Here is a 57,671-nt window from a genome sequence, read left to right as displayed (position 1 = left end):
GAATGCGAGGGGAGAAGCTATGGCCCAACGTACGGCCAAGTAAACCAAATTTCATAGGACCTCCTAGGTCAATATACATAGAATGGCTAATAGGCTGGTACCTATTAGCCATTCGAATTTTATAACTATATTCATTGTACTATATATGACCTTATCGGCACTAGTACGGATAAATATATTAGTTTTCTGGATAATTACCGAGCAAGCGGAACTTATCTTGAGATGTATGAAGCTCTGCTAGTACAGACAATACCTTTGGATCTGCTAGGGATGCTTCTAAGTCGAGGTAGAACAAGAACTCAAAGTTATGGCCTACGATAGGGCGAGACTCAAGTTTTGTAAGGTTGACACCGATGTTAGCAAACTTGGTAAGTAATGTACCAAGACCACCTGGAGCGTGGCTTGCTGTGGTTACCACAGAGATTTTATTAGCCCCTGGGTATACATGGAAGTCCTTGCTGATGCAGATAAAGCGGGTATAGTTGTTATCGCTGTTTTGGATGTTGCGCATCAACGGAGACAAGTTGTACAAGTCTGCACATTGAGGTGCGGCGATAGCGGCTACACCTGGATCGTCACTAGCCGCTACGAGCTGTGCTGCACGAGCCGTGTTATCGAAGGAGCGCAATTCTACACCTTCTAATTTTTCTAGGAAGTGGCTGCATTGGCCCAACGCTTGAGGATGGGAGATGATAGTGTGAATATCTTCTAGTTTTGTGCCTTTTTTCACGAGTAAATCGTGAGAAATCCATAGGCGAGTACCGCGTACGATATAGCATTTACGATCTTCTAGAAGGTCATACACTTCTTTTACAGAACCATTGGAGCTGTTTTCGATAGGTAATACGCCGAATTGACATTCTCCAGACTCAACAGCGTCGAATACGGCACGGAAGCCTGTTACATAGTGAATTTGGCTGAGTGGTAATAATTTATCGCACGCCACTTGCGCATTGCTACCAAAGACGCCAGCACAAGCTACGCTGCCACGTTGTGGAGGTAATGTAGGGGACTGCTCAATGGCCTTTTTCATTTTAACAGTGAACTCATTATCTTGGAATAATTGTTCAGACTGATACGTACGGCTCAAGCTGAATAATGCTTCAAAGAAACGGCGTGCGTATAGGTCGAGGTCTGGACCTGCATCTCGAGTTACTTTGTCGAGGATATCGCGTTCCCGTTTGGCATCGTAAATGGCCTTATTCATTTCTTTCTTTGCCGCTGCAACGTCTTTGGAGAGTTCCATGCGCTCTTTGAATAATTCGAGCATCTGATCGTTTATGTCGTTAATTTTAACGCGTACTTCATCTAAGTTCATGGTCAATATCTCCTAAGAAATCAAGAATAACGAGGGCTGTTACGGCTTCGATAACCGGTACTGCACGAAGCGCTACACATGGGTCATGACGACCTTGAATGGTGAGCAATGTGTCCTCTTTTTGTGAAAGTGATACAGAATGTTGTTCTTTATAAATGGATGGTGTTGGCTTGATGCCCACTTGCATAACGAGTGGTAAACCATTGGTAATACCACCTTGGATACCACCGCTATTATTCGTTGTCGTTGTAATCTTGTCACCGTCCATGGTGAAAGCATCATTCACTTCGGAACCAAGCTTAGCACACATATCAAAGCCACCGCCAAAGGATACGCCTTTAATGGCGGGTACCCCAAAGATTACGCGAGTTAAGCGGTTTTCAATACCGTCAAAGTTTGGGTTGCCAAGGCCAATTGGTAGACCGGTAGCAACGACTTCAACGATACCACCTGTAGAGTCCCCATCTTTTTTGAGGTTTATAACTAGGTTTTCTACTTCGTTACGTTTTTGTGGATCAATCATAGCAATTGGCTCTGTAGCAATGCTAGCTAATGCTTTCATATCTGGGTGAACCATGTTGATAGGAGCATCTTGGATTGTTCCCACTTGTTTTAAATGGCCGTGAATTTCGATGCCTTTTTCGCGTAATAGTTGGATAGCAATGCCACCGGCTACGCATAGAGGTGCTGTAAGGCGTGCTGAGAAGTGACCACCTCCGCGCATATCTACCTTGTCGCCGTAGCGCATACGGGCTGTAAAATCCGCATGAGAGGGGCGAGGGATATCGCGTAAGTTATTATAATCGCTAGAGTGTTGAGATGTGTTGCGGATCATAAATGCCAATGGAGAACCACTGAGCATGCCGTCTACCATACCTGCTAAAAATTCAGGTGTATCGGCTTCCTTACGTTGTGTTGTTAATTGATTTTGCCCAGGCGCACGGCGCTTTAAAAAGGCTTTTAACTCATCGATATCGATGGTATGTCCACAAGGTAGACCCTCTACAATACCGCCGATGGCGTACCCATGAGAGGCGCCAAAGGTAGATACCTGTATGGTTTTACCGAAATTAGATGCCATTATATTAACTCCTACTATATAGTACGTACTATTTCTATTATCTATTAGATTACACTAGATACAATTAGAAATCTAAACTGGTTGTGCATTACCGCCTAGTAAATTCCAGTCCTCAAAGAAGTGTGGATAGGATTTTGTGATAGCTTCGCTATCTTTTAAGGTAACAGGGGTTTCACTGATGAGAGCCATCAATGTGCCAGCCATAACGAGGCGATGGTCATTTACACAATCACCTTGTCCACCTTTAAGTATACCACTACCGATGATGTATAGGTCATCGCCTTCTTCGCGAACGGTACCGCCTAGATCTCTTACGAGATTGGCAACAGCTACAAGGCGATCAGATTCTTTTAAGCGTAGGCGAGCACCCTTAATAAAGGAACTTTCACCAGCAATAGAGCAAGCGAGGGCTGCCATAACAGGCAACATATCTGGCATTTGCTCTAGATCTGCATGGATCGGCTTGGAAGCGCGACCTGTGACCGTCACATTCATACCATCCCATACTACATCACAACCAGCATCAATCATAACTTGCATGATGCGACGGTCAGCTTGTACAGAGTTTTTGTTCATGCCTGTAATCGTAATTGGTTTGCCCGTCATACCAGCGGCTACCATCCAGATTGCTGCATTAGACCAGTCGCCTTCGATTTGGTAATTATCACGACCTATGAAGGACGCACCAAATGGTACTGTGAAAGCCTCATTGATGTTTGTGTCTGGTAAAGTGTGTTCTACTTCGACACCAAAATCTCGCATTGTTTCAGTAGTTAATGTTACATAATCGCTAGATTGAAGCGGTGTCGTAGACGTAATAGTAGATAAGCCAATTTGAGGGGCTGCCAACAATAAACCAGAGAAGAATTGACTACTTACATCGCCTACCATGGAGAAATTGCCCCCTTGAAGACGACCTGTCATAGTAAATGGCGGTTTATCTTGGGAGAATGTTACGCCATGCGCTTTCATTTCACCTAGCATAGGTTCGAGTGGGCGATCTGGTAAACGACCTTTGGCATCTACATCTACATCATTACAGATGGATGCTGCTACAGGTAATAAAAGGCGTAATGTTGTGCCTGATTCGTGAGGTACTACATTGCCCTTTGCAGGAGCGGGGCCAGGAGTAACGGTAACAATTTTATTTTCATATACTACGTGAGCTCCTAAGCCTCGTAAGGAGTCCATTGTTGCATCGATATCCTTAGAGGTACGGCTTAGTAGTATAGTAGATGGAGAGTTAGCAAGGGCTGCACAAATTAATGCGCGGTGTGCATGTGCCTTTGCTGGGATGGACGCAATCGTTCCTGTAGGAATGGCGTTCGTTACGGAATGCATATAAATCTCCTTTATATCTTAGTCTAAATAAGTGGCAAGCTCTTCGTGTGTTACCACCTTGAGCTCGCTATGGCCATAGCTTGTAGGAACTACGATTTTTATAGTTGCTCCTTCACTTTTTTTATCGTGCTTAGCAGCTGCAAGGATTTCTTCTTTTGTTATGGTCGTAGTAGTTGGCAAATCGTGTGCTTCGATGAGGGCCTTTAATTTGTCTAATGCCTTTCTATCTAATTCTCCATGTTTGACAGCACCTTGTGCCATAAGGACCATGCCAATGGCAACGGCGTAGCCATGGTGGACTTCAAAGTGGCTCGCTTTTTCAATACCATGACCAAAGGTATGACCGAGGTTTAAGAGGGCACGAACACCAGATTCACGTTCGTCTTGCTCTACGATATCCGCCTTTGCTTGAACGCAACGAGCGATAACGGCACTAACGCTATCACGATGCTTTATTAATGGCTTATGTTCGAGTTGGGTTAATAACCCTGGTACATCGAGGAAACCATATTTAATAATTTCTCCACATCCATTTTTCCACTCCATGTCTGGCAAGGTGTTAAGTGTTGTAGGATCACAGAGGACGAGGATAGGTTGTTTGAAAGCACCCCAAAGGTTTTTACCCGATTCGAGATTGACTGCTGTTTTACCACCTACAGAGGAGTCTACAGCAGCTAATAGGGAGGTAGGAACCTGTACATAATCTATACCACGCAAATATGTAGCTGCTGCAAAGCCTGCCATATCGCCTACAACACCACCGCCAAGGGCGATGAGAAGATCTTTACGCGTTAACGATTGGGCTGCCATGTACTCTATTAAATCGATGAGTTGGTGAGCGTTTTTGGAGCTTTCCCCAGCAGGGAATACATAATCACAAACAGTATAACCCGCACGTTCCATATTAGCTTTCACAGAATCCAAATAATGCGGTGCCACATTGCTGTCGCTAACGATGATAACACGGCAATTTGGTTTTAACGGTTTAATATAATCGGTGATGCGTTGTAAAGCGCCTTCCTCGATGACAACGTCATAAGGTGTGGACGCGTTAATATGAATGCGAGTCATAACAGTTCCTTTCATAAAAGAATAAGCTAGTACCTATTATAACGGATACTAGCTTATTTGTGTGCTATCTAAGATTATTTAGTGCATTCTACCAATGCTTGGCGCAATGCGATAATTTCTTTCATAAGGCTAGTGAATTGGTCTGGACGTAATGCTTGTGGGCCGTCGCATAATGCTTTGGATGGATCATTGTGAACTTCGATCATAAGGCCGTCTGCACCGCCGCCTATGGATGCAAGGGAAAGTGGACGAACCATACGACTCATACCTGCAGCGTGGCTAGGGTCCATGATGATTGGCAAGTGAGATAATTCGTGCATCATAGGAATTGCTGTCACGTCTAATGTATTACGAGTTTTAGTTTCGAATGTGCGGATACCACGTTCGCATAATACAACTTGTTCATTGCCTTCGGACATGATGTATTCAGCAGCCATCAACCATTCTTCGTATGTAGCAGATAAACCGCGTTTTAAAAGAACTGGTTTGTTTAATTTGCCTACTTCTTTTAAAAGTGTGAAGTTTTGCATGTTACGAGCGCCGATTTGAAGCATATCTACATTATCGAAGTATTGTAATTGGGAGATATCCATAACTTCGGAAACGATAGGTAGACCTGTTTCTTTTTTAGCAAGTTCTAATAATTCCAAACCTTCAGGACCCATGCCTTGGAAGGAGTATGGAGAAGTACGAGGTTTGAAAGCACCGCCACGAAGAATTGTAGCGCCTGCTGCTTTACAAGCTTTTGCTGTTTCTAATACTTGCTCAGGCGTTTCTACGGAGCAAGGGCCTGCCATTACTGCGAAGTGACCGCCACCGATAAGTGCACCACCTACGTTGATTACAGAATCATCTGGATGGAATTTACGGTTTGCTTTTTTGTATGGTTCTTGGATGCGAGTTACTTTATCTACGAAATCAAGGGATTCGATTTGACGAGCATCAAGAGATGCAGTATCGCCGATAAGACCTAAGATGTTGTAGCGTGCGCCTTCTACTGGATGGATAATGAAGCCTTTTTCCTCTAATTCACTGCGTAAACGAGACACCTCTGTCTCTGCTGCGTTTTGTTTTAATGTAATAATCATGATAAATCCTCCTTGTAAACTACAGTGAATAGTAGGGCTCACCATACGGGATAGCAAACAAAAAAGGGCTACCCGTAGTTTAATACGGGTAGCCCTTTTACTATTCTAAGCAACTAATAATGACTAAATCTTAATTAGCGTACCACAAATAGTTCCTTACCCGTACGTTGGATAAAGAACCAATAAAAGTATTGTTTTGTAGCTAGGCTAATTTGGTTAGTCATCTTTGGTTGCTCCTTTCTAAAAATTATGGGTATAGTATAAACCCAAATGATAAAATTATGCAACACTTAAAATTAAAATTCATGGAAGTTTTAAAAATAATTTGTTTAGTGAGTTGTTAGAAATGTAGATATAATAAGGTCTTTTGCATAAAAATGATTTTTGCTATTCATCACTAAATTGTAGTATAATGAGTTTATAAAGAGAGCCAATCAACGTGTCGGTAGCGTTAGGCTCATCTAAAATTTGGGTAAAAATGATGCGCCTAACGTGTTAGAGGTCTAGCCACCTCATTACGTTAGGCGTTTTCATTACCTTATTTAACTAAGGCAATGATAGTAACTACGGATAACAAAATTATGATAACTACATATGTAATTTCATGTTTTGTCATAGTATCACCACCTTTCGGTGATGAACCTAACTCACGTCAATTGACTCTCTTAGGTACAGTATAACAAAAATGATTTTACACAAATAGCGATATATGAATAGCTGTGGAGGAAATATGATTATTCAAATTTTAGATCATTTAACTGATGAAATAAAACAAATTCGTATTGATGTGTTCATGAAGGAACAAGGTTTTACAGACGAGTTTGATGAAATCGATGATATTGCAAAGTTTGTTCTCTTATCTATAGATGGAAAAGCAGCAGGTACGTGTCGATATTTTCCAAGTGATGTAGCTGGAGATGCGCATATTGGTCGCATGGCGGTACGCAAGCTATATCGTGGTCAACATCTAGGCACCAAGATTATGATGGCTGCAGAGAACAGCATTCGCCGCGATGGATTTAAGACTTGCTCCTTGTCAGCCCAAGTACAGGCAAAACCATTCTACGAATCCCTTGGCTATAAAGCTGATGGTGAAGAATACCTTGATGAAGGATGTCCTCACGTGATGATGCGGAAGATTTTATAAGTCGTTTAATAGCGTTATATAATAAGAATATGTAGATATGTGTATTGTACATAGTATTTTATAAGTAAACTGATATTTTTTTTAGGGTGAGAGTTTATGAAACTAGCAGAAGCATTACAAGAGCGAGCTGATTTGAATTATAAAATAAGCGATTTAGAGCTTCGTTTGACTCAAAATAGTTTAGTGCAAGAAGGGGAAGTACCGAATGAGAACCCTGAAGAGCTTTTGAAAACATTAGATCAATGTGTAACTAGACTTCAAAAATTAATTGCAGATATTAATTTAACAAATTGTAAAACTATTGTAGAAGGTCGTTCTATTACTGAAATCATTGCGGAAAAAGATAGTGCTGCGATGCGGCTTAGTGCATATCGGACATTGGCGAATAGTGCGGGTAGTATCAATTTCCGTGCAAGAGGATCTGAGATTAAACTAATACCGACTGTTAATGTTAGAGATATCCAAAAAGAAGCTGACAATATAGCAAAACAAGTTCGTTTATTAGACAATCTATTGCAGTCTGCTAACTGGACCACTGAATTGATTGAAAGCTAATATCTATATAGTTGGTAGTTTGATACAGGGGGGACACAAAACTTTTGCTTTTACCAAGCGTTTGATGAATACATTCATGGGGCGAATAAAAATCTACAGTGTAGGCCTATTTGCGCACAAATGTATTGATACAATTTACAATGTATTACCATGTGTCAACTGTAAAAACGAGGGTGGCGTTGGGGACTATTTCTAAATATAAACGATAAAAAGATACCTAATTCAAAGATCTGGATTGGGTATCTTTTTTCTTATTATTCTAATTTATGGAAATCAAATACCGCTACCTTTGATTATAGGTACGTTAGTACTACGGTATATTTAATTTTTTGATAAGCATATAAATTTTACTTTTTTACTTAGTGAATTATGTTATAATATAATTAAATAATAATCATTATTTAATTATATAGAATTTCTTAAGTAAGGAGATTTCATTATGACAGCAGAACAAAAAGCAGCTACGGCAGCAACAAGTTCTACCGCAGCTAAACCAACACCTGAACAAGGTACCGAATGGATAATTTGCCGTGTATGCGGATATATTGAGGATGCTAAGTACAGGGATCAACCTTGTCCAACATGTGGTTTTCCTCCAACAGTTTGGATGGATTACAAGCCACGTCGCATTGATACAAAACGTGAAAAATTGCTAGATCTTCATTTACATCCAATTGCGGTACATTTCCCAATCGCAGCAACAGCAGCTTCTTTCTTAGTACCTGTTATTGCATTGTTGATTCCATCTATTGCAAATGTATTATTCCCTGCCATTACATTAGTAGCAATGATATTACCACTTCTCGTTATCATTGGTGGTATTTCTGGTTATATTGGTAGTAAATTACGTTACAAAACAGGAACATCTAAAATTCCTAAAGCAAAGATTTACTTAACAGTTATCTACTTTATTCTTTCCTGTGCACAAGCCTACATCGCTATTGCTAACGGTGTAAATACTGATAACGCATGGATTATGATTATTTTAGGTATCGTAGCTTCTATCTTTGCTGCCAAACTTGGTAAAATGGGTTCCTATCTATTTGCAGGTCGATTCGGCCCATATACAGCTGGCTAACCGTTATTAACTGAATAACCTTTATAATGAAAAAAGTGATTCTCCCACCGTGAGAATCACTTTTTCTTTTATCATTTTTTATTATTCTAAGTCATCAAAATCAAATGCTGCTGCTTTTGTATAGTTTGTAACTTTTGCTTCGAAGAAGTCAGTTTTTGTGCTATTCAAGTTGGAGAAGCTTTCAATCCATTCCATAGGGTTTTCTTTGATTTCAGGATATAAATGAGGTAAGCCGATTGCTTCTAAGCGGATATTCGCAAGGTATTTGATGTAGCGTTCGATAAGAACGTTGTTAAGGCCGAGGATTTTATCATCAGTAATATATTGACCCCAAGCGATTTCGTTCTCCGCACCTTGGCGAATCATGTCAGTAATTTTCGCTTCTAGTTCAGGTGTGAACAAGTCAGGGCGTTCACGGCGTAACTCGCGGATGATGTTTTGGAACAATACAAGATGAGTTACTTCGTCGCGGTTGATGTATTTGAAGATAGTGGATGTAGCTGTCATTTTACCTTGGCGTGCCAATGTGTAGAAGAAGCTAAAGCCAGAGTAGAAGTAGATACCTTCTAAGATATAGTTCGCAATGATTGTATGAATAAGGTTTGCTTCGCTAGGATCATCGCTGAAACGTTGGTATGCATCGGCGATGAAACGGTTACGTTCAAGCAATGTTTTATCTGTACGCCATTCGTCATAGATTTTGTCACGTGTAATCGGATTTGTTACAGTGTCCAAAATGTAAGAATAACTTTGAGCGTGAATTTCTTCTTGGAATGCTTGAATATTCAATAAAGATGCCACTTCAGATGCTGTAATATAACGGCTCAAGTTTGGCAAGTTTTCAGATTGAATGGAATCAAGGAAGTTCAAGAACGCAATAATTTTGTCGAACGCGCGGCGTTCGTAATCTGTTAAGTATGGGAATTGCTTAACGTCTTCGTTCAAGGAAATCTCTTCAGGAATCCAGAAGTTGTTGAGCATTGTACGGTACATTTGGTTAGCCCAGTCGTACTTGATACGGTTCCATTCGCGAAGGTTTGTGGTATTGCCACCAATCATAGATTGCGTGCCACGTTCACCATGTTCGTTAAAGATCAGTTTTTTATCCATAGTAGGACTCCTTTATACAACGATGCGACCTATACTGCTATAGGTCGTCATCAGATTTATAGTGTTGGTGAAAGTATCTTTCACAAGTTTAGTACTCTCTACTTATAGTGTATAGTTTTTGTAAAATATAGCAATGATATTTTTAACTTTCACCATATCCTATATTGAGTAGAAAACACCTATTAAATATTAGGAGGAGCAGCTAGTGCACTCATCCATTTCAAGGGATTGGTTACGGATGTAGTAGATTGTTTTGATACCTTGTTTGTACGCCTCAATATAAAGGTCTAGAATTTCTTTCGCTTTCATTTGAGGCGTGATGTACAAGTTGAAAGATTGTGCTTGGTCAATATGACGCTGACGTACGCCACAAGCTTTGATGGACCATTGTTGGTCGATTGTATGCGCCTCTTTGTAGAGCCAGAATGTTTTGTTGTTCAAATCTGGAGCTGTTTTTGGTGTGAAAGAACCTTTCTTTTCTTCGATGAAGAATTTTTTGAAGATAGGGTCGATACCAGCCGTTGTGTTTGCAATGTTGGAAGTAGAACCAGTAGGCGCTACAGCCATCAAGTAACCATTGCGGATGCCGTATTTTGCAACGTCTGCAGCCAATTGTTTCCAACGATCAGATGTGTAGCCACGACGTGTGAAGTATGCACCAGTTTCCCATTCAGAACCTTTGAACGCAGGGTAGGCACCTTTTTCTTTAGCCAATTCCATGGACGCTTTGATGGCATAGTAAGCGATATTTTCGAACAATTTATCCGCTAATTCAATGTGCTCATCAGATTCCCATTGGATATCGTGGTTTACGAGGTAGTGGTGGTAACCAGAAGTACCAAGACCGATAGCACGGTATTTATCAGACGTCATACGAGACTCTGGTACTGGTGCTTGGTTAATGGAAATAACATTGTCTAACATGCGAATTTGAAGGGCAATGTTTTCTTCCAATTCTTCGTCAGTAATACGACCAAGGCTGATGGAGTTCAAGTTACATGTAACCATGTCGCCTGTATTTGTTTTAGTAGTGATAGTACCATCTTCGTTGATGATTTCTTCAGCAAGATTAGTGAAGCCAACATTTTGCGCGATTTCGTGGCACAAGTTGGATGCGTAAATCATACCTGCATGTTTGTTAGGGTTTGCAGCGTTTACTGTATCGCGGAAGAAGATGAACGGTGTACCAGTTTCAACAGCGGAGCGCATGATTTTTTTCATCATATCTAATGCTGGTACTTCGATACCGTGTAAGTTAGGATCTTGTTCACATTCAAGGTAACGTTTTGTGAATTCTTTATTATCATCAGTGTCGTAGTAGTCTTCCAAAGCGTAGCCTTTTACCGCTAAGATTTCATGAGGATCAAATAACGTGAAGTTTTCACGAGCGATCATACGTTCCATGAAGAGGTTTGGAACGGAGATAGCAGGGAAGATATCGTGAGCTTTACGACGGTCATCACCATTGTTTGTACGAAGTTCTACGAATTCGTAGAAGTCTTTGTGCCAAATATCGAGTGTTACTGTAGCGCCACCTTTGCGTTTACCCAATTGGTCTACCGCAACAGCTGTATCGTTGTACAAGCGAATCCAAGGAATAACGCCACCAGAGGAGTTTTTGAAACCGCGAATATCGGAGTTCAATGCACGAACCTTGCCAAGGTAGATACCAAGAGCACCACCGTGTTTAGATACGCGAGAGAACTTGCTGTTTACGTCATAAATGGACCATAAGTTGTCATCTACACCAGAGATGAAGCAAGAGGACAATTGATGGAATGGTGTACCAGCATTTGCTAATGTAGGTGTAGCAGTTGTCATTTTTAATTGGCTCATCAAATCGTAGAATTTTTTAGCGTACTTTACTTTGTTTTCGCCCTCTACCAATGCCAAGTGCATAGCGATAGCCATGAAACGTTCTTGAGGTAATTCGTAAATTTCTTTGTTGAATCCTTTTACCAAGTAACGGTCAGCCAACAATTTAAGACCTTCATAGTTGAAGAGGTAGTCTCGTTTAGGTTTGATATAGTCGCCCAATTCTTGTAATTCGTCAGGTGTATATTCTGTAACGAAGAAGTCTGCGTATTTTTTTTGTTCCACAAGCATATGTACAAGATTTGGGAAGTTACCGTAGCCGAATGCTTTATAACGGCGAGTGATAGCAGCTTCTTTATAGAGATCGAATAAGAAGAGGCGAGCCGCTACGAACTGCCAATCTTGGTTCATTTTATTAACTTGGTTGCCGAAACCGTCGTCTTTTTTAGAGATAACTTTTTCAATGGCTGTTTGTACTAAAGTTTTTTGAATCTCTTTAGTAGTCATACCATCAACGAATTGTAACTTCGCATCCATTTCTAATTCTAGTGGATCACAAGAATCTAACCCCAAACATGCGAAGGCAATCATACGTTTCGTTTTTTCAACGGACAACGGCTCGAAATGGCCATCCCGTTTCTTGATCATAATCTCCATTACTGTTCCCCTTGAGTACTAAAATCAATAAAACTGTTAATTAAGCATATATAAGATTAGACCAAAAAGTATAAAATATCTTTAAGTTAAGTCTAATCAGAAAAATAAGAAAACTACAATATATGGTAGTTTTCTTATTAAGCTTATACATTATGTTACGATTATAGCGAAAAAATTCTATACATTCAATATTGACATTTAGAAATTTATAAATATAGTATGCTTAAATTTATCGATATAGTTGTAAATGCTAGAAAGTACTATATGGGACGCGTATATGATGATTTTGAATGATATATCTCTTTTGAGAATAGTAAAATTGTATGTGCCAGTAAATCAAATTTCGTTCTATATACTATTGTGATTTATTTTATTAAAAGCATGTTATATATGTCCTATAATAGATATATAGTAATTAGGAGGTAAGACATGAAGTCTATTGTTATATATTCGTCCCTTACGGGAAATACAAAACAAGTGGCAGAGGCTATTACTAGCGTATTGCCAGTAGGTACACCCTGTGTGTCTATGAAAGAATTGCCTTCCGATATAGCATCCTATGATCTTGTATTTGCAGGCTTTTGGGTGGATAAAGGAACCGCAAATAAAGAAGCTCGTGATGTACTCGCTACATTACATAATCCTCATATTGCTTTGTTTGCCACAGCTGGTGTGCCGCCGCAAATGGCACATGCCAAGGAAAGTCTAGTCAATGCGGCGAACTGTTTGCCCGATGGCGTAGAGCCGGTTGGTACATTTATCTGCCAAGGTAAGGTAGACCCTAAGGTCATCGAAATGATGTACAAAATGTTCCCTAAGGGACATAGCCATGGCCAATCTGCTGATAGAGATGCACGACACAAACAAGCTGCAGTACACCCAAATGAAGACGATTGTAAAGCGGCACAAGAATTTGCAAAAGATATTCTTACAAAGCTTAATTAATGAATAAAAGCAGTACCCCCTTACGGGGTACTGCTTTTGTAATATTACAATAGGGTACTAAGTTTATATTGTATTTATAATACTTTCAATTTAATTATACAGCACATTAAATTTAAGTTTACGTGTATCGAATTGGTTTATGAAGTACGATGTAATCAATAGCTTGTATCCAGTGCCTTCTATAATGACAGGATCAATAGCTGTTTTATCGACTGTAAGGAACTTATCATAAATATGATGTACCTCTGTTACTCCATTTGGTAAAGATACTTCTAGATCAAGGCCATGGTTAAGGAATTTGAAGGAAATAGAGTCGAAGTTAGCCGATTCTACTTGGTATTCCTTAAGGTCTTGTTCGTATACAATTAACTCGATGTTTTCAATGTATTTATCGTAGCCTGCAATAGAGATAACCTTTGGTGCAGACAAAGCATCAAAATTGATATACTCGACGCGTCTGCCGTTCACTGGGGTTGTATCTGGTAGTTTTAAATCATCTACAGGTACATATGGTGTGCCATAGTCCGTGAAGTTAGGGTCAAAGGTAGCAGCTATTGGTAGTCTTGCATGCCATTCGCCATCAACTTTAGTATACGTAACAAATTCACGATACGTTGTATAGCCTATGAATGGCGTCAAGAGAACCGCACCTAAGGCAAGAGCCATAACTGTGGTGTGGACAGAAGGTTTTAAACCTTTCACAAGAGAATATACATTATGTACTAAGAAAATTAGATTGAATGCACTTACGTAAATCGTATTGAGCCAGAGAATTGGTTCATTAATCACACGCTTACCGATAAGGGCTAAGCACAATGTAGTGAGCGTAATGAATAGGAAGCACAGGATTTGCTGCGTTTTGCTACTTTCACTAGATCTAAAACTAGCTAAATAGAATAAGTAGAAAATGGCTACATACGGATAGTACGTGTAGAAGAAGCGGGTGTCATCGCGAAGTCCCAACAGGATCAAGACTAAATAGATATTAGCTAGAATGCCTGTAATGATGGATGCCTTTGGCAAGATGATGCCGAATACGACGGTAAAGAATGAGTTCGGTGCGGGAGGGCCTGCTGGATCCTCTTTGTAAGAACATACCATAGATAGACAAATGAATATATTAATGGATGCGAGCACTTTAAAAATGGTTTCTTCAAAGTTGAATGGTTGGTCCACGATGATGAAGAAGAACCATAAACTCATAATGATAACAATGTTGTATAGCGTAGACGTAACAAGGGTGATACCAATTCGCTTGATGCGATTAATGATTTCGCCGATGTAGTGTTCACCGGGCGATGTGAAATATAAGGCAATCATGGAGTACAGCCATAGGTACGATATATTTTCCGTGGCTAGCTCAATGCCCCGCACATAGCCATAGGTTTCGTGAATCATATAAAGGCCAACGCTGATTCCGATACTTACTAAGGTATATAATATGGAAAACTTTCGTGCCCTTGTTATATAGCTTTGTAATATAACGATAAAGAAATATAGTGAGTATAGCTTAAGATCGATTTCGGAAAACCAATCTTGTTCAATATACAACGGTGTACATGAAAATACGGCAATCAATACCAGTAATATAGGCGACTGCATTGCTAGGTCTCGCAGCGAAGACCATAAATGTTTAATGGCAAATTTCATAGATGTCTCTCCCTCTATAAATATAAATACCCCCTCTTATTATTAGTATACCTGTTTTCTGGTGAAAGCCCTATGAGGTTTTACACGCCCTCAAATATACATTACAATAACTTTAAGAACTAGTTTTCAAAGAAAAGAGGTTATCACATGGAATTCTCTTATTTTTTACCTGTAAACATCCAATTTGGTTGGAATAAAGTAGATAATATTGATAATTTTGCCGCACCGTATGGCAAGAAAGCCCTTATTGTAACCGGTCGCAGTAGTGCGAAAAAATCTGGCTTATATGACCGTGTAGTGGACAAGCTTGATGCGGCGCATATTGATCATGTCCTTTTTGATCAAGTTGATGCTAATCCGTTGACTACAACAGCGTTAGACGGCGCTGCTTTAGCTAAATCTGAAAGCTGTGATATGGTGATTGCTATTGGCGGAGGGTCTATTATGGACTGTGCAAAAGGCATCGCCTTCATGGCTGTGAATGATGGCGACATCAACGACTATATCTTCAATCGTAAAGTCAGTGATAATGCGTTGCCTCTTATTGTCATTCCTACAACCTGTGGTACCGGCTCTGAAGGCAATGGTTTTGGGGTCCTTACTAATCCTAAAACAGGGGACAAAAAATCTTTGCGTTGTAACGCTATCGTGCCTAAGGTTTCCATTGTAGACCCTGGTGTGATGGGCACTATGCCTCCTCATATATTGGCATCTGTTGGCTTTGATGCCCTATGCCACAATATCGAGGCCTATACCTCTAAAACAGCGCAACCTTTCACCGATGCATTAGCTCATTATGCTGTAACCTTATTAGCACAATACCTTGTACCTCTATATAAACATGTGAAAGCAACGGCTGAAGGTAAACCAGTAGTACTCAATGAAAAACAACTTACAAAAGCTTGGGAAGCTGTTACATTAGCAAGCACCATTGGGGGCATGGTTATCAATACAGCTGGTGTAACACTAGCGCATGGTATGGAACATCCAGCCAGTGGACTTAAAGATATCACCCACGGAGTAGGCCTTGCTATTATTGAACCTGTTGCTGTGGAATACACTTGGAGTGCGAACCCTGATAAATTTGACGCCTTGGCTCGTATATTCAACCATGGAGATGGCTCTGAACTAGGCGAAGCATTACGATTGATCGTACATGACCTAGACCTTACTACAAACCTTACAGAATTAGGCTTTACGAAAAAAGACATTCCATGGCTTGTAGATAATGTATACGTTGTTGCTACAGGTAATATTGCTAATACAGTAGCTGAAATTAGCCGTAAAGATATAGAAGCGTTGTATAAAAAGATGTTTTAAGTGTTGAAGTTATTTTAAGTGTTGTCATAATAGGAGAGAGTTTTGTTCCAAGGATTTTATGGCCTACTAACAGTTCTGCTATGCGTGTTGTTTGTAATTGTAGTAGTGCTATTTAACATAGCCCCAATTACTTACATTGTTTTTGGCATAGCCATAGTGTTGAGTGTGTTACTTCAATATAGGCGCTTTAAGAAACAGTCCATATCTGAAAAAACACATAGCCGATTGGCTTGTGCTTTGTTTATTGTCGTAACCCTTAGTATATCTTGGCTCGTAGCTGATTGGGTTCAATATGATCTTAATACAACTGTTGATCAGTTTGAGGATTTTAAGTACAGTACAACTGATTGGAAACGAGGATGGCCTAATAATAAGGAATTACCAGAAGGTCTTACATCTCCTGAGCAGCTTCCGGAAGGTATTGATAAGGTATCTATGGTACGAACAGATGTAGCTTGGGCTACTGCGTATCCTTATCGTTATGTAGTTTTAGAGGGAGACCCTAAAGTAATTGCTCAATATGAGGAAATTGCAAAACAATATGCAGCCTATATGGCTCAAATTGATAAATATAATAGGTTGCTCGATTTTGAAAGTGGAGAATTGAAGCGTTTTATATCTCATCCTAACAGTTACCGCATCATAGATAGTATTGAGGAGGAACTTCTAAACTTGCCACAACGGAGTTTTATAGAGTGGTTACGCTTTGCACCTCGAAAAGAAACGAAAAGAGTGGTGAACGACACATATAATTCTACTGAAAATCATAGACTATATGTCTTTGTAGACGATGGGAATACTAAAAGACCTCATTTTGTGGAACTTTTGATCAGTAATGATGGGACACGAGCTGTGTTTTATCAATCTAAGTAATTTGAGTAGGTATTGTTGTGGAGATCGTAAATGCAACGGTGTTTAATTTACTTAAAGAAATTGTTTTTTTCTAATCCTTATAGAAAGAGTATATGGTTTTTTATAATTCTTTGGGTATTAACATTTTTCTTCTCAGATTATATCTCGTATTCTGGGGTGTACTATCTGATTTTATTAATCGCCACGATTGTATTATTGCTTGAAAAATGTAGAGTTATTGATAGTGAGAAAACTGTACGTAAAAGATTTTTATCATATTTTTATGTTATCTTTTTTCTGTGTATGCTTCCTACATTAGCTGTTACTTTAGTATTTTCTGCTGTAGGAATATCCCATTATGATACTCAACGGTGGCACTCTACATGGCCTTCATCTAAGGCGGGGTATATTCCGTCTCCATTACAAGCACCTAAGTTTTTACCTGAGAGTTTGAAAGTGATTTCTTCTGCTGAAGTAATTGGAATGGGAGGGAATCAAAGCTGTTTAGTATTAGATGGTGATAAAGCAACGATTTCAAGGTATGAGGAAACTGTTAAATCTAATGCTTGGTATTCGTTTATAAATGGCAGGGATAAAGATACTACAGTTGAAGTACTTAATTCGTTTACATATCCAAAAGATAAAAATGTATTGGTTAGTGACATAAAGAATTATTATGAGATTATCACTATTCAACGACAAAACTGGAAATTATTTTCCTGGTTAATTGATGGCAGCCAGAGTGTCGGTGATGATCCTAATGAAGATTTTTATTATAGCACTCGAGTATCAGCTGAGAAATATGTAGTATATGTTGTTTACCATAACTTTGATCATGACCAGCCAAGAGTGATTTACTTTATGTTTAATCCAGAGCGAACGCGAATGATTACTGTAGATATAGATATGTATCATTAGAGTTGGGCAGAGTTTGTATATAAAATTTGGAACAATACTTGAATATATAACTCAAATAAAAGGTTATCCTGTAAGGGATAACCTTTTTGTTTGCAATAAATTTATTTCTACAGTGAAAGCTAACAAACCTCACATTACTAGATATGAGTTTTGTGTTATACTTCTATATAGAATAATATCGAATTAATAGAAGGCTAGTTGGCATATTCTGTGCAGGCTAGAGATTAGAATGAAAGATAAGTCAGTATTACCAATTGAGGAACAATTAAATAGATTTCTTCAACCAAAATGCCTTATCCCTGGTGGCCTAGGCTTGTGGGAGGATTATTTCCGCAAGATTTGTACAGCTTGGGGCGAGATTAGTGGTGAAATTCGACCTCAACATATTATATTTTCGGCCGATAATGGTTGTAATATGGAAGGCTATGTAGGTTATAACTATGAGGTAACGCAAAAGCAGTCGCGTAATATGCTCTTGGGTCGTTCGTCGGCTACACAGTTTTGTAACTTTAACAACATTCCTTATGAAGTTGTGGATGTAGGAATTGCCTCAGATGATGGCATCGGAGTGGATCACAAGGTCGCAAAGGGAACAAAGAATATATTAAACCATCCTGCTATGACTGAGGATGAATTTAATAGTGCCTTTCAAGCTGGCTATGAACGGGTACAACATTATGTAAAGCAAGGGATAAATCTTTTTTCCTTTGGTGAAATGGGACTTGGTAATACGACGACTTCTGCTTGTGTGTTGTCTGCCTTAACTGGAGCTGATCCCACTGAAACAGTAGGACCCGGTTCTTGGCCGAATAAACCAGATTTGATGAAACGAAAAATTGATTTTGTGCGCGCTGTATTAGATAAGCATAAGACTAGTATCGTTTCTGTCAGTGAAGTTGAAAGAGTTCGTAAAATCGTAGCCCATGTAGGGGGCTTTGATATTGCAGCTATTCTTGGGGCTATGCTCGCTTGTGTTGAGTTTAAAAAGCCCTTTGTCATTGATGGCTTTATTACAGCTGTATCAGCAGCTTGTGCGGTACATATGAATGATTGTGTTAAGGAGTATGCATTGCCATCTCATAACTCTCGAGAAAAAGGCACAGAGCTAGCTTTAGCAGAGTTAGATATTACACAAGACATGGTTCCTATTCAAGCACAAATGTCGATGGGGGAAGGCACGGGGGCCATCTTGATGGTACAAATGCTCAAAACTACACAGCATATGTTTGTACATGTGGGCACCTTTGCGGATTTGATGAAATTATAAGGAGAAAGAATGAAAATAAATAAATACTTTGATATACATTTTGAGCGCGCCGATGATGCAACTATTGCTAAAAGATTGATAGGTGGGGCTAAGATTAAGGGACCTGCGTTGGTTACCCTGATTCTCTCCATATTTATCGCCTCTATTGGGTTGAATATGAATAGTACGGCAGTTGTTATTGGTGCTATGCTTATATCGCCGTTGATGGGACCTATTTTAGCAACTGGTTTTGGCTTTGCTACGCTTAATTTTACAGTTGTAAAAAGCGGTATTTTAAGATTGTCCTTACAGGTTACGATTGCTGTTTTGGCATCTGCTTTATATTTTTATATTTCTCCCGTTCAGGCGGCTACATCTGAACTATTAGCACGTACAGAACCGAATATTTTTGATGTGTTCATTGCTATATTTGGTGGGTTAGCTGGGATTATTGGGCAAACGCGTAAGACCTTAGATAATGTTATACCAGGTGTTGCGATTGCGACTGCACTCATGCCACCACTATGTACGGCAGGATATGGACTGGCTAATGGAAATTGGCACTATTTCATTGGGGCTGGCTATCTATTCTTTATAAATGCATTTTTCATCTTCTTTGCAGCTTTTATTGTTTTAAAAGGTGTATATAGTTTGCCATTCCATAAACAAGCAGAAGAGGTTAATCGTCGTAACCAGCTAATATTTCTCGTGATTGGTCTTATTATGGCTATACCAAGTATTTATGCAGGCTATGATATGACCATCAAGTATTCTGAGTCAAATCATATGGAGCAGTTTATTAAGAATGATATTAATCAAGAGGGACGTCGACAAGTGATTGATTATTCACTGGATCAAACGAATAAGCTAGTAAACATAGTAGTTATAGGAGCTCCTGTGACTTCAGAGGAGCAAGCCCAGTTGGATGACAAGTTACAGAAGGATGAGTACTTGCAACCTTATACATTACGATTTGTTAATAGCGTAGATGAGCAAAAATCTACTATGGATAAGACGAACTTGAATAAATCTTCAGAGAATCTTGGAACATATAAAAACTTGATTAATCTGTACCAACCGACTTATCAATTAGTAAGTGAAACTATAAATACTATGAAAACGACAGAAGCTGAAGCAAAGGCGTTATTCCCGTTTGTAAGCAAAGTGGAAGGTATGCCTTTGATAGATAATCTAGAACAGCCTAAAGCGAGTCAATATATGGTGATTATCCATACTACTTCCACTATATCTGATGCAGATTTGAAACGAATAAAAGCTTGGTTAGAGGCTAAATTATCAGCACCTGTAACTATTTCTGTGGAGCAAACAATGTCAACTCAATAAGTTGATTTTTTGATTTTGATTAGATTGTTTATTATATAGAGCGATATGTATAACGGTACTAAGTTTGATTGAACTTATTAGGTATATTACCTAGTAGTACGGGGAATCAGCTTAGTACCGTTTTTATGTACCTGGCATAGCTAAATGTAATTACTCTTATCTTGCTATAGATTAAAGTTATATTAATATATATATAAAATCTATTATACGAGTAGGAATTAAATTGATATACTTACTACATCGAAAATATTAAATAATCAAATGTAGATACAAGATAAGAAAAATAGATTTATTATAATATCTACGAATGTTGTATACGTATGAGTCCTCGTCCGAGATGTAGGTTTTCATCGTAGATAGGAGGATTACATGAAAAAATGGTTAGCATTAGCAGCGACGGCCGTACTAGGTGCGTCCTTATTGATTAGTGGTTGTGGATCTTCCACAAATAACGCGAGCTCTAGTGGCTCTAAAGAGGTATTAAAGGTAGCAGCAAATCCTGTACCTCATGCTGAAATTTTAGAACAAGTTAAACCTATTTTGGCTAAGGAAGGTGTAGACTTACAAATCGTTGAATTTACAGACTACATCCAACCAAATATGGCTCTATCTAGCCATGAAGTAGATGCAAACTTCTTTGCAAACGTACCTTACCAAAATAACTACAATAAAGATCATGGTACAAACTTTGTAAGCTTTGCACCAGTTCACATCGAACCATTGGCTATTTACTCTCAAAAAATTAAAGACTTGAAAGACTTGCCAAATGGCGCAAAAGTAGCTATCCCGTCTGACCCAACAAACAGTGCTCGTGCACTTCTCTTGTTGCAAAGTGCTGGTCTAGTAACATTGAAAGATCCAACTGGTTTGACTAACACACCATTCGATGTGACTAGCAATCCTAAAAACATCCAAATTGTTGAGTTAGAAGCAGCTCAAATTCCTCGTTCCATCCAAGACTTAGATGCAGCAGTAATCAATGCTAACTATGCGTTGCCAGCTGGTCTTAATCCTACAAAAGATGGCTTATTCGTAGAAAAAGCTGACTCTCCATATGCAAATCTTCTTTCTGTTAACCCTGGTGATGAAAATAAACCAGCTATCCAAAAATTAGCTAAAGCATTACAATCTCCAGAAGTTAAGAAGTTCATCGAAGAACACTACAAGGGAGCTATCATCCCAGCGTTCTAATTGATCGTTAATAATATATGTATCTGATACAATACCTTCTCATGACAAACTCTATAGATACGAAAAAGGCGTAACACCAATGGTGTTACGCCTTTTTTATTATGATGAATTGTAAAATATATTGCGACAAATAAAAAGACTCATATTGGAGATCTCGTGTAAAATGTAAATAACCACAAATACATGACACGGAGGTCTCTAATATGAGCTACATACATCTTACCATAGAAAAACGAAGTCAAATAGAAGTTTTACGAAAAGAAGGATACTCTGTTCGTAGAATTGCTAGCTTAATCGGTGTCCACCATTCTACTGTAGCAAGAGAATTAAATCGCGTTAAAGGTGAATATTCTGCGATTAAAGCTCAACAGTTAGCAATTAGTAAGTCTGCTAATAAAGGTAGACCAACAAAGTTAACCCCTCAATTAGCGGCTTTAATTGAATCCAGGTTACAACAAACTTGGTCTCCAGAAGAAATAGTTGGTTCTGAATTAGTTGGGGTTCTAAGCTTTAAAACAATATATTCTTGGATCCATCGTGGTTTTCTTGCTGTAACAGAGAAAGTACTTCGCCGGAAAGGAAAAAAGCCCGGCACACAGGAAACCCGTGGACGCTTCAATGTTAAAAGGACCATTAAAGAACGACCTCAAGAAGTTGAAAACCGGGAGATTTTTGGTCATTGGGAACTAGATACAATGGTTTCTTCCAGAGGTCAAAGCAAAGGCTGTTTAGCTACATTTGTTGAACGTAAAACACGATTCTATGTGGCCATAAAAATGAATGATCGATCTAAAGATTCTATGTTTTTAGCTATTAGTTCTCTGTACAATACATTAACCAGCAAATTACTTAAAACCTTTACGGTGGATCGTGGTAAGGAATTTGCTTGCTATGAACAGGTTGAAAACGAGTTTGGAATCCCCATGTATTTTGCCGATGCCTATGCAGCATGGCAACGAGGTTCTAATGAAAATAGTAATGGTTTACTTCGAGAATTTTTTCCTAAGAAAACCGATTTAACTAAAGTTACACTAGATAAACTAACAGAAGCATTAATGTTGATTAATAATCGACCTAGGAAATGCCTTGGGTTTAAAACACCATTTGACATGTTTAAACATGAGATTAGAAAATTGATTTAATTTTGTCGCATTACTTATTGCAATTCATCTTATATTAAGGATGAATTGGTTTTGCATATTTTTTTCTATATGAATGTGGTGTTTCAGTGGTAGCCATTTTGAAAATTTTACAGAAATAACTAGTTCTGTTATAGCCCAATGTTTTACTGATCTGATTAACTGTTAGTTGGGAATATACTAATAGTTTTTTCGCTTCTTGTATGCGTAATAGTGTTATATATTGCACTACTGAAAGTCCCGTATCGTCTTTAAAAATCTTAGAGAAGTAGGACTCACTTAAATGAATATGTTCCGAAATCCTTCTGAGCGACACTCGTTTGCTCAGATTTTTTTCTATATATAACATAGCCTTTCGAATTTCTGGACGATTAATAGGTCGTTCAGACTCCACAAAGTCTGGCAATTGTTCATAAGGCATCTCTTCTGCTATGGCATCGTTAAATGGGAAGTAGTGTTCTACCAAAATCCGTAAAACCTTTGTAGCACTGTAGATTTGTTCGGCTGTCAAAACTGGTAAGGTCCGATATAAGGCGCGAAGTTTAGTGTCATCATGCCAATCGGTCTGGGTAGGCAGAATAGGTTTGATCGTCGTATCTTCTGTTTTTGTTTGTCCTGCCATGATGAAGCCTAAGATGGCGCCATCTTTCATGATGGGCACGGAGAAATCTATAAGGCCCATGTGACAGCGGTACGGACAAGAGGATAGTTCTTTTGTAGCATCTAGTCCACCATATAGGTCACATTGATTGCAGCGTTTTGCGTAAGCTGGATTGCGCCTTACAACCTTGCAAAAAGGGGAAAAGTTATATTCTTGAGATAACACTTTTCCACGATTATTAACAAAAATAGCCGCAATCTTTGTTATGTTTGTGAAATCGCGCATGATTTCATTAATAAGCTTAGTATCTTCATTCGTACAAATCATGGTAAAACCTCCAATCACAAATGTGTTAAGAGGGCTAGTAAGCACACCGCTAAAAAAGCTCTACTTGCTCTCTATCTAAAGGGCAGGCTCTAAACCTGAGAAAAGAGAAAAGTGACATACCACCTAAAATTCATATACCTATAAAATTACGTTATTTCTTGTTTTATATGTATAAGTATAACAGGATTGTCGTATTTTAGTAATAGAAAAATCGCATTTTACGAATATACATAAAAAAGTTGCATTTAATAATTTTTATAATAAAGGTAGATAAAAGCCTTATAGTACATGTATTTAGAAAGGATTGAGTCCGATGGGTTGTGACTGAATAGCAAGGCATGCTCTATAGTAATATATGGTGTACAGAATTTAGGGTTGCATACATATGAATGATTAAAGAAATGATAAAAAATATAAATTGGTATACCGCAACATAGTTTTCTGTACATAGATACTTTGATACTTTCATTATACGTATGGAGGGTATTATGGCGACAACATGTGGATTAACTGAATTTGTAGGGACTAGTAAAACTGGTGATACTATAGGTCTCGTAATTGCTAACGTAGATCAACAAGTATTAGATGCGATGAAACTAAAGAAAAAATATCGTTCCATCGGCATTTTAGGTGCTCGTACTGGTGCAGGCCCACACATTATGGCTGCTGATGAAGCAGTAAAAGCAACCAATACTGAAATCGTTAGCATTGAATTACCTCGTGATACTAAAGGTGGCGCAGGACATGGCTCGTTAATCATCTTTGGTGGTGATGATGTATCCGATGTAAAACGCGCTATTGAAGTAGCACTAGCTGAAGTGGAACGCACCTTTGGCGATGTATACGCAAACGATGCTGGTCATATTGAACTTCAATATACAGCACGCGCTAGTCATGCAGTAAATGCAGCATTTGGCGCTCCTGAAGGTAAAGCATTTGGCCTTATCGTAGGTGCTCCAGCAGCGATTGGCGTAGTTATGGCCGATGTAGCTGTTAAATCTGCAAACGTTGATGTAATCGGTTATGCATCTCCTTCTGCAGGTACAAGTAATTCTAACGAAGTAATTTTACAGATTTCTGGCGATTCTGGGGCTGTACGACAAGCGGTTATTTCTGCTCGTGAAGTAGGTAAACAATTGCTTGGTACGATGGGTGACGAACCAGTGAACGGAGCCCCTTCCTATATCTAATCTGAAAGGATGGTATGCCCTATGAAATCAAAACGTTTCGAAGTCTTAAGTCAACGTCCTGTCAATCAGGATGGTTATGTAAAGGAATGGGTAGAGGAAGGTTTTATAGCCATGGAATCTCCTCAAGATCCAAAGCCTAGCCTCAAAATCGAAGGTGGTCGCATCGTTGAACTCGATGGTAAACGCCGCGAAGATTTTGATCTTATCGATACATTTATTGCAAATTACGGTATCGTTCTCGATGGTGCTCAAGAAGCAATGGCAAAGGATTCAAAAGAGATTGCTAATATGATGCTTACACCATCAGTGCCTCGTGAAGAAATCGTTAAGATTTGTAAATCTATTACTCCAGCGAAAATGTTGGAAGTTGTTTCTACTATGAACGTTGTTGAAATGATGCAATGTATGCAAAAAATGCGTGCTCGTCGTACAATGGCTAACCAAGCCCATGTAACGAACGTAAACGACAATCCAGTGCAAATCGCAGCGGATGCTGCGGAAGGTGCACTTCGTGGGTTCGCAGAAGAAGAAACAACAGTAGCTGTTGCTCGTTACGCACCACTCAATGCGATTAGCTTACTCGTAGGCTCTCAATGTGGTCGTCCAGGTGTATTGACTCAATGCTCCTTGGAAGAAGCGACAGAATTGGAACTTGGCATGCGTGGCTTCACAGCCTATGCAGAAACAATTTCCGTATATGGTACAGAAGACGTATTTACCGATGGTGATGATACACCTTGGTCTAAAGGATTCCTCGCATCTGCTTATGCATCTCGTGGTCTTAAAATGCGCTTCACCTCTGGTACAGGTTCTGAAGTACAAATGGGCCAAGCAGAAGGTAAATCTATGTTGTACCTTGAAATCCGTTGCCTATACATCACAAAAGGCGCTGGCGTACAAGGTATCCAAAATGGTTCTGTAAGCTGTATCGGTATTCCAGCAGCTGTACCTTCTGGTATCCGCGCTGTATTAGCAGAAAACCTTGTAGCAGCTATGCTCGACCTAGAATGTGCATCTAGTAATGACCAAACATTTAGTCATTCTGATTTGCGTAGAACAGCTCGTACATTGATGCAATTTGCACCAGGTACTGACTTTATCTGCTCTGGTTATAGCTCTACACCAAACTATGACAACATGTTTGCTGGATCCAACTGGGATGCAGAGGACTATGATGACTGGACAGTTATCCAACGTGACCTTAAGGTAAATGGCGGTCTTATCCCTGCTCGCGAAGAAGAAGTAGTAGCAGTTCGTAATAAAGCGGCTCGTGCACTACAAGCTTTGTTCAAAGCATTAGGTTTGCCTCCAATTACAGATCAAGAGGTAGAGGCCGCTACTTATGCGAATGGCTCTAAAGATATGCCTCCTCGCGACAAGGTTGCAGATATTAAAGCGGCTCAAGACTTGTTGAACCGTGGTGTTACAGGCGTTGACTTCGTAAAAGGCTTAGCTAAAGAAGGTCATCAAGATGTAGCACAAAGTATTTTGAACTTATTAAAACAAAAAATCTCCGGCGATTACTTACAAACATCGGCCATCTTTGACCGTGATTTCAATGTTATCTCCGCGATTAACAATAGAAATGACTATCAAGGTGTTGGCACAGGTTATCGTGTGGAAGGTGAAGATTGGGAACGCATTAAAGATATTCCAAACGCCATTGATCCACGGGATATATAAGGAGGTGTCATGATGGCTGAAATTAACAGAGATGTATTACGTTCTATTATCCTAGACGTTTTACAAGAAATGGGTGGTGTTCATGAGGCACCACAATTCAAGGCTAGTGTTGGTGAAAGCACAACATCAAGTGCGGCTCCTAGACATGAAGATCCAACTGGTGACGATAGCTGGCTCCAAACTGGTGGCCCTGCACAACCTGGTACAAGCGCAGATGAAGTAGTTATTGCTGTTGGCCCTGCCTTTGGCCGTAGTCAACGACAAACTATCGTTGGTGTACCGCATCAAGAGGTGATTCGCCAATTAGTAGCTGGTATAGAAGAAGAAGGTTTAAAAGCTCGTGTAATTCGCGTATACCGTTCCTCTGACGTAGCGGCCGTAGCCGTTGAAGGCGATTCTATTTCTGGATCTGGTGTATGCATCGGTATTCAATCTAAAGGTACTACTTTGATTCACCAACGCGATTTACAACCACTTTCAAATTTGGAATTATTCCCTCAAGCACCGCTATTAACAGCTGAAACATACCGTGCTATCGGTAAAAATGCTGCTAAATATGCTAAGGGCGAATCCCCAACACCAGTACCAACATTGAACGATCAAATGGCTCGTCCAAAATATCAAGCATTATCTGCATTGCTTCATATCAAGGAAACTAAGCATGTAGTAAAAGGTAAGCCAGCTGATGAAGTTCGTGTTACTGTATAAGGAGGTTTACTATGGCTAACGAATTAGAAGCCTTAATTCGGCAGATCGTATCTGAAATAGAAGGGGCGAAAGGTAGTACAACACAGTATTCAGCGCCTCATACACCATCTACAACGAATACAGTAGATAGAGTAGTTACAATCGAAGATTATCCGATTGCTAAAAAACATCCAGAATGGATTGATCTTGGTCAAGGTCGAGACTTAAGCCATATTACGATGGATAACGTAATGGCCGGACATATCACAATGGACGATTTAAAAATTTCTCCATCCATTTTGAAAGCTCAAGGTCAAATTGCTAAGGCTGGGGGCCGAGATCAAATTGAACTCAACTTCTCTCGCGCTGCAGAAATGACGAAGGTAAGTGATAAACGTTTACTTGAAATGTACAATGCACTTCGTCCATATCGTTCTTCTAAACAAGAACTGTTAGATATTGCTAGCGAACTTGATGGTTTAGGGGCTCCAATTTGTGCAAACTTTGTACGAGAAGCTGCAGAAAATTACGAACGTCGTAAAAAACTTAAAGGTGATAATTAACCTATAGGAGATGTCATTATGAAACGAATTGTTGGCATCGATATCGGAAACTCTACAACAGAAGTGGCCTTGGCCGAAATTCATAGCAATGGCGAGGTAAAGTTCTTATCTTCTGCCATCGCTAGTACCACAGGTATTAAAGGAACACGCGAAAATATCGTAGGTCTTATGGATGCCCTCAAGTCGCTAATCAGGTCTGCTAATCTTACACTACGAGACATTGACTTAGTTCGTATTAATGAGGCTACACCAGTTATTGGTGATGTGGCTATGGAAACGATTACAGAAACCATAATTACAGAATCTACCATGATTGGTCACAATCCTAAAACTCCAGGTGGTTTAGGCCTTGGCGTAGGCTATACAGTTCCCATTGAGCAACTGATTGATAAGCCACAAGGTCAGCCATACATCGTGGTAGCTCCAAAGATTATCGATTTTGAATTGGTAGCACAGCTAATTAATGCGTACTGTAAGCGAGGTTATGATATTCGAGCTGCCATTCTTCAAGCCGATGACGGCGTACTCGTTAACAATCGATTGGATCATAAAATTCCTATCGTAGACGAGGTTGCGTATATCGATAAAATCCCAATGGGCATGCTTTCTGCGGTAGAGGTTGTAGACCCGGGGCAAGTGGTATCACAATTATCGAATCCTTATGGAATTGCCACTGTATTTGAGCTTTCTCCAGAGGAAACAAAGAATATTGTGCCTATTGCTAGAGCTCTTATCGGAAATCGCTCAGCTGTAGTCATCAAAACACCAGCAGGGGACGTTAAGGAGCGGGTAATACCAGCAGGATCTATCATTGTTATGGGGAATGATAGAACTGTATCCGTCGATGTATCTGCTGGGGCAGAGAGAATTATGGAAACCCTCGAATCTGTTCATCCTATCGATGATATCAGCGGGGAAGCAGGTACGAACGTAGGTGGCATGCTTGAAAAGGTTCGCCTTACAATGGCTCAATTGACGAATAAATCCCCCCGAGATGTATTCATCCAAGACTTGCTAGCTGTAGATGTAGCTGTTCCTATCAATGTAAAGGGTGGCCTTGCAGGTGAGTTCTCTATGGAACAAGCCGTAGGCATTGCCTCCATGGTTAAGTCAGATCATCTACAAATGGAAATCATTGCAAAGCAGGTAGAAAAAGAGTTAGGCGTACCAGTTGAAATCGGTGGTGAAGAGGCTGAATCAGCTATCTTAGGGGCTTTGACTACACCAGGGACAGCAAAACCAATGGCCATACTCGACTTAGGAGCAGGCTCTACCGATGCATCTATCATCAATCAAGAAGGAAAAATTAAAGCCATTCATCTTGCGGGCGCAGGAAATATGGTAACAATGCTAATTAACTCCGAACTTGGTTTAGAGGATATGCATATTGCGGAATCTATTAAACGAGATCCATTGGCTCAAGTGCTCAGTGTATATCACATTCGTCACGAAGATGGAACGGTGCAGTTCTTTAATGAACTACTTCCAGCAGCATTGTTTGGCCGCGTTGTTATCGTAACGCCAGATGGGCTCGTTCCTGTAGAGCGAGATATCCCTCTAGAAAAGATTAAGCGTGTTCGTCAAACCGCAAAGAAACGGGTATTTGTCACAAATTCACTCCGCGCTTTGGCATCTGTTAGTCCTACTCATAATGTGCGAGATATACCATTCGTAGTTATCGTAGGTGGTTCTGCATTAGACTTTGAAATTCCTCAACTCGTAACCGATGCACTTTCACAATATGCATTAGTAGCGGGGCGAGGCAATATTCGAGGCGTTGAAGGGGCACGAAATGCGGTAGCAACAGGATTGGTATTATCCTATGCACAGAAGGGAGGCCTATGATGGATCAAAGTATCGTAAGTAAGCCAACCATATTGCTGTATGCTACAGAGCATATCAGTGAGGATATACTAAAACCCGTTCTATATGGAATTGAAGAGGAAGGTCTACCTGTTGTTTTTGAGTCTCATAGTGGTACGCATATGACATTGGCTGACCTAGCATCTCGTAATTCCGCTTTATCTGTTGGGATAGGCGTTGATGATGAGGCGATTGTGTTGACCTATAAAAACATACCAACGGATCAATTTATTTATCGACTTACGGGTTATGCTCAATATCCAGATAGCTTACGCACCTTAGGTGTCAATGCAGCCCGCCTTGTAAAAGGTAATCCTTTCGTTTCTGATGAACGACTGGAAGTAGCTTTTTAAATCTAACTAACTTTAGAGGTGGTGCATATGGCTATTTATACGAAAACCGGTGATGCAGGCACAACAGCCTTATTTGATGGCACTAGAGTACCTAAAAATTCACCTCGTGTGGACACATATGGAACCTTTGATGAATTAAATGCACAGGTTAGTGTATGTGAGAAATTAGTCGTCTCACCAGACAATAAACATGTGCTTCACACATTACAACATCAGCTATTCCGCTTATGTGCGGAGGTAGCCACGCCTCATGTGGAACATCTTAGTGAAAGTAGCAATTTGATTTCACAACAAGATATAAGCGACTTAGAACGTTTGATCGATGACTATACAAAGCGATTGCCGCAGCAACATAGCTTTATATTAAGCGGGAATTATTTATCTGCTGCAGAGCTACATGTGGCGCGCACAATCTGTCGTCGTGGTGAACGGTTACTTATTAGCTTAGGTTCTGTAGAACCAATTCGCGATGAGGTTCGTAAATTTATTAATCGACTATCTGATGCTCTGTATATCATGGCTCGCATGGAAGACTATATACAATTTGTAGAAACAATTGTAGAACGCGTTTCAGAACGTGTAGCAACTAGTCGTGAGGAAATACTGACAGAAAGCAATCAAGGCGTAGGTAATATAGAGCATACTGCTGAAAATGGAGTTATTGATATGTCAACTGGAACAGAGTTAGAACATATTATGACGAAGCTTTCACAAGCGGCAATGGACTACGCTCAGTCCATAGGCGTACCTATCGTTGTATCTATAGTAGATGCAAACGGTATATTAATGTATTTCCAACGTATGTCAGATGCATTGCTCATCAGTAACGACATCGCACAGGCAAAGGCGTACACCGCAGTGGCGCTTAAATCAGCAACTCATGAAATACATCCAAGCGCACAGCCTGATGGCGATCTATTCAACATAGAATCCATGGTAAACCGTAAAATTTGCACCTTTGGTGGCGGATATCCAATCATGATTAATGGAAAAATGATTGGTGGACTAGGCATTAGCGGTGGTACCGTGGCACAGGATATGGACATTGCATCTCATGCATTACAATCTCTGTTAACTCAATGAGGTGAAAACAATGGACGTAACGCAAATGTATATTAGTGAGTTTGTTGGTACTGCCGTTTTAATTGCATTTGGTAATACTACCAATGCATCTATCTTATTAAAGAAAACTATTGTTAGTATTTTTGGTACTAACTGGCTACACATTATCTTCGGATGGGCATTTGCCGTAGCCTTTGGTGTATATGTAGGGATTACACTTGGTGGCCCGGGGCATTTGAACCCTGCCGTTACCTTTGCTCTTGCTGTAGCAGGTATATTCCCTTGGGATCAAGTCATTCCAATGTCCATAGCTCAAATTACAGGTGGTTTTACAGGTGCTGCTATTGCTGCATTGTTCTATTATCCACACTTTAAAGTAACCGGTCCTGACGAAGGAAACTGTGTAGGGATTTTTGCAACAGGTCCAGCAATCGATAATAAACCTTTCAATTTGATATCTGAGATTATAGCAACATTTATGTTTATGCTAGCGATTCTCTGCTTAGGAAAAATGGCCGATGGTTTAGCACCTATTGTCATCGGTATTTTGGTAGCATCCATTGGTATGTCCTTTGGTGCAACTACTGGATATGCATTAAATCCAGCCCGTGACTTTGGTCCACGGTTAGCATATTTCTTATTACCGATTCCTAATAAAGGAACTGCGAACTGGCAATATGCATGGGTACCATTTATTGGCCCATTGATTGGGGCAGGCTTAGCTGTATTGTTCTTCCAATTAGTGGCACCTTAATTATAGCTAGAGTATATAAAACAACGACAAACTATAACATGTCAGTATAGTTTAAAGAATACATATTACATTAGGAGGAGATTATATGGCCTTTCAAGAGGTAATTGATGCAAAACAGCGCATCATACAAGAGTTTGTACCCGGAAAGCAGGTTACGATAGCTCATGTTATTGCCAATCCTAAGCCAGATCTATTTAGAAAAATGGGGCTTGAGGAAAAAGGACGCAATGCCATTGGAATTCTTACCATAACACCTGGCGAAGGGACCATTATTGCAGCCGATATTGCAAGTAAATCCGGTGATATCGAAATTGGTTTCATCGATAGATTTTCGGGGGCACTTCTCATAACTGGTGATGTATCTGCTGTTGAATCTGCATTGCGCAGTGTAATTGAAGGTCTTCAACGTATTTTAGGCTTTTTCCCAACGGATTTAACTAGATCCTAATGAAAGGGTAATTATGAGCACCGAAAAGAAAGAAAAACGCATCCTTCTAGTAGGTCGTAGCGGTTGTGGTAAGACTACATTAGCAGATACGATTACTCATGGCTCGGCTACGTATCATAAGACACAAGCCATAACGAGAGTGGGAAACTTCATCGATACCCCTGGAGAATATATGGAGAATCCTAATTACTATCGAGGCATTATCTTGCACGCCTATGATGCGGACGTAGTGATTTTCATGATTCCTGCAGGTGATGAAACAACCATATTCCCACCAAACTTTGGAAACTCCTTAAATCGCGAGGTTATAGGGGTTGTATCAAAGGTGGATACGGGTAAAGATGTTGAGGCGCCTCGGCGCAATCTTAAACTAGCGGGAGCCACTAATATTTTTGAAATATCAGTTCACGACGAAGAGTCGTTAAAACAATTATGTAACTACATATACGGTTAGTTGAAAGAAGGTTTTTCCATGGACAAAGTGTTTGAAGAACAACTTAATCAATTTATTTTAAATAAGGCGATCATTCCAAAAAGCTTGGGTCTATGGGAACGATATTTCAAAAAAATGTGTCTCGCTTGGCAAGATATGAAACCTGAGATTCAGGCTCAGCATATTATCTTTTCTGCAGATAATGGTATTTCCGTAGATGGCCTAATCGGTTATAACTATGAGATTACTCGTAAACAGTCTCAGAATATGATTGATGGTAAAAGTGCAGTTGCTAATTACTGTATCTTTAACCATATTCCTTATGAAGTGGTAGATGTAGGCATTGCGTGCCCACAAGGTATTGGGATAAATCGAAAGGTAGCTCAAGGCACAAAGAATATATTAGATGGTGCTGCTATGAGTGATGAAGAGTTTGACCTAGCATACCAAGCTGGATATAACCGAGTTGTTTACTATGCAGAATCGGGTATCAATTTATTTTCCTTTGGCGAAATGGGTGTTGGTAATACGACTACTTCAGCAGCTGTCCTAAGTGGTCTTACAAAACTAGACCCACGGATAACTGTAGGTCCTGGATCTGGCCCTGATGAAGAGGCGTACATGAATCAAAAAAGAGAGTTTGTACGTACTGCACTATCTCATCATAAGGGACACTTAAATAGTCCTAAAGAGGTAATTAGCCGCGTAGGTGGCTTTGATATAGCCGCTATTACAGGTGCTATGGTAGCTTGTACAGACTTACATATCCCATTTGTAATCGATGGATATATTACAGCCGTTGCCATGGCTTGTGCTACTCAAATGAATGGAGACGCTCCATTATATGGTATCCCATCTCATTATTCTCGCGAGGTAGGGATGGCCGCAGCATTGGCTTATGCAAATATTCGTCTTGATGAAGTTCCAATCCATGGACAAATGGCGTTAGGTGAAGGTACTGGTGCTGTACTCATGGTACAACTACTTAAAACAGCGCACTTTGCCTTTATGAATATAGGTACTATGGTGGAACTATTAGAAAAATAAATTTGTAATCTTTATTCTATGTATTGTAAAAGGAGAGAAAACAGATGACACAAGAAGCATTAGGTATGGTGGAAACTAAGGGTCTAGTAGGCGCTATTGAAGCAGCTGATGCAATGCTTAAAGCAGCTAATGTGGAACTCGTAGGCAATGAAAAAATTGGCTCTGGTCTCGTTACTGTTATGGTTCGTGGTGATGTAGGTGCTGTAAAAGCTGCTGTAGACGCAGGTGCAGCTGCTGCAGAACGGGTAGGTATTGTTATCTCTACTCATGTAATTCCAAGACCACATAAAGATGTAGAAGGTATTTTACCAACAAAGGGTGAATAATTATGGCCGATACTAATAGTATGGTAGATGAGATTTTAAAGCGCGTATTGATGCGTATCGATAGTGCTGATTTAAGCAAAACTTCAGGCGCGACTAGTAATGCATCATGTGCTTCGCCACCTGTAAGTTCACCTGCTGTAAGTCAACTACAAACTTCTATGATTACTGAACACGTAGGTAGCACTACAACAGGCGATACAATTGGTCTCGTAATTGCCAATGTTGATAGTCAAGTATTGGAAGCTATGAAGCTCACTAAGTCATATCGATCCATCGGTATCTTAGGTTCACGTACAGGTGCAGGGCCGCAAATTATGGCCGCTGATGAAGCTGTAAAAGCAACGAATACAGAGATTGTTAGCATTGAACTGGCCCGTGATATGAAAGGTGGCGCTGGTTCTGGTTCCCTTATCATATTTGGTGGCGATGACGTATCCGATGTAAGACGTTCTGTGGAAGTAGCATTACGTGAATTAGAACGCACCTTTGGCGAAGTATATATGAATGACGCAGGCCATGTGGAGGTGCAATATACAGCGCGTGCAGGAGAAGCATTAGTCACTGCTTTTGGGACACCAGAAGGTAAAGCCTTTGGGTTATTAGTAGGTGCCCCAGCAGCAATAGGTGTAGTTATGGCAGATACAGCAGTTAAATCAGCTAATGTAGATGTGGTAGATTATCAGTCTCCATCGAGCTCAGATATGTCAAATGAAGTTGTTTTACTAATTTCTGGTGACTCTGGCGCTGTTAAACAAGCTGTAAAAGCAGCACGTGATGTGGGGTTAGCGTTACTAGAAACTATGGGAGAAAGACCTAAAAACAAAGGTAATGCTTACATCATCTAATGAATAAACGTCGGGAGGTGGCATGGTGAAAGATTCACTAGGGTTACTAGAAGTAGCTGGTTTACTGGGGGCTATCACCGCATCAGATGCAATGGTTAAAGCTGCAAATGTACGGCTCATAGGAATAGAAAAGGCGAGAGGACTTGGCTGGATGACCGTAAAGGTTGCTGGTGATGTGGGAGCTGTTGAAGCAGCTGTTCAAACCGGTGTGGCGATTACAAAAGGTATGAACTTGTATGTAGCTCACAAAGTAATTCCTCGACCTGCAGAAGGCTTAGTCGAATCCTTTAATGATGATTTTACAGATAAGCCGGCTAAGGTAGCTGATGAAACAGAGAAACCCCAATTAGATGAAAAGGTTGTTGAGGTGTTAGATGAGATAGTATCTACGATCATGGAACCGAAAAGTTCTAAATCAACAGGTACAAAGAAAATAACACCAAAGAAAAACCCTAAAAAGAAATAAAGTAGTAAATAATAAAGGAGATTATCATGAATAACGCATTAGGCATGGTAGAAACAAAAGGTTTAGTAGGCGCAATTGAAGCGGCTGACGCAATGGTAAAAGCAGCTAACGTTACATTAGAAGGTACTGAAAAAATCGGTTCCGGTCTTGTAACAGTGATGGTTCGCGGTGATGTAGGCGCTGTAAAAGCGGCTGTTGATGCGGGTTGTGCAGCAGCACAAAAAGTAGGTGAAGTAGTATCTACTCATGTAATTCCACGCCCTCATAGCGATGTAGAATTGATCTTACCTAAGAAAGGATAATAGCTTATGGATCGGGAACAGATTCGTGCTATCGTACGAGAAGTGATCGAAGCCATGTTCGAATCGTCCATTCCCGTAGGTGTGAGCAATAGACATGTCCATCTATGTCAGGAGGACTGGGATATATTATTCCCTAACCAGGCTATTACTAAAAAAAGTGACTTAAAACAAACTGGAGAATTTGCTTCAGAACAAACAGTTACTTTAGTGGGGCCTAAAGGGGTCATTCAAAACGTCCGCGTATTAGGTCCTCTTAGAAAACAGTCACAAGTAGAGGTATCTTTGACCGATGCTCGTGCATTGGGTATAAAACCTCCTATTGTGCTATCTGGTCATTTAGAATCAGCCGCAGAGATTACTCTATGTACTGAAAATGGGGAAATTACAAAACCTATTTGCATCGTTGCAAAACGACATATCCATATGTCACCTGATGATGCAAAACGACTTTCTGTAAACGATGGCGATAGCGTTAATGTTGAACTTCAAACGCCAGAGCGCACCACTGTATTTGGTGATGTCATCGTTCGGGCCGTACCCGGTTTTGTTCTAGAGCTCCATATTGATACAGATGAGGCAAATGCTGCCAATGTACAAGGTACAGTGATGGCGAGAATTATACAGTAAAGTAGGTGATATGATGAAAGGTTTGAAAAAGGCAAATAATACCTTGCAAGAGTTCTTTGATCTTGTAGAGTCCAAACAAGTGAGCTCTCATAATCAAAAGAATTTGCGCGTAGGCATCGACCTTGGTACATCATCTATTGTCCTATCCGTAGTAAACGATAAAGGTAAACCTATATATGGTGCTTTTGAATACAACGAATCTATTCGAGATGGCCTTGTAGTTGACTATGTGGGAGCTGTTACGATTACGCGAGAGCTAAAGGCTAAGGCGGAAGCAGCCTTAGGTACAGAACTTGTATATGCCGCAGCAGCTGTTCCACCTGGAACGATAGGCAAGAATAAAGAGGTAGTAGGTCATGTTCTTGAAAGTGCCGGTTTTGAAGTGACCTGCATTCTAGACGAACCTACCGCTGCTGCTAATGTGCTAGGCATCACCGATGGCGCTGTTATCGACGTCGGTGGTGGTACTACGGGCATAAGCATTTTAAAAGATGGCCGAGTTGTATATACCGTAGATGAGCCTACAGGAGGCACCCATATGAACCTTGTTATTAGCGGAGCCTATGGGATTTCCATCCCTGAAGCAGAGGCCTATAAGCGCAATGAAGCTAATAAACGAGATGTATATGCAACCATACGGCCGGTTGTAGAGAAAATGGCAGCTATTTCTAAGCGTGCGTTACAAGAGGGCGGCTATGAAAAGGGGACTCCTATTGTTGTTGTGGGCGGTGCCTCTAATTTTGAGGAGTTCACAAAGACTTTCAGTCAATATATAGGATTACCCGTAGATAAGCCATTATATCCAGAGTTTGTAACGCCCTTAGGGATTGCCATGGGAAGTGAGTATTAATATGGATGCATTAGTTAAACTGGTGCTAGAACGCCTAGAAAAGCGCATGACATCCACTGCTACTTTTATGGTCACAGAGTGCAATAGCTATGATGAGCATATATTGTTGCAGAACCAACTCATTTCTTTCGCTGGTATAGATTATGGTCATATACGAGAGTTAATGTGCGATACATTGGTGCCTTGGGTTGCCTATTTACATCGTGCATTAGCGTATGACTGTGAGGTGACGATACACCTAGCAGTTCCTGTAACCTCGTTGATGAATCCATCAGTCATTTTAGATTGGCCTATCAAATTTCTAGATAAATTTGGTCGTCCTATATATGCCAGTCATCAAGCGTGGATAACGGCCTCTTTTGTTAGATCTTGTGAAAGTCAGTCTATTATCGTCATATATAGGGGACAACGGTTCACCATGGCTGCTCGTGATGAAATCGAGCGCTTAGGTATCACAATAATTGAAGGGAACGAGAAGTATGCAAGTCGGTAAAGTAGTGGGTAGTATTGTATCTACTCAAAAGCATGAATCTCTAAAGGGAATGAAACTGATGATGGTGGACATTCTCGATGGAGAACAAGAGTTGACGGGGCGCATAGAAATCGCCGTCGATACAGTATGTGCTGGTGAAGGTGAATATGTGCTTCTAACTCGAGGCTCATCGGCACGGCATATTTTCGAAGATGATAAAGGCACCGCAGTAGATTGTGCTATTGTGGGTATTATTGATAGTTTTGAAAAATAATTGTATAGGAAATAGCTGGTGCCAGAGTTAAACCTAGTTATTGTGTCACATCATGAATGTATCCTTGATTGTGGACACCGTTAGCTGACATGGTCATTGCATCAGCAATGCAACCTATATGGAGGTTCATGATGGAAAACAATACACAGTTGAAAGAAATGATCCGCTCCATGGTTATAGATATATTACAGGGGCAAAAGCAAGAAATGGCCTCATCACAACCTATTAAACAAGCGCCTAGAGGTCAAGTTGAGCCAGGTGTGTTTGATACGGTTGATGAAGCAATTCAAGCTGCAAAAGCAGCGCAAGCGCGCTTTGAAGATTGCACCTTGGCAACTCGTGAAAAGGTAATAGCAGACATTCGTGCTGCCATGCGTCCACGAGTACAAGAGTTGGCTCAGAAAACCGTTGACGAAACGGGGATGGGCCGCGTTGCGGATAAAGTACTAAAATTAAATCTAACACTCGATAAAACACCGGGCGTAGAAGATCTCGTTACAGAGTGTGAAACAGGCGATAATGGTATGACACTATACGAATTGTCTGCTTATGGTGTCATCGGTGCTATTACGCCAAGCACGAATCCGGCGGAAACATTAATATGTAATACAATAGGTATGCTAGCCGCAGGGAATGCTGTATTCTTTAGTGTTCATCCTGGTGCTAAGCATCTTAGTCGGTTGCTAGTTAGTGAACTTAATCAAATCATCGCCAAATCGATTGGCATTGAAAACCTTATTGTTACACTTCGTGAACCATCTATTGAGTCTGCTCAAGAGATGATGCTACACCCAGATGTGAGCCTATTAGTTGTTACTGGAGGTCCTGGCGTAGTAAAACAAGCGCTTCAAAGTGGTAAAAAGGTTATCGGTGCTGGTGCAGGCAATCCACCGGCTTTTGTAGATGAAACGGCAGATATTAAAAAGGCCGCTCAAGATATTGTTCTCGGCGCTAGTCTAGATAATAATATTCTGTGTATCGCTGAAAAGAGCGTTGTAGCCATGCGCCAAATCGAGCCACACCTAGTTCAAGAAATGGTAAAAGCAGATTGTGTTCTCCTTGAAAATCAACAAGATATTCAACGCCTAGTCGATTTAACAGTGTTACCGAATGGGACACCAAATAAAAAATTTGTCGGTAAAAATGCAAGCGTTATTCTTGATGCAGCACATATTCCGTACAATGGTGATCCACGGTTAATTATCATGCGGGCTCCAAAAAATCATCCCTTTGCAGTAATTGAGATGTTAATGCCTATTTTACCTGTTGTTACAGTAGATAGCTTTGACGAAGGTCTTGATGTATGCTTGATGTTAGAAGCAGGCTTACATCATACGGCCACAATGCATTCCTTGAATATGGAACGCCTCAACCGGATGGCTCGTAAAATGAAAACTTCCATTTTTGTTAAGAATGGTCCATCCTATGCAGGGCTTGGATTTAGTGGTGAGGGTACGACAACCTTTACAATTGCTACACCTACTGGGGAATCTACTACATCGGCTCGCTGCTTTGCGCGACGTCGTAGATGTTGCTTAACAACAGGATTCAATATTCGATAGGTGGTGAGCATATGAATAAATGGACTTTTCCAACCCAGATTTATGCAGGGCCAGATTCGTTGAATCGTCTTACGGAGTTTTCTAATGAATCTATCCTTATCATATGCGATCCATTTTTAAAAGATTCTCCAAGCCTTACATATGTGATGGGGTTAATGGACAGTAAAAATAAGGTAACCATCTACACTGATGTAGTACCTGATCCACCCATAACGCATGTAGTAAAGGGTATTGAGTTTATGGAAGGTAATAAACCAACTGTAATCATTGCCATAGGTGGGGGCTCCTGTATCGATATGAGTAAGGGTATTGCTTACTTTGGTCGTAAGTTAAAGCATATGGATATCAAATCCTTTATTGCTGTTCCTACTACTAGTGGAACTGGATCAGAAGTGACCTCTTTTGCTGTTCTTACAGATAGCGAAACACAAATTAAATATCCTCTTGTGGATGATGCGGTATTACCAGATGAAGCATTATTAACGCCATTATTTGTAAAAACATCTCCACCAAGTGTTACTGCATTCAGTGGTATGGATGTGCTTGTTCATGCTCTAGAAGCCTATGTAGCTACAGAGGCAAATAATTTTACTGATGCGTTGGCACAACAGGCGATTGAGCTAGTCTTTACTTACTTACCAAGATGTCATAAGCCAACAGCTACAGAGCAAGATAGAATGTCTATGCATGAGGCTTCATGTTTAGCAGGTCTATCCTTTAACAAGGCCGGATTAGGTATAGTTCATGCCATGGCTCATCAGTTGGGAGGACAATTTCATGTGCCTCATGGTCTAGCTAACAGTATGCTTTTGCTTTATGTAATTGGATTTAATTGCTCTCGTAACCAAGAGGTGGCCAAGAAGTATGCCCATCTATCTGCTAAGTTGGGCTTTGCATCGCATAAAGCATCCGATGGAGATAAAATAGGTGCATTACTAGAGGCGATTGTAAAACTACAACGAACTTTAGAATGTCCAATGACACTGACTGAATTTGGTGTAGATAAGGCTATATCTGAACCAAAACTTAACCTCATGGCAGATAGAGCACTAGAGGATATGTGTTATCGATTTAATCCATACCCAGCTAACCATGATGATCTTATCGGATTATATAAAAAGATTTTGTAACCCATATAGAGTGAATAATAAAACTCAAAAGTATATAATGAACAATACAAACACAAGAGGCTTCAATGATTTCATAGAAGCCTCTTTTTGTATCCCCTTATTCTTGTTAATTGAAATAGAAATAGAAATAGAAATAATATTTACCTATTTATTGCTTAAGTTATGTGCTGTTAGGTACACTTTTTTTCATCTTAGAATGATATAATAAATGTTACATCCTATCTCGATGTAGAGGTATTATTCAAGTTTAGTTATATTCCATATAACTCATTGGAATATAGAAAAACATAGATTTTATCTACATTTGTTGTATAATATGTATAGGATATTTAAAAAATTAGATGTTTTTGTGAAAGCCTATCCTCGTCTAAGTTTAATTAGATGTTTGGTGCATTTTATTTTAGATTCAAGCTCAATGTACTACTTTCACAATATGAGTATGATCTTGTGTGGTCATACGTTTTTTGAAAAGAGAGGTATTTATGCAACACATGCTACGCATGGGTATTGACGTGGGCTCTACAACTGTTAAAGTTGTACTATTAGACGAACACGATAATTATTTGTATAAAAAGTACATACGCCATTATGCAAACATTTTGGACACCGTATATACCTTGCTCCAAGAGGCTCAAGTGGGCCATGAAAATGATCAAGTTCATGTATGTATTACCGGTTCTGGTGGTATGGCGATGGCTGAAAAGGTACGCATTCCATTCGTGCAAGAGGTTATTGCTGAAACACGTGCTGTAAAAGCGTTGTATCCAGAAACTGATGTTATCATCGAACTTGGTGGTGAAGATGCGAAGGTAACCTATTTAGGTCAAACGGCAGAACACCGTATGAATGGTTCTTGTGCAGGTGGTACAGGTGCTTTCATCGACCAAATGGCGACTTTATTGCAAACGGATGCATCTGGTCTTAACCAACTGGCCATGAATGCTGATACGATTTATCCAATTGCAGCACGTTGTGGCGTATTTGCTAAGACAGACGTACAAGCTTTGTTAAACCAAGGCGCATCTCATGAAAATATTGCAAAATCCGTATTCCAAGCGATTGTAAACCAAACAATTGCGGGCCTTGCATGCGGTCATAAAATCGAAGGTAATGTAGCATTCCTTGGCGGTCCGTTGACATTCTTGTCTGAACTTCGTCAATGTTTCTGCGATACCTTAGAACTAGATGAAGCGCATCGCATTATCCCTGAAAACGGTGAATTATTCATCGCCTTAGGGGCGGCTTTGATGAAAGAAGACTGTCGTGAGATTACGGTTGGTCAATTAACAAAGGAAATTGGTGCCCTCATCGGTATTCCTATGGAGGCTACAGATCGTGTAGAACCTCTATTTAAAAATGAACAAGAATTAGAAGAATTCCGCGCTCGTCACGCTAAGGCAGTAACGCCAAAAGCGAATATTGAAGATGCGCAAGGTCCTTGTTACCTTGGTATTGATGCTGGTTCTACTACTCTTAAGGTAGTTCTCATCAACAGTAATAAGGAAATCATATTCTCTCACTATGGTCCTAACCATGGTAAACCATTAGAAAAATCTCGTGAAATGATCGAGAAGATTTATGAACTGTTACCAAAAGGCGCGTATATTGCGCATTCTGGTGTAACTGGTTACGGTGAAGCATTTCTTAAACGCGCCCTTGGCATCGATATTGGCGAAGTAGAAACAATGGCTCACTATCGTGCAGCTCGTTACTTCTGCCCTGATGTATCCTTTATCTTGGACATCGGCGGTCAAGATATGAAATGCTGTAAGGTTCGCGATGGCTATATCGAAGATATCGTATTGAACGAAGCCTGCTCCTCTGGTTGCGGCTCCTTCATCGATACATTCGCATCCGGTCTACGCATTCCAATCGATCAATTCGCGAAGGAAGGTTTATTGGCATCCTTGCCAATCGACTTGGGTTCTCGTTGTACTGTATTTATGAACTCTAAGGTTAAGCAGGCTCAAAAAGAAGGTGCTACGGTACAAGATATCGCGGCAGGTCTTGCTTACTCTGTTATTAAAAATGCCCTTTATAAGGTTCTTAAGGTAAAAGACCCTAAAGAATTGGGTGATCATATCGTTGTACAAGGCGGTACATTCTACAATGAATCCGTATTGCGTGCCTTCGAGAAATTGATGGGCGTAGAGGTAATTCGTCCTGACGTATCTGGCTTGATGGGTGCTTATGGTATGGCCCTTCTTGCAGCTGAAACGGCAGAAGAGTTACAAAAGGAAAAAAGCACTTTGCTCGATAGTGATGGTCTTAACTCCTTACAAGTATCTACGACAATGCGTAATTGCGGACTTTGCTCCAATAACTGTATGCTTACCATCAATGCTTTCTCAGATGGTCGTACTTACGTAACGGGTAACCGTTGTGACCGCGGTGCGGGCGGTATGATTCAAGAGGAACGCAAAGCAGTTCCTAACTTAGTAGACGTTAAATTGCGTCGTTACTTCGACTATTATTTGAAGAAAAATATTCCAGAGTTCGAAGGTAAAATGCGCGTAGGTATTCCTCGCGTCCTCAACATGTATGAGGATTTCCCATTCTGGTTTACATTCTTTAATACACTTGGCTATGAAGTAATCCTTTCCGATTACACTACAAAGGAACAATACAACAAGGCTATTGATACGATTCCATCCGATACAGCTTGCTACCCAGCAAAAGCGGTACATGGTCATATTCGTGATCTTGCGAATGCACAAGTAGACTTTGTTTGGTACCCTTGTATTCAACATGGTCCTAAGGAATTTAGCCGCGACAATAATTACCATTGTCCAATGGTTATTTCCTATCCAGAACTTATCAAAAACAACATGCAGGAGGTTCTAGGGGATACTCCATTCCACGCACCATTCTTGCCATTGGCTGATAAGAAATCTCTTGTTCCTGCTCTTGTGAAAGCATTGGATTTCTTGAATCTCAAGAAGAAAGATATTGCTAACGCTGTTGAAAAAGCGTGGGAAGAACAAGAAAATTGTAAGGCTTCTTACCGTGAAACGACAAAGAAAACAGTATCTCGCCTCGTAGCAGAACAAATTCCTACCATCGTATTAGCTGGCCGTCCATACCATTTGGACTCTGGTATTAATCACGGTATCCCAGAGCTTATTACATCCCTTGGTATGGCTGTTCTTACAGAAGATGGTGTTGCTCCACTAGGCAATGAAATTAAGCATTTACGTGTTGTAGACCAATGGTCCTACCATAGCCGTTTATATCGCGCTGCTGAATTCGTAAGTAGAACAGAAGGCTTCCAAATCGTTGAACTTAACTCCTTCGGTTGTGGCCTTGACTCTATCGTAGCGGATCAAGTAAAAGATATACTTTCAGCAAACCATAAAATTCATACCTTACTCAAAATTGATGAAGGTACAAACCTTGGGGCTGTAACGATCCGTTTACGTTCCTTGCAATCCGTAATGGAACGTAGCTTGCGTCGTCATCATAACCCAGAAGCACCAGAAGTGGTGGAAGAGCAATTACCAACCTACGATTATAATCGTGTGGTGTTCACAGAGGAAATGCGTAAGACCTATAAAATCTTGGTGCCACAAATGTCACCATTGCATTTTAGCCTCTTAGATCCAGTCCTCAAAAATGAAGGCTATAACTTTGAAATGTTGCCAGCACCAACGCGTGACGATATTGAAGTGGGCTTGAAATATATCAATAATGATGCATGTTACCCAGCGATTATCGTTGTTGGTCAGCTCATGTCTGCACTATTATCTGGTAAATACGATATCGATAAAACAGCTGTTATCATCTCTCAAACAGGTGGTGGTTGTCGTGCTACAAACTACATCGGCTACTTGCGTAAGGCTTTAATCGATGCTGGTATGAAGCAAGTACCAATCTTATCCCTCAATGCGAGCGATATGGAACGTCAACCAGGTTTCAAATTGACAAAAGGTTTCTTACATCGTATGATCCAAGCCGTTGTTTACGGTGATGCCCTCATGCAATGCGTATTGGCTACACGTCCTTACGAAACTAACCCGGGCTCTACAGATGCTTTATGTGATTACTGGATTAAAAAATTACGTGAAAACATTACATCTGCCAGCCTTCGTCAGTATAATAAGTACATCAAAGAAATCATTCATGACTTTGATAACTTGCCGGTCAATAAAGATGTACAAAAACCTCGCGTTGGCGTCGTAGGGGAAATTTACGTTAAATTCCATCCAAGTGCTAACAACCATATCAATGAACTCATTGAAAAAGAAGGTGGCGAAGTCGTTACATCTGGATTATTAGACTTCTTCTTGTACTGTGCAATGGACAGCACATACCGTGCTAAACACCTTGATGGTACATGGCTATCTGGCTTCTTCGGTACATTGGCTCGTGAAGCCCTTGAACTTTACCGTTTGCCATACGCTAAAGCCGTAGCAGCGTCTAAACACTTCGACCCTCTACAACGTATGACAGAAGTAGCAAAAGAAGCAGCTCAATACATTGGCCTTGGTAACCAATGCGGTGAAGGCTGGTTCCTCACAGGCGATATGATTGACCTCATCGAAAAAGGGGCTAAACAAATCGTATGCTTGCAACCATTCGGCTGCTTGCCAAACCACGTAACAGGTAAAGGCATGGTTAAAACACTATCCGCTGCCTACCCAGACGTGCGCATTGCTGCTATTGACTATGATCCAGGATCCAGTGCAGTAAACCAAGCAAACCGACTAAAACTATTACTATCGACAATGTTTGAATAAGACTGCTCTGTTATATTTTCAATGGGGCTATGTTAGCTGTATTGCTAATTTTAGCTAAAATAATGGTTTTGTAACTCGATGGAGCTTTAGTGAATAAGCTATAAGGTGCTTTACATTTTATAATGGGGCCCGAATACAACTGCATATTACTAGTATAGAAAAAATACAGCCCTCTCTTGGCTCAGTACGTCACTACGTTCCGTAAAATCGCTGCAGAGAGGGCTGTATTCTTTTCTATATACGTTAATTACGAAGATGTCCCATTATAAAATGTAAATGATTCGATCTACTATATCTAATAGCTCCATCGGATTTCTTATCTTATTATTTACAAAAATTCGCAATACATCTAACGGAAAAGAGAAAAGAGGGTTGTGTTCTTTTCTATATACACTCGTTTTGAAGACGTCCCATTGAAAATATAATTAGTGCAGATATGGATAGATGTAAGGAGATGTGGCTATGCCACATCTCTTTTTCCTACAATCAGTTGGACAGGTGCTTTCCTTTATTGTGCATAGTGTATTTGTAAAAAAGAATTAGCAGATTTTAATTTAAGCTGTATAGCCCCACAATGGGACGCCTCTACAGGTAGTGTTAATATAAATAAGATACCCCTTTCCGAAGCGATTTTACGAAGCGTAGCGCCGTACTGAGCAAGGAAAGGGGTATCTTATTTATATACTAATATTATTCTGTTGTAGTTGGGCCCCATTGTAGGGCTCACACAAATGTTTAAAAAAGATTATTCTTTCTCTACCAAACCATACAAGCACAATAAGGAAAGCACTGCACATACTAGCATTGTAATCCCCATTGGTATACCCGTATGATCCCCACCTATACCAACTAATGGAGATACAATACCTGCAGCAAACATGCTTGCAAAGCCTAGTATGGCAGAGGCACTGCCTGCCATTTTACCGTATTTAGTCATCGCCATAGAGAAGGAGGCGGAACCGAATAGGGATACTGTACACACCGTAAAGAATAGGATTGTTGTTACAGGAATGAGAGACCATTCAAAAATCATGGCTACTAAAAATAGTAAGGAACCGATTGTAAGTTCCCATAGACTGAATGTAAGTATTTGACGAGATGTTACGACATTACTTACTCGTCCGCTAATGGCACTGGCCAAGATAATGCCGCAGCTATTGATACCAAAAAGATAACTAAATTTCTGGGCTGAAAGTTGGAAAATATTTTGGTATACAAAGGATGAACCTGAGATATAGGCAAAGAAAGCGCCGAAAGCAAAGAATTGAATTAAAGATTGTCCCAGGAAACGTTTATCTTTGATCAGTGTAAAGTAGTTCTTTATAGCCGTAGCAAGGCCGCCAGTAACGCGGTTTTCCTTTGGTAAGCTTTCACGGAAAAGAAGAGAACCTAGTAATAGAATAGCAGAGAATACTGCTAAGATGACAAAGATTACACGCCATGTAGTAAATAAGAGCAGTTGTCCGCCTACTAAAGGTGCAATTACAGGTGCGAGGCCATTGACCATCATGAGCAAAGCAAATAGCTTAGTCAGTTCTTGACCAGATGCAAAGTCTCGAGCGATGGCTTTGGCAATTACAACGCCTACAGAGCCGGTTAAGCCTTGTAGAAATCTTCCGAGTAAAAGTATTTCGATACTAGGCGCATAGGCACAAATAATACTAGAGATAACACATAGTAAATTACCTATAATAAGTGGTACCTTACGACCCATTGTGTCACTTATAGGGCCACCAAATAATTGACCTAAGGCAACACCAAAGGTCATAATACCAATGGTCATTTGAATATTTGATGCTGTTGTATTTAATTCGCCAGGCATAATCGGTAATGCCGGTAAATACAGATCCGTTGCGAGCGGTGTAATAGCTGTTAACATGCCAAGGAATACTACCAAGATAAAGGAAACCTTAGCAGAATTTTCTTGAGTCATACAATCCTCCTATCTTAAAATGGGAAAAATAAAAGCCTGCGAATCGCACTGATATGTACCCCCTTTACTGGACAACCAGTAAAGGGGGTATTTTCATGAGATATAGTTATGAATTTAAAAGAAAAGCAATTGAATTATTCTATCAAGGTGAATGGCCCAAGACACCTAAAGGTGTGAGGACAGATACATTTCATAGACAAATAAGGGACTGGGTTAAATTAGAACGACTTCATGGTTCAGATATTAATAAATGTCGAGGGACTAATAAGTATTGGTCTCCAAAAGAAAAATTTGAGTTAGTATGCCAAGTTCTTTCAGGTCAAGGTTTAAGATCAGTAGCTATTGTAGCGGGTATTAATTCTGGACAACTGTATCAATGGGTTCATAAATACAAAACTTTGGGATACAATGGTCTTATTAATAAACCTAAAGGACGACCACCAAAGGATTGCAAAATGAAAGTACCTAAGACTATCTCACCTCGAGAGCTCAAAGAGAGTGAATATGAGGAACTCATTCGCTTACGAGCTGAAATTGCTTATATTAAAGCTGAAAATGAAGTCATAAAAAAAGAGATTGCCTTGAGAGAAGAAAAGGAAGCTGCGCGTCTCAAGGCGAAAAAGCAGCGATTATCAAAACGCTCCGCCAACAAGGCTATCAACTAAAGCATCTTTTGAAAGCTATGCCAATGTCCAAATCTACCTATTATTTTGAAATTACTAAAGTAGATCTTGTAGATAAAAGAAATACAGAGCTAAAAGATGAAATTCAAAAGATTTTTACAGAACATAAAGGTCGGTATGGTGTACGCCGTGTATACCAAGAACTTCTTAATCGAGGTTTTGTAGTTAATCATAAACGAGTGCAAAGACTTATGCATAGCATGGGACTCGCAGGAAAGCGACCGAAGGAAAAGTATCACTCTTACAAAGGAAAAGTCGGTAAAGTAGCAGAAAATATCGTCAATAGAGATTTTAGTACAACTGCACCATTACAAAAATGGACTACTGATGTATCTCAATTTAATTTCTCGTGGGGAAAATGCTATTTATCGCCTATTTTAGATATGAATACGAATGAGATTATTGCTTATGACTTAGCATTAAGGCCTAACTTAGAACAGATTTCTCGTATGTTAGAGAAAGCCTTTAAGAAGTTTACTAATCTTTCGGGATTAATCTTCCACTCTGATCAAGGCTGGCAATACCAACATAACTATTTTAGACAAGCACTTAAAGAACATGGCATTATTCAGTCTATGTCTAGAAAAGGAAATTGTTATGATAACTCTGTGATGGAAACCTTTTTTGGTAGATTGAAAACAGAAATATATTATGGTTTTGAAACAGAATATTCATCATTTAATGCTTTTGCAGTAGCAATAGAAGAATACATTAACTATTACAACAACAAAAGGATCCAGAAAAAAACAAAATGGATGCCTCCTGTAAAATACAGGGAAGCATCCATGTGTTTAGGCTAGTAAATAATATGTGTCCAGGAAAATGGGTACATATCACACTTCGCAGACTGCATTTAATTTTTTCTATTTGATACGATGTATTTTACCATGATTGAGAAAAAATATCTATATGAAATATTGAGTTTGCTATATCTCTATTTATAGATTACAATTAGTATATTAATTATATCTAAAAAAATCAATGTGCTTATTGGCGATGGGAGAATTATATGAAATATTTAATAAAAGGTTTTGTGTTAGCTGCAATTGTAGTAATCGGGACCGCTACGGTTTCATCTGTAGAAGCAATTGGTTCTGATGAGGCAGTGCAAAGTGCATTAGCACGTGTACCAGGTGCAACGGTGGCTAATGTAACTGAGTTCAATCGCGATTATGAGAATGGCCGTTTAGAGTATGAAGGTGAAATACATTATAACGGTTATGAATATGATTTTGAAATTGATGCAGATACTGGGACCATTACTAAATGGGAAGTAGAGCAAGAGGTTTATTAATAGATTATTACAATTATATGTAGCAAATTAGTGAACCCTAAACTGTATTATCATTAAGCCATGTTATATATAGTATTTTCATATGTGGCAATAAAAAAGAACAGCTCATCAAGAGCTGTTCTTTTATGTTACCAAATCTTAGAAGAAGAAGTGGTGAATTTCATGGATGAAATGTTGACCGAAGAAGGAAATACAACCATGCATAACGATGAAGATCAAGAAGTATTTGAATGCGCTGTTCATGATAACGCTTGCTTCGATTTCATGTTCTAAGTTGTGAGCTTCTTCAGAACCAATTTCTTTGTGGTTTTCTAGGTATGCTTTCAAAGCAGGACCTACGGCACCAATAGAAATCGCGATGGATTGTGGGGACAACATTTTACCGATACCAGCTGCACCGGAGTTAACAGCTGCCAACCAGAAGCCAAGGTCTTCGAAGTTTGTAGGATCTAAACCTTGAGCTGCAGCGATTTGAAGTGGGCCAAACAATACGTTGGAGTTTGTACCGGAACCAGTTAAGAAGGCACCCAACGCACCTACGATAGGAGCGAATAGAGGATACAAGGAACCTGTACCAGCAACCATTGCTTTCGCAATATCTGCAGTCATACCAGAGTAAGTCATCAATTTAGCTGTCATAACAACTGTGATGATTGTAAGGTATGTGAATTTCAAGTTTTTAACTGTGGAACCCAATGTACCGAAGATTTCGCCAGCTTTTGCTTTTTGGATGAAACCACCAACAATACCAGCGATGAAGATCATGATACCAGGAGTTGCAATCCATACGAATGTGTAAGGTTTTGCACCAGCGCCTTGGTAAATAGGTACAGATGTTTTAATGGATGCAAGAGGACCATTAATTGCAGGGAATAATTTGGAAGTTAATAACAATAATACGAAGATTAAGATGAATGGCATTGCGGCAATAAGGCCTTCGCTACCAGAAACTTTAGGAACTTCGCCAGTTTGTTTAACTGCATATTCAGGATCATTAGGAGGCATAATTTTTGCACAACCAATGATAACTGCCATAATTACGATGGATGCAGAAATTACGGATAATTCTGGACCCATTACAGCGTTGATTATAGTTTCAGGAACAGCTAATGCTAAACCGGAAAGTAATGTAACAAGGAATACGCCTTTTAACGCTTTGATACCGCCACCAATAATCATAACAACGAAGAATGGAGCGATAAGGTTAAGTAAGAATAATTGTACGGAAATGAATGTACCTAAATGGCTTGGATCAAGGTTTGTTAAGGATGCCAAAGTAGTTGTTGGAATACCGATGGAGCCAAATGTTGTTGGTACGGAGTTCGCAACGAGACATGCGATGATAGATTTTAGTGGATCAAAACCTACTGCAACCATCATAGCAGCTGGAATTGCAACGGCAGTACCAAAGCCAGCCATACCTTCCATGAAGGCACCAAAGCCCCATGCAAGTAACAATGCAAGTACACGAGTATCAGATGTTACAGAAGAAAGCATTGTTTTAATAGTTTCCATTGCTTTCGTATGTACTACCAAGTTATAAACGAAGATAGCAGCTGTAATAACTAATAGGATTGGCCAGATTGCCAAAGCGGCACCTTCAAGGGCACCAGTGACCATAATGAATGGGTCAGATTGGAATGCTGTAATAGCGATGATGAAAGAACCGATTGCAGCAACACTTGTTGCTTGCCATGCAGGTAATTTCAAGATGGATAACGCTACGATCAACCAAATGATTGGAGATAGCGCTAATAGAACGGTGATAGCACTCATTTCTAAAATCATCCTTTCAAGAAAAATAAAAATATATGCTTAACAGGACGATGTAGCTTAATCAATTTAATTGATGAGTAAATCGCTATTGTATTAAGTTGTAAAAGTTCAGTTAAAATAAAAGCTTACAATAAAATAACAGATAAACTTATCATAAAAATTAATATATCTCTTAAAATTTTTTAACCTCATGGTTTTTGAGGTTAATGAGATTAAAAAAATATAAGAGAGGGGACATAAACAGTGTTTATGTCCCCTTCTTTACTGACTACATGTCCACGTTAGGGCCTTTGTAAGGTCTTAGGTATTAGTAGTTACCTTTGAACATTGTAGCAGGAGCTTCTGGTACATAATCGCCGAAGTAGGATTTGAAGTCTAAACCTAATTCATTGCAAAGGTCTTGAACTTCAAGCATTGTACCGTTAAGTACAGGGATGCCTTCAGCTTTAACTTTAGCAACAGATTCATGTTCTTTTTCGCCATGAGTGTAGATACGGTCTTGACCTTGAGCTTTAGGAGCTTCACGTAATTCTTGTAAGAATTGGGAGAAGTGTTTTTTGATTTCAGCTGGGTCACCGAAGAATTCAGGGTTGATAGCCATGAAGCCGTGGCAGATGTTGGATTTACCGCCAACCATACATTTGTTGGAAGTACCGCCTTGAGACAAGATGGAGGAGAATAATTCAGCAATCATGCCGTTACCATAACCTTTGTGGCCGCCAAGAACTTCTGTAGCACCACCTAAAGGAAGGATACCGCCGCCTTCATGACGGGAGATGTTGCCCAATACTTCAGCTGCATCAGTGGAAGGAACGCCGTCTTTGTTAACAGCCCAGCCATCTGGAGTAGCTTTGCCCATTTTGTTGTACATTTCAAGTTTACCACGAGTTACTACTGTAGTGGAGCAATCGAAGAAGAAGTCAACAGGATCAGCAGGTACAGTCCAAGCGATAGGGTTAGAACCAAGCATAGCTTTACGAGCATATACAGGAACCATGATTGCTTCGGAGTTTGTACAAGAGAAACCGATTAAGCCTTGGTCGGATGCCATTTTAGCATAGTAACCAGCGATACCATAGTGGTTGGAGTTACGTACGGATACGATACCAACACCGGATTTTTTAGCTTTTTCGATAGCCATTTCCATAGCCATGTGGCCCAAGATTTGGCCCATGCCGTCATGACCGTCGATAACTGCGGAAATTGGAGTTTCTTTTACGATTTCAGGTTTTGCGTCGATTTTGATCAAGCCATTAGTGATACCTTTGTGGTAACGAACCATACGTTGCATACCATGGCTTTGAATACCGAACAAGTCGGAAGTCAAAAGTACGTCTTGGATGATGTCAGCTTCTTTTTCGGAGAAACCGAATTTTTGGAAAGCGTCCATGCTTAATTTTTTCAATGTTTCATAAGGGAATAACACAGTGTTTTTTGCGTCTGCCATCGTTAAAACCTCTTTTCAGAAAATATGTACCTGATATAGTAACGTCACTCTAAAATATCATGAAGTTTAAATGATATCTGGTGAGCTCTATATCCTCTCAAATGACAATGTCAGTATAGCACAGAAAGAAGTGAGATTGAATAGTCTTACAGTCTGAAACACATTACTAAATACGCATACGTACCGGTGATGTTTGTCACATATTCCGAGGTCGATTACTGAAACATCCGATTATACCTAAAACTATATGGTTATGACTTTTAGTTATGATTGCATGATTTTTTTATAGATTTTCAGTATTTTTATAGAGCTTATTAGTATATCTGTTTAGGCTTTGAGCAAGAATGAGAATGGATAAACATCGATAAAACTTGAAATGTTCAATAACATATATAAAAATTTTTGATATGTATAGCAACGTATTGTGATAACTGAATGTATTGATATGCATGATATGCAATGATTTTAATCTTTGTGAAGATAGAAAATGTGTTAAAGGTTACACTTATACAGACAATGCTGTAATATAATATAAATATACATCCTATAGTTTATATAATTTATAAGCGAGGTGCTTATTTTGAAAGAATACAAATCAGTATGTCCTTATGATTGCCCAGATGCATGTGGTCTAATCGTATCGGTAGAGAACAATAGAGTAGTATCTGTTCGTGGTAATAGAGATCATGCTTTTACAAGAGGTACATTGTGCCCTAAAATGGCGCATTACGAACAAGTGGTTCATTCTCCATTGCGTTTACAGTACCCAATGAAACGGATTGGTAAAAAAGGAATCGGTGAAGACCAATATATACGTATCAGTTGGGATGAGGCATTAGATACCATTGTTAATAATTTTAAAGAAACTATTAGTACTCATGGCAGTGAAAGTATTTTGCGCTACTCCTATGCAGGTACGATGGGTGTGATTCAAAGCCCAGCAGCAGATTACTTTTTCCGCCGTATTGGTGCTACAGACCAGGACCGTGGTATTTGCTCCCCTGCAAAACAGGCAGGATTCCGCTCTATTTATGGCGATACACTAGCCATTAAACCGCAAGAGGCACAACATAGTGATTTAATTGTTCTATGGGGTATTAATGCCACTGCTACTGATGTTCATATCTTACATGATGTAAACATAGCAAAAAAGAATGGCGCTCAAGTTTGGATTATTGATACACATAAAACCTATACTTTTAATCAAGCTCATGAACATATTTACGTAAAACCTGGTAGTGATGGCGCCTTAGCGTTAGGTATGCTTCATATTATTCATCGAGACGGTTTAGCAGATATAGATTTTATTAAGAAACATGTACAAGGTTATGATGAACTCGTAAACGATGTGTTGCTTGATTTTACACCGGAAAAAGCATCTGAACTTTGTGGCGTTTCCGTAGAACGTATGATTGAGTTTGCCCATACCTATGCTAAAGCTAAGGCTCCATTTATACGTCTTGGCAGTGGGTTATCACGCTATGGGAATGGTGCTATGAACTGTCGTGCTATTAATGCATTACCTGCTGTAGTTGGAGCTTGGCAATATTTAGGCGGTGGCTTATTATCGAGTGCTAGTGGTAGTAAGTTTGTGGGCAAAGAAGTGATGCAACAGGCTCATGTGGATGCACCAGCAAAGCGATTGATGCCTATGATTAAACTAGGTGAAATGCTTACAAACCCATCAGGTACAGCTGTGCATAGTCTTTATGTATTCTCTAGTAATCCGGCTATAACAGCACCTGATCAAAATGTAGTGCGAAAAGGCTTGATGAGAGATGATTTATTTACGGTTGTTCACGAACGCTTCTTTACCGACACATGTAAATACGCCGATATTGTATTGCCCGCCACAACATCAGTAGAACATGACGATATATATAACTCCTATGGGCACTATACAATTGGAACGGGTTATAAATTAATCGATCCTATTGGCGAATCCCGCTCTAACTGGCAAGTGATTTCTGAATTAGCTAAACGTATGGGACTTACAGATGAATTCTTTAAGCATAGTGAACGAGATTTAATAGACCAAATTGTAAGTGCGTCGCACCGTATTTCTAAGGATGATCAAAATTTAATTCTCCAAGGTGAACCAGTAGAGATGACGTTGCCTGAAAATTATAAATTAGATTTTAAAACGCCATCTGGAAAGATTGAGTTATATAATCCACATGATGTGGAGCCACTAATTCGTTATTTACCGCCTTATGGTGATAGTGCACCATTCTGGCTTATTATTGGTAATGATATTCGCATTTTAGATTCTAGCTTCTGTGAGTTAGAGTTTGATGATCCTGAATTGATTAAACTACGCATCAATCCTAAAGATGCAAAAGTATATAACATTAATGATGGCGATGAAGTAGAAATCTATAATAATCGTGGTAGTGTAAAAATTAAAGTTTACTATGATGAAGAGGTACAACGAGGTACATTAGTAACACTTGGCGTGTGGTGGCAATCACAATCTAGTGATCCAAATGTAGCTATCAATGCGCTTACTGCAGACAGACCAACTGATCAAGGTTGGGGCAGTACATTCTACGACGTACAAGTTCATATCAAAAAGGCGGATGTTTAATTTCCTTTACTTATAGGAATAACGTTATGCTAATATATCATAACAAGGATATTTTTATTGCATACATATCCTCATTAGGATTATAATAGTAATATTATTTCTATATATAACCTGAAGGGGGTTACGTTTATGAATGGTAATGAAAAATTATCTGCCCGTGCCTATTGGGCTATAGGCATGATGTTATTCGCCCTATTCTTTGGGGCAGGGAACTTGATCTTCCCAGCGGCCTTAGGTCAACATGCTGGTGATAACGTAGGTTGGGCTTTGTTCGGCTTTGTATTAACCGGTGTAGGCCTTCCACTATTAGGTATTGTAGCTATGGGCTACTCCTCTTGTAAAGATGTTGAAGAGTTAGCGAGTCGTGTTCATCCAATTTATGGCTTAATATACACTATCGCACTTTACTTGAGTATTGGGCCTATGTTTGCCACACCGCGTACTGGTACAGTGGCTTATGAAATCGCCATCAAGCCATTTGCTGAAGGCTTGCATATGAATATGGAACCCATATTCCTCGCCATATTCTTTGGTGTATCTTTATGGTTATCCATTAGCCCTCACAAGCTTGTAAATCGCATTGGTAACATTTTAACTCCAGCTTTATTATTAGTTATCTTGTTACTTATTGTTAAATCCTTTATTACGCCAATTGGTGGTTATCCATTGCCACAACCAGCGTATGGAGATGCACCTACTGCTGTGTTACAAGGATTCTTAGATGGCTATAATACAATGGATGCGTTAGCTTCTGTAGTATTTGCTATTCTTGTTATCGACTTTGTTCGACTTAGTGGCGCTACAAATCATGAAGTAATTACTAAAACCGTGATGGAAGTTGGTGCTATTGCCGTAGGTCTTCTCGGTATTGTGTATGTATTTATCGCTAACATTGGTGCTACTAGTGTTGAACGTTTTGGTCTATTCGATACAGGGGCGCCTGTCCTTTCTACAAGTGCTAACTATTTATTTGGTGATTTTGGACAAATAATTCTGGCTATTATCGTTCTCTTGGCTTGTTTGTCTACAAGTATCGGTTTAATTACTTCTTGTGGTACATACTTCCATAAGTTGACACCGAAGATTAGCTATAAATTATATGTAGTAATCTTCTCCGTAGCAGCATTTGGTCTTAGCATGTTCGGTTTGAAAACAATCATCAGTGCTGCCATTCCTGTGTTGATGCTCTTGTATCCGTTGACAATTGTAATTATTTTACTCGCATTAATTAACGATGTCTTTGGCGGTCGTCGTTGTATATATGCATGGACAATTGGTCTTACAATGATCTCTGCACTTATGACTGGCTTAGAAACCGCTGGTATTGCACCAGATGCTTTAGAGGGGTTATTTACTCAATATATTCCATTCCAAGCGGCAGGTATGGGCTGGGTGAGCTTTGCAATACTCGGGTTTATTGTAGGTCTTATCCATAAAGGGCTCGTGTCCGAAAATAAATAATAGTATTAATGGTTCTATACTTTCGTTTTTGGTGAAAGTATAGAACCTTTTTGTGTCTTAAGGGTTGTCATATAAAATTGATTTTGTGAGTAGAAGTTTCTATAATAAGAATATAGATAATGAAAGAAGGAAGGAAGATTTTATGCGTAGTACTCATTGTTTACCTAGTTATAGTTTTGGCGGTCATGAGGTGTTTGACGCTATTCCCAAATTTACAAAATTATATGGTAAGTCTGTAGCTATCATCGGTGGTGAGACAGCTCTTTCTAAAGCTTTGCCACACATTCGTCCAGTGCTTGATAAAGCAGGGATTAAAGTGCTAGATATTATTCACTTTGGTGGAGAGTGTACTTTCGCTCGAGGTAAGGAAATTGCACAAATGGCTTCTGTAAAAGATGCGGACTTTATGTTTGCTGTTGGTGGTGGTAAGGCCATGGATACGGTAAAAGTAGTAGCTCTAGAGTTAGATGATAAACCATTCTTTACAATTCCGACCATTGCCTCTACTTGTGCTGCAACGTCAGAAGTAGCAGCTGTTTACACTGCAGAGCATACTTTTGATGACGTAGCCTTTGTAAATCATCCTCCTGTGCACTGCTTTATTGATGCTGATATTCTCGTAGAAGCACCAAGCCGTTACTTGTGGGCGGGAATGGGAGATACTATTGCAAAACACTATGAAACTCATCTTTCTGCCCGCAATCGTGAGCAAGATTATAATACTCAGTTAGGCCTTACTCTAGCTTCTATGTGTAGTGAACCAATTTTAGTACATGGTATACAAGCCTATAAAGACAGCCAAGCTAAAAAACGTAGTGATGCATTTGATACCATTGCTATGACTGTTATCTTTACTACCGGTATTGTATCGGGTTGTGTTCCTATGGCATATAATAGTAATATGGCTCATGCTGTATGTTATGGCTGTGTTACTAATAAAGAAACAGAAGAAAACCATTTGCATGGTGAAATGGTAGCATATGGCTTACTTATTTTGTTAACTGTTGACCAACAAATGGATGA

The 57,671-nt window shown here is 39.7% G+C and carries 52 protein-coding genes (2 of these 52 only partly in view); 39 read left to right on the top strand and 13 right to left on the bottom strand.

Annotated features, from left to right (window positions below; genetic code table 11):
* The 6 genes from VEIS1202513_RS08345 to aroF all read right to left on the bottom strand — a co-directional run.
* Nucleotides 1-55, bottom strand: the 5' portion of a protein-coding gene (locus VEIS1202513_RS08345; RefSeq protein WP_213467280.1) for a shikimate kinase. The gene continues 1,181 nt to the left of window position 1, outside the view; only the first 55 of its 1,236 coding nucleotides appear in the window; it begins with the start codon at nt 53-55; its stop codon lies beyond the left edge, outside the window.
* A gap of 123 nt (nt 56-178) precedes the next feature.
* Nucleotides 179-1,318 (bottom strand): bifunctional chorismate mutase/prephenate dehydratase, encoded by a 1,140-nt coding sequence (locus VEIS1202513_RS08340; RefSeq protein WP_005385244.1) that lies wholly within the window; start codon nt 1,316-1,318, stop codon nt 179-181.
* Nucleotides 1,305-2,399 carry a chorismate synthase gene (gene aroC, locus VEIS1202513_RS08335; RefSeq protein WP_213467279.1) on the bottom strand — a complete coding sequence of 365 codons (1,095 nt, stop codon included), beginning with the start codon at nt 2,397-2,399 and terminating at the stop codon, nt 1,305-1,307. The genes VEIS1202513_RS08340 and aroC overlap by 14 nt, the downstream gene beginning before the upstream one ends.
* A gap of 72 nt (nt 2,400-2,471) precedes the next feature.
* A complete protein-coding gene (aroA, locus tag VEIS1202513_RS08330) occupies nt 2,472-3,740 on the bottom strand; it encodes a 3-phosphoshikimate 1-carboxyvinyltransferase (protein ID WP_213467278.1) in 1,269 nt (422 codons plus the stop codon).
* An 18-nt stretch (nt 3,741-3,758) separates the two neighbouring features.
* Nucleotides 3,759-4,811, bottom strand: a complete 1,053-nt coding sequence (gene aroB / locus VEIS1202513_RS08325) for a 3-dehydroquinate synthase (RefSeq protein ID WP_213467277.1) — start codon at nt 4,809-4,811, stop codon at nt 3,759-3,761.
* Nucleotides 4,812-4,885: 74 nt separating this feature from the next.
* Nucleotides 4,886-5,899 (bottom strand): 3-deoxy-7-phosphoheptulonate synthase, encoded by a 1,014-nt coding sequence (gene aroF / locus VEIS1202513_RS08320; RefSeq protein ID WP_119207088.1) that lies wholly within the window; start codon nt 5,897-5,899, stop codon nt 4,886-4,888.
* Between the two features lie 730 nt (nt 5,900-6,629).
* Between aroF and VEIS1202513_RS08315 the strand changes: the two genes are divergently transcribed.
* The 3 genes from VEIS1202513_RS08315 (at nt 6,630) to VEIS1202513_RS08305 (ending at nt 8,679) form a co-directional block, all read left to right on the top strand.
* Nucleotides 6,630-7,046 carry a GNAT family N-acetyltransferase gene (locus VEIS1202513_RS08315; RefSeq protein ID WP_156719196.1) on the top strand — a complete coding sequence of 139 codons (417 nt, stop codon included), beginning with the start codon at nt 6,630-6,632 and terminating at the stop codon, nt 7,044-7,046.
* Nucleotides 7,047-7,142: 96 nt separating this feature from the next.
* On the top strand, nt 7,143-7,601 hold the full coding sequence (locus VEIS1202513_RS08310) for a DIP1984 family protein (protein ID WP_024064064.1): 459 nt from the start codon (nt 7,143-7,145) through the stop codon (nt 7,599-7,601).
* A 439-nt stretch (nt 7,602-8,040) separates the two neighbouring features.
* Nucleotides 8,041-8,679 carry a hypothetical protein gene (locus VEIS1202513_RS08305; RefSeq protein WP_213467276.1) on the top strand — a complete coding sequence of 213 codons (639 nt, stop codon included), beginning with the start codon at nt 8,041-8,043 and terminating at the stop codon, nt 8,677-8,679.
* Nucleotides 8,680-8,760: 81 nt separating this feature from the next.
* Here VEIS1202513_RS08305 and VEIS1202513_RS08300 read toward each other — a convergent pair whose 3' ends face one another.
* Together VEIS1202513_RS08300 and VEIS1202513_RS08295 are read right to left on the bottom strand one after the other, a co-directional pair.
* A complete protein-coding gene (locus VEIS1202513_RS08300) occupies nt 8,761-9,789 on the bottom strand; it encodes a ribonucleotide-diphosphate reductase subunit beta (RefSeq protein ID WP_038123980.1) in 1,029 nt (342 codons plus the stop codon).
* Between the two features lie 189 nt (nt 9,790-9,978).
* Complete coding sequence (locus VEIS1202513_RS08295; protein ID WP_213467275.1) at nt 9,979-12,261, bottom strand: ribonucleoside-diphosphate reductase subunit alpha; 2,283 nt, start codon at nt 12,259-12,261, stop codon at nt 9,979-9,981.
* A 429-nt stretch (nt 12,262-12,690) separates the two neighbouring features.
* On the opposite strand from VEIS1202513_RS08295, the gene VEIS1202513_RS08290 reads away from it, so the two are divergent.
* The gene (locus tag VEIS1202513_RS08290; RefSeq protein ID WP_213467274.1) at nt 12,691-13,206 is read left to right on the top strand and encodes a flavodoxin family protein; all 516 of its coding nucleotides are present in this window, start codon (nt 12,691-12,693) and stop codon (nt 13,204-13,206) included.
* A 90-nt stretch (nt 13,207-13,296) separates the two neighbouring features.
* On the opposite strand, the gene VEIS1202513_RS08285 is transcribed toward VEIS1202513_RS08290, so the two are convergent.
* Nucleotides 13,297-14,856: a hypothetical protein gene (locus VEIS1202513_RS08285; RefSeq protein ID WP_213467273.1), complete on the bottom strand. Its 1,560-nt coding sequence runs from the start codon at nt 14,854-14,856 to the stop codon at nt 13,297-13,299.
* A 147-nt stretch (nt 14,857-15,003) separates the two neighbouring features.
* Here VEIS1202513_RS08285 and VEIS1202513_RS08280 point away from each other — a divergent pair, with 147 nt between their 5' ends.
* The 7 genes from VEIS1202513_RS08280 (at nt 15,004) to VEIS1202513_RS08250 (ending at nt 22,869) form a co-directional block, all read left to right on the top strand.
* Nucleotides 15,004-16,176: an iron-containing alcohol dehydrogenase gene (locus VEIS1202513_RS08280; RefSeq protein WP_213467272.1), complete on the top strand. Its 1,173-nt coding sequence runs from the start codon at nt 15,004-15,006 to the stop codon at nt 16,174-16,176.
* A 42-nt stretch (nt 16,177-16,218) separates the two neighbouring features.
* Nucleotides 16,219-17,049: a hypothetical protein gene (locus tag VEIS1202513_RS08275; protein WP_213467271.1), complete on the top strand. Its 831-nt coding sequence runs from the start codon at nt 16,219-16,221 to the stop codon at nt 17,047-17,049.
* A 30-nt stretch (nt 17,050-17,079) separates the two neighbouring features.
* Nucleotides 17,080-17,946 carry a hypothetical protein gene (locus tag VEIS1202513_RS08270; RefSeq protein WP_213467270.1) on the top strand — a complete coding sequence of 289 codons (867 nt, stop codon included), beginning with the start codon at nt 17,080-17,082 and terminating at the stop codon, nt 17,944-17,946.
* Between the two features lie 229 nt (nt 17,947-18,175).
* Entirely contained in the window at nt 18,176-19,213 is a 1,038-nt protein-coding gene (locus tag VEIS1202513_RS08265) for a nicotinate-nucleotide--dimethylbenzimidazole phosphoribosyltransferase (RefSeq protein ID WP_213467269.1), read from the top strand.
* A gap of 9 nt (nt 19,214-19,222) precedes the next feature.
* Nucleotides 19,223-20,536, top strand: coding sequence for a DUF389 domain-containing protein (locus VEIS1202513_RS08260; protein WP_213467268.1), 1,314 nt, complete (start codon nt 19,223-19,225; stop codon nt 20,534-20,536).
* Between the two features lie 369 nt (nt 20,537-20,905).
* Nucleotides 20,906-21,727: a MetQ/NlpA family ABC transporter substrate-binding protein gene (locus VEIS1202513_RS08255; RefSeq protein ID WP_156719207.1), complete on the top strand. Its 822-nt coding sequence runs from the start codon at nt 20,906-20,908 to the stop codon at nt 21,725-21,727.
* A gap of 203 nt (nt 21,728-21,930) precedes the next feature.
* Nucleotides 21,931-22,869: an IS30 family transposase gene (locus VEIS1202513_RS08250; RefSeq protein WP_213467200.1), complete on the top strand. Its 939-nt coding sequence runs from the start codon at nt 21,931-21,933 to the stop codon at nt 22,867-22,869.
* A 34-nt stretch (nt 22,870-22,903) separates the two neighbouring features.
* Here VEIS1202513_RS08250 and VEIS1202513_RS08245 read toward each other — a convergent pair whose 3' ends face one another.
* On the bottom strand, nt 22,904-23,794 hold the full coding sequence (locus VEIS1202513_RS08245) for a PocR ligand-binding domain-containing protein (RefSeq protein WP_213467267.1): 891 nt from the start codon (nt 23,792-23,794) through the stop codon (nt 22,904-22,906).
* Nucleotides 23,795-24,282: 488 nt separating this feature from the next.
* Between VEIS1202513_RS08245 and pduB (VEIS1202513_RS08240) the strand changes: the two genes are divergently transcribed.
* The 22 genes from pduB (VEIS1202513_RS08240) to VEIS1202513_RS08135 all read left to right on the top strand — a co-directional run bounded on the left by pduB (VEIS1202513_RS08240) (nt 24,283) and on the right by VEIS1202513_RS08135 (nt 45,467).
* Nucleotides 24,283-24,984, top strand: coding sequence for a propanediol utilization microcompartment protein PduB (gene pduB / locus VEIS1202513_RS08240; protein ID WP_038124004.1), 702 nt, complete (start codon nt 24,283-24,285; stop codon nt 24,982-24,984).
* 21 nt (nt 24,985-25,005) lie between these two features.
* Nucleotides 25,006-26,667: a propanediol/glycerol family dehydratase large subunit gene (locus tag VEIS1202513_RS08235; RefSeq protein WP_156719209.1), complete on the top strand. Its 1,662-nt coding sequence runs from the start codon at nt 25,006-25,008 to the stop codon at nt 26,665-26,667.
* Nucleotides 26,668-26,676: 9 nt separating this feature from the next.
* Nucleotides 26,677-27,375, top strand: a complete 699-nt coding sequence (locus tag VEIS1202513_RS08230; RefSeq protein ID WP_126413469.1) for a propanediol/glycerol family dehydratase medium subunit — start codon at nt 26,677-26,679, stop codon at nt 27,373-27,375.
* Between the two features lie 11 nt (nt 27,376-27,386).
* Nucleotides 27,387-27,917 (top strand): diol dehydratase small subunit, encoded by a 531-nt coding sequence (locus VEIS1202513_RS08225; protein ID WP_105089792.1) that lies wholly within the window; start codon nt 27,387-27,389, stop codon nt 27,915-27,917.
* 18 nt (nt 27,918-27,935) lie between these two features.
* Nucleotides 27,936-29,762, top strand: a complete 1,827-nt coding sequence (locus VEIS1202513_RS08220; protein ID WP_213467266.1) for a diol dehydratase reactivase subunit alpha — start codon at nt 27,936-27,938, stop codon at nt 29,760-29,762.
* Nucleotides 29,759-30,133: a glycerol dehydratase reactivase beta/small subunit family protein gene (locus VEIS1202513_RS08215; protein WP_213467265.1), complete on the top strand. Its 375-nt coding sequence runs from the start codon at nt 29,759-29,761 to the stop codon at nt 30,131-30,133. Before VEIS1202513_RS08220 ends, VEIS1202513_RS08215 begins: the two co-directional genes overlap by 4 nt.
* A gap of 27 nt (nt 30,134-30,160) precedes the next feature.
* A complete protein-coding gene (locus VEIS1202513_RS08210) occupies nt 30,161-31,216 on the top strand; it encodes a cob(I)yrinic acid a,c-diamide adenosyltransferase (RefSeq protein ID WP_213467264.1) in 1,056 nt (351 codons plus the stop codon).
* Between the two features lie 10 nt (nt 31,217-31,226).
* Nucleotides 31,227-31,949: an MIP/aquaporin family protein gene (locus VEIS1202513_RS08205; protein WP_213467263.1), complete on the top strand. Its 723-nt coding sequence runs from the start codon at nt 31,227-31,229 to the stop codon at nt 31,947-31,949.
* Nucleotides 31,950-32,034: 85 nt separating this feature from the next.
* Entirely contained in the window at nt 32,035-32,397 is a 363-nt protein-coding gene (gene eutS, locus VEIS1202513_RS08200; protein WP_038117203.1) for an ethanolamine utilization microcompartment protein EutS, read from the top strand.
* Nucleotides 32,398-32,410: 13 nt separating this feature from the next.
* Entirely contained in the window at nt 32,411-32,851 is a 441-nt protein-coding gene (locus VEIS1202513_RS08195; protein ID WP_129823408.1) for a EutP/PduV family microcompartment system protein, read from the top strand.
* A gap of 18 nt (nt 32,852-32,869) precedes the next feature.
* A complete protein-coding gene (locus VEIS1202513_RS08190; RefSeq protein WP_178885597.1) occupies nt 32,870-33,877 on the top strand; it encodes a nicotinate-nucleotide--dimethylbenzimidazole phosphoribosyltransferase in 1,008 nt (335 codons plus the stop codon).
* 44 nt (nt 33,878-33,921) lie between these two features.
* A complete protein-coding gene (pduA, locus tag VEIS1202513_RS08185; RefSeq protein WP_005385289.1) occupies nt 33,922-34,203 on the top strand; it encodes a propanediol utilization microcompartment protein PduA in 282 nt (93 codons plus the stop codon).
* A 2-nt stretch (nt 34,204-34,205) separates the two neighbouring features.
* A complete protein-coding gene (pduB, locus tag VEIS1202513_RS08180; RefSeq protein ID WP_213467262.1) occupies nt 34,206-35,048 on the top strand; it encodes a propanediol utilization microcompartment protein PduB in 843 nt (280 codons plus the stop codon).
* A gap of 22 nt (nt 35,049-35,070) precedes the next feature.
* Nucleotides 35,071-35,514, top strand: coding sequence for a BMC domain-containing protein (locus VEIS1202513_RS08175; RefSeq protein ID WP_195186402.1), 444 nt, complete (start codon nt 35,071-35,073; stop codon nt 35,512-35,514).
* A gap of 26 nt (nt 35,515-35,540) precedes the next feature.
* A complete protein-coding gene (gene pduA, locus VEIS1202513_RS08170; RefSeq protein WP_005385294.1) occupies nt 35,541-35,816 on the top strand; it encodes a propanediol utilization microcompartment protein PduA in 276 nt (91 codons plus the stop codon).
* Between the two features lie 6 nt (nt 35,817-35,822).
* Entirely contained in the window at nt 35,823-36,443 is a 621-nt protein-coding gene (pduL, locus tag VEIS1202513_RS08165) for a phosphate propanoyltransferase (RefSeq protein WP_195186403.1), read from the top strand.
* A gap of 10 nt (nt 36,444-36,453) precedes the next feature.
* Entirely contained in the window at nt 36,454-37,293 is an 840-nt protein-coding gene (eutJ, locus tag VEIS1202513_RS08160) for an ethanolamine utilization protein EutJ (protein WP_213467261.1), read from the top strand.
* The gene (gene pduM, locus VEIS1202513_RS08155) at nt 37,283-37,786 is read left to right on the top strand and encodes a PduM family microcompartment protein (protein WP_244856242.1); all 504 of its coding nucleotides are present in this window, start codon (nt 37,283-37,285) and stop codon (nt 37,784-37,786) included. Before eutJ ends, pduM begins: the two co-directional genes overlap by 11 nt.
* The gene (locus VEIS1202513_RS08150; RefSeq protein ID WP_024066335.1) at nt 37,773-38,039 is read left to right on the top strand and encodes a EutN/CcmL family microcompartment protein; all 267 of its coding nucleotides are present in this window, start codon (nt 37,773-37,775) and stop codon (nt 38,037-38,039) included. The genes pduM and VEIS1202513_RS08150 overlap by 14 nt, the downstream gene beginning before the upstream one ends.
* A gap of 128 nt (nt 38,040-38,167) precedes the next feature.
* Nucleotides 38,168-39,601, top strand: coding sequence for an aldehyde dehydrogenase family protein (locus VEIS1202513_RS08145; RefSeq protein ID WP_305847104.1), 1,434 nt, complete (start codon nt 38,168-38,170; stop codon nt 39,599-39,601).
* An 11-nt stretch (nt 39,602-39,612) separates the two neighbouring features.
* On the top strand, nt 39,613-40,731 hold the full coding sequence (locus VEIS1202513_RS08140; protein ID WP_213467260.1) for a 1-propanol dehydrogenase PduQ: 1,119 nt from the start codon (nt 39,613-39,615) through the stop codon (nt 40,729-40,731).
* 482 nt (nt 40,732-41,213) lie between these two features.
* On the top strand, nt 41,214-45,467 hold the full coding sequence (locus tag VEIS1202513_RS08135; RefSeq protein WP_213467259.1) for a 2-hydroxyacyl-CoA dehydratase: 4,254 nt from the start codon (nt 41,214-41,216) through the stop codon (nt 45,465-45,467).
* A 745-nt stretch (nt 45,468-46,212) separates the two neighbouring features.
* Here VEIS1202513_RS08135 and VEIS1202513_RS08130 read toward each other — a convergent pair.
* Complete coding sequence (locus VEIS1202513_RS08130) at nt 46,213-47,400, bottom strand: multidrug effflux MFS transporter (protein ID WP_213467258.1); 1,188 nt, start codon at nt 47,398-47,400, stop codon at nt 46,213-46,215.
* 95 nt (nt 47,401-47,495) lie between these two features.
* Here VEIS1202513_RS08130 and VEIS1202513_RS08125 point away from each other — a divergent pair, with 95 nt between their 5' ends.
* From VEIS1202513_RS08125 to VEIS1202513_RS08115, 3 genes are all read left to right on the top strand, one after another.
* Nucleotides 47,496-48,065, top strand: coding sequence for a helix-turn-helix domain-containing protein (locus VEIS1202513_RS08125; RefSeq protein WP_244856214.1), 570 nt, complete (start codon nt 47,496-47,498; stop codon nt 48,063-48,065).
* The gene (locus VEIS1202513_RS08120) at nt 48,029-48,883 is read left to right on the top strand and encodes an IS3 family transposase (protein ID WP_244856321.1); all 855 of its coding nucleotides are present in this window, start codon (nt 48,029-48,031) and stop codon (nt 48,881-48,883) included. The genes VEIS1202513_RS08125 and VEIS1202513_RS08120 overlap by 37 nt, the downstream gene beginning before the upstream one ends.
* A 209-nt stretch (nt 48,884-49,092) precedes the next feature.
* Nucleotides 49,093-49,377: a PepSY domain-containing protein gene (locus VEIS1202513_RS08115; protein ID WP_213467257.1), complete on the top strand. Its 285-nt coding sequence runs from the start codon at nt 49,093-49,095 to the stop codon at nt 49,375-49,377.
* Nucleotides 49,378-49,515: 138 nt separating this feature from the next.
* On the opposite strand, the gene VEIS1202513_RS08110 is transcribed toward VEIS1202513_RS08115, so the two are convergent.
* Together VEIS1202513_RS08110 and VEIS1202513_RS08105 are read right to left on the bottom strand one after the other, a co-directional pair.
* Nucleotides 49,516-51,153 carry an L-lactate permease gene (locus VEIS1202513_RS08110; protein ID WP_213467986.1) on the bottom strand — a complete coding sequence of 546 codons (1,638 nt, stop codon included), beginning with the start codon at nt 51,151-51,153 and terminating at the stop codon, nt 49,516-49,518.
* Nucleotides 51,154-51,460: 307 nt separating this feature from the next.
* Nucleotides 51,461-52,600 (bottom strand): Ldh family oxidoreductase, encoded by a 1,140-nt coding sequence (locus VEIS1202513_RS08105; RefSeq protein WP_156719224.1) that lies wholly within the window; start codon nt 52,598-52,600, stop codon nt 51,461-51,463.
* A gap of 580 nt (nt 52,601-53,180) precedes the next feature.
* Here VEIS1202513_RS08105 and VEIS1202513_RS08100 point away from each other — a divergent pair.
* From VEIS1202513_RS08100 to VEIS1202513_RS08090, 3 genes are all read left to right on the top strand, one after another.
* Nucleotides 53,181-55,187, top strand: coding sequence for a molybdopterin-containing oxidoreductase family protein (locus VEIS1202513_RS08100; RefSeq protein ID WP_213467256.1), 2,007 nt, complete (start codon nt 53,181-53,183; stop codon nt 55,185-55,187).
* Between the two features lie 129 nt (nt 55,188-55,316).
* Nucleotides 55,317-56,648 (top strand): branched-chain amino acid transport system II carrier protein, encoded by a 1,332-nt coding sequence (gene brnQ / locus VEIS1202513_RS08095; RefSeq protein WP_213467255.1) that lies wholly within the window; start codon nt 55,317-55,319, stop codon nt 56,646-56,648.
* A gap of 142 nt (nt 56,649-56,790) precedes the next feature.
* Nucleotides 56,791-57,671, top strand: the 5' portion of a protein-coding gene (locus VEIS1202513_RS08090; protein WP_213467254.1) for an iron-containing alcohol dehydrogenase family protein. It continues 193 nt past the right edge of the window; only the first 881 of its 1,074 coding nucleotides appear in the window; its start codon is at nt 56,791-56,793; its stop codon lies beyond the right edge, outside the window.

Origin of the sequence: Veillonella orientalis (assembly GCF_018406505.1) — a bacterium.
GTDB classification, from domain to species: domain Bacteria; phylum Bacillota; class Negativicutes; order Veillonellales; family Veillonellaceae; genus Veillonella; species Veillonella nakazawae.
This window is presented reverse-complemented; position numbering and strand designations above follow the sequence as displayed.

Bases quoted from the DNA above. Each gene is read 5' to 3' on its own strand.
- eutS (WP_038117203.1), top strand. From the start codon at position 32,035: ATGGCCTTTCAAGAGGTAATTGATGCAAAACAGCGCATCATACAAGAG.
- VEIS1202513_RS08125 (WP_244856214.1), top strand. From the start codon at position 47,496: ATGAGATATAGTTATGAATTTAAAAGAAAAGCAATTGAATTATTCTAT.
- VEIS1202513_RS08260 (WP_213467268.1), top strand. From the start codon at position 19,223: ATGAAAATAAATAAATACTTTGATATACATTTTGAGCGCGCCGATGAT.
- VEIS1202513_RS08280 (WP_213467272.1), top strand. From the start codon at position 15,004: ATGGAATTCTCTTATTTTTTACCTGTAAACATCCAATTTGGTTGGAAT.
- VEIS1202513_RS08315 (WP_156719196.1), top strand. From the start codon at position 6,630: ATGATTATTCAAATTTTAGATCATTTAACTGATGAAATAAAACAAATT.
- VEIS1202513_RS08230 (WP_126413469.1), top strand. From the start codon at position 26,677: ATGATGGCTGAAATTAACAGAGATGTATTACGTTCTATTATCCTAGAC.
- VEIS1202513_RS08190 (WP_178885597.1), top strand. From the start codon at position 32,870: ATGGACAAAGTGTTTGAAGAACAACTTAATCAATTTATTTTAAATAAG.
- pduL (WP_195186403.1), top strand. From the start codon at position 35,823: ATGGATCGGGAACAGATTCGTGCTATCGTACGAGAAGTGATCGAAGCC.
- pduB (WP_038124004.1), top strand. From the start codon at position 24,283: ATGGCGACAACATGTGGATTAACTGAATTTGTAGGGACTAGTAAAACT.
- pduA (WP_005385294.1), top strand. From the start codon at position 35,541: ATGAATAACGCATTAGGCATGGTAGAAACAAAAGGTTTAGTAGGCGCA.
- VEIS1202513_RS08215 (WP_213467265.1), top strand. From the start codon at position 29,759: ATGATGGATCAAAGTATCGTAAGTAAGCCAACCATATTGCTGTATGCT.
- VEIS1202513_RS08205 (WP_213467263.1), top strand. From the start codon at position 31,227: ATGGACGTAACGCAAATGTATATTAGTGAGTTTGTTGGTACTGCCGTT.
- VEIS1202513_RS08145 (WP_305847104.1), top strand. From the start codon at position 38,168: ATGATGGAAAACAATACACAGTTGAAAGAAATGATCCGCTCCATGGTT.
- VEIS1202513_RS08105 (WP_156719224.1), bottom strand. From the start codon at position 52,600: ATGGCAGACGCAAAAAACACTGTGTTATTCCCTTATGAAACATTGAAA.
- VEIS1202513_RS08285 (WP_213467273.1), bottom strand. From the start codon at position 14,856: ATGAAATTTGCCATTAAACATTTATGGTCTTCGCTGCGAGACCTAGCA.
- eutJ (WP_213467261.1), top strand. From the start codon at position 36,454: ATGATGAAAGGTTTGAAAAAGGCAAATAATACCTTGCAAGAGTTCTTT.
- VEIS1202513_RS08135 (WP_213467259.1), top strand. From the start codon at position 41,214: ATGCAACACATGCTACGCATGGGTATTGACGTGGGCTCTACAACTGTT.
- VEIS1202513_RS08130 (WP_213467258.1), bottom strand. From the start codon at position 47,400: ATGACTCAAGAAAATTCTGCTAAGGTTTCCTTTATCTTGGTAGTATTC.
- VEIS1202513_RS08175 (WP_195186402.1), top strand. From the start codon at position 35,071: ATGGTGAAAGATTCACTAGGGTTACTAGAAGTAGCTGGTTTACTGGGG.
- VEIS1202513_RS08210 (WP_213467264.1), top strand. From the start codon at position 30,161: ATGGCTATTTATACGAAAACCGGTGATGCAGGCACAACAGCCTTATTT.
- VEIS1202513_RS08265 (WP_213467269.1), top strand. From the start codon at position 18,176: ATGAAAGATAAGTCAGTATTACCAATTGAGGAACAATTAAATAGATTT.
- VEIS1202513_RS08305 (WP_213467276.1), top strand. From the start codon at position 8,041: ATGACAGCAGAACAAAAAGCAGCTACGGCAGCAACAAGTTCTACCGCA.
- VEIS1202513_RS08140 (WP_213467260.1), top strand. From the start codon at position 39,613: ATGAATAAATGGACTTTTCCAACCCAGATTTATGCAGGGCCAGATTCG.
- VEIS1202513_RS08255 (WP_156719207.1), top strand. From the start codon at position 20,906: ATGAAAAAATGGTTAGCATTAGCAGCGACGGCCGTACTAGGTGCGTCC.
- VEIS1202513_RS08115 (WP_213467257.1), top strand. From the start codon at position 49,093: ATGAAATATTTAATAAAAGGTTTTGTGTTAGCTGCAATTGTAGTAATC.
- aroC (WP_213467279.1), bottom strand. From the start codon at position 2,399: ATGGCATCTAATTTCGGTAAAACCATACAGGTATCTACCTTTGGCGCC.
- VEIS1202513_RS08250 (WP_213467200.1), top strand. From the start codon at position 21,931: ATGAGCTACATACATCTTACCATAGAAAAACGAAGTCAAATAGAAGTT.
- VEIS1202513_RS08290 (WP_213467274.1), top strand. From the start codon at position 12,691: ATGAAGTCTATTGTTATATATTCGTCCCTTACGGGAAATACAAAACAA.
- VEIS1202513_RS08195 (WP_129823408.1), top strand. From the start codon at position 32,411: ATGAGCACCGAAAAGAAAGAAAAACGCATCCTTCTAGTAGGTCGTAGC.
- VEIS1202513_RS08110 (WP_213467986.1), bottom strand. From the start codon at position 51,153: ATGAGTGCTATCACCGTTCTATTAGCGCTATCTCCAATCATTTGGTTG.
- VEIS1202513_RS08310 (WP_024064064.1), top strand. From the start codon at position 7,143: ATGAAACTAGCAGAAGCATTACAAGAGCGAGCTGATTTGAATTATAAA.
- aroF (WP_119207088.1), bottom strand. From the start codon at position 5,899: ATGATTATTACATTAAAACAAAACGCAGCAGAGACAGAGGTGTCTCGT.
- brnQ (WP_213467255.1), top strand. From the start codon at position 55,317: ATGAATGGTAATGAAAAATTATCTGCCCGTGCCTATTGGGCTATAGGC.
- VEIS1202513_RS08150 (WP_024066335.1), top strand. From the start codon at position 37,773: ATGCAAGTCGGTAAAGTAGTGGGTAGTATTGTATCTACTCAAAAGCAT.
- VEIS1202513_RS08270 (WP_213467270.1), top strand. From the start codon at position 17,080: ATGCAACGGTGTTTAATTTACTTAAAGAAATTGTTTTTTTCTAATCCT.
- VEIS1202513_RS08220 (WP_213467266.1), top strand. From the start codon at position 27,936: ATGAAACGAATTGTTGGCATCGATATCGGAAACTCTACAACAGAAGTG.
- VEIS1202513_RS08300 (WP_038123980.1), bottom strand. From the start codon at position 9,789: ATGGATAAAAAACTGATCTTTAACGAACATGGTGAACGTGGCACGCAA.
- VEIS1202513_RS08340 (WP_005385244.1), bottom strand. From the start codon at position 1,318: ATGAACTTAGATGAAGTACGCGTTAAAATTAACGACATAAACGATCAG.
- aroA (WP_213467278.1), bottom strand. From the start codon at position 3,740: ATGCATTCCGTAACGAACGCCATTCCTACAGGAACGATTGCGTCCATC.
- VEIS1202513_RS08225 (WP_105089792.1), top strand. From the start codon at position 27,387: ATGGCTAACGAATTAGAAGCCTTAATTCGGCAGATCGTATCTGAAATA.
- pduB (WP_213467262.1), top strand. From the start codon at position 34,206: ATGGCCGATACTAATAGTATGGTAGATGAGATTTTAAAGCGCGTATTG.
- VEIS1202513_RS08245 (WP_213467267.1), bottom strand. From the start codon at position 23,794: ATGATTTGTACGAATGAAGATACTAAGCTTATTAATGAAATCATGCGC.
- aroB (WP_213467277.1), bottom strand. From the start codon at position 4,811: ATGACTCGCATTCATATTAACGCGTCCACACCTTATGACGTTGTCATC.
- VEIS1202513_RS08235 (WP_156719209.1), top strand. From the start codon at position 25,006: ATGAAATCAAAACGTTTCGAAGTCTTAAGTCAACGTCCTGTCAATCAG.
- VEIS1202513_RS08295 (WP_213467275.1), bottom strand. From the start codon at position 12,261: ATGGAGATTATGATCAAGAAACGGGATGGCCATTTCGAGCCGTTGTCC.
- pduA (WP_005385289.1), top strand. From the start codon at position 33,922: ATGACACAAGAAGCATTAGGTATGGTGGAAACTAAGGGTCTAGTAGGC.